This window comes from Sphingomonas sp. GM_Shp_2 (genome assembly GCF_026540875.1).
GTDB classification, from domain to species: domain Bacteria; phylum Pseudomonadota; class Alphaproteobacteria; order Sphingomonadales; family Sphingomonadaceae; genus Sphingomonas; species Sphingomonas carotinifaciens.
Genome location: NZ_JALNUQ010000008.1, coordinates 1 through 54,373 on the forward strand (window position 1 = coordinate 1; position 54,373 = coordinate 54,373).

Consider the following 54,373-nt stretch of genomic DNA (forward strand, 5'->3'; position numbering starts at 1 on the left):
GGCGGCGGCGGTTGCATGATGTGGCGCGGGCCGAGGGACCGGAGCGGATAGCGGGCGAGTGGTGGCGCCGGCAGCAGGCGATCCCGACGCGCGACTATTACCGTGTGGAGGATGTGCGCGGCCGTCGCTTCTGGATCTTCCGCCACGGTCTTTACAGCGAAACCGAACGCCCCCGCTGGTACGTGCACGGCCTGTTTGCATGACACCCGACCCGCCCCGCTTTGCCGAACTGGTCGCGGCGACGAACTTCTCGTTCCTGGACGGGGCCAGTCACGGCGAAGACATGGTGGGTCAGGCGGTTGCGCTGGAACTCGACGGTCTGGGCATCGCCGATCGCAACACCGTGGCCGGCGTGGTGCGCGCGCACAAGGCGATGCGGCTGGCCCGCCAGGGCGCTGCCGCGATCGGGGCGCCCGAACTTCCCTTTCGCCTGGTCGTCGGCGCGCGACTGGTGTTCGCGGATGGCACGCAGGACATCGTCGCCTATCCCGCCACCCGTGCCGGCTGGGCACGGCTGACACGGCTGCTGACCGCCGGAAACCTGCGCGCGCGCAAAGGGGGATGCATCCTCGGGCTGGGCGACCTGATGCGCCATCTGGACGATATGCTGCTGATCGTGCTGCCATATTCGAGCGCACGCCCGGTCGAGCCGATGCCTGACGTCATGCTGCCTCCGATCCGCGCCGATCCGGCGCTGGCGCAAACGCTGCGCCTGCTGCGTGACGCCGCGCCGGGGCAGATATGGCTGGGCATCAGCATGCCGCGTGCCGGCAGCGACCGGCGCCGCCTGACGCGGCTGGCGCGACTGGCAGGATCGATGGGAATACCGCTGCTCGCCACCACCGATGCGCTCTATGCGGAACCGGCCGACCGGTCGTTGCATGACGTGCTGACCTGCATTCGCGACGGCATCACCATACAGCGCGCCGGCCGCCGCCTGGCCGCCAATGCCGAGCGCCACCTGAAGCCCGCGATCGAAATGGCGCGCCTGTTCGCCGACCAGCCCCAGGCGCTGAGCGAAAGCATGGCGATACTGGAGCGCATCGACTTCACGCTGGACCAGCTCTCCTACGAATATCCGCATGAGCCGGTCCCCGATGGCTGGAGCGCACAGGGCTGGCTGGAACACATCACCTGTCAGGCGGCCCTTGCGCGCTTCCCTGACGGCATCCCCCCCAGACTGCAGGCCATGCTGGACGAGGAACTGCCGCTGATCGCCGAGCGGCAATATGCGCATTATTTCCTGACCGTGCACGACATCGTGCATTTCGCGCGTGAACATTGCACGCCGCCGATCCTGTGCCAGGGCCGCGGATCGGCGGCCAATTCGGCCGTCTGTTGGCTGCTCGGCGTGACCTCGGTCGACCCCATGAAGCACGACCTGCTGTTTTCGCGCTTCGTATCGAGCAAGCGCGACGAGCCGCCCGATATCGATATCGATTTTGAGCATGAGCGGCGTGAGGAGGTGATGCAATATATCTATCGCCGTTACGGCCGGCATCGCGCCGCCATTGCCGCGACGGTGATCCATTACCGCCCCAAAAGTGCGGTGCGCGAGGCGGGCAAGGCGCTGGGCCTGACCGAAGACGTGACCCAGCGGCTGACCAGCACCGTCTGGGGCAGCTTCGCCGATCATTTCGAGGAAAGGCGATTCAAGGAAACCGGCTTCAGCCTCGACAATCCCGAGATTGCGCGACTGCGCACCAGTGTCGATGCGCTGCTGCGCTTTCCGCGTCACCTGTCGCAGCATGTCGGCGGCTTCGTGTTGACCCAGGGCCGGCTGGACGAAACGGTGCCGATCCATAACGGCGCGATGGAGGACCGCACCTTTATCGAATGGGACAAGGACGATATCGACGAACTGAAGATCATGAAGGTCGACATCCTGGCGCTCGGCATGCTGACCTGCATCCGCAAGGCGTTCGACCTGATGGAGCATCACGGTCTCGGCCGTCACGAATTGAACGCTGTCGCCGTGGACGAAGACCCGCGCGTCTATGCCATGCTGCAAAAGGGCGACAGCATCGGCGTCTTCCAGGTGGAAAGCCGTGCACAGATCAACATGCTGCCGCGCCTGAAGCCAAAGGAGTTGTACGACCTCGTCATTCAGGTGGCGATCGTGCGGCCGGGGCCGATCGAGGGCGACATGGTGCATCCCTATTTGCGCCGCCGCTCGGGCAAGGAAGCGGTGATCTATCCTTCGCCCCACCCCGATCACGGCCCGGCAAACGAGCTCGAACAATTGCTGGGCAAGACCTTCGGCGTGCCGCTGTTCCAGGAACAGGCGATGAAGCTCGCCATCGTCGCCGCCAAGTTCACACCCGAGGAAGCCAATCTGCTGCGCAAGGCGATGCAGACCTTCAAACGGACCGAAGGCATCCAGAATTTCGAAGCCAAGCTGGTCGAAGGCATGGTGAACCGCGGCTATCCCCGCGACTTTGCCGAACGCTGCTACAAGCAGATCGAAGGGTTCGGCTCCTACGGCTTTCCCGAAAGCCATGCCCTGTCCTTCGCCCGGCTGGTCTATGTCTCGTCGTGGATCAAATGCTTCCATCCGGCGGTGTTCGCCTGTGCGATCCTCAACTCGCAACCGATGGGTTTCTACGCGCCGGCCCAACTGGTCCGCGATGCGATCCAGCATGGGGTAAAGGTCCATCCGGTCGATGTGAACGCCAGCACGTGGGACAATACACTCGAAGACTTCGCACTCCGCCTGGGCTTCCGCCAGATCGACGGGTTCCGCGAAGCCTGGGCGGCGCAGATCGTCGCGCATGCCCCTTACGCCGCGATCGAGGATCTCGCCGCGCGCGCCGGCCTGCCGCAACGCGCCCTGACCCTGCTTGCGGATGCCGATGCCTATCGCTCGCTGGGGCGCGATCGCCGTACCGGCCTGTGGGAGGCGCGACGCACGCCACCCAGGCAGCTTCCCCTCTTCGCCGCGATGGAGGCGCCCGAACTTGCCCCCGAACCCGATGCGAAGCTGCCGCCCATGCCCCTCGCCGAGCAGGTCGCGAACGACTACCGCGCCACCCGCCTCTCGCTCAAAGGACATCCGATGGCGTTTCTCCGCCCGCTTTTCGCGGCCGAGGGCGTGCTGTCCTGCCGCGATGCGGAGGCGATGCGCGATGGCACTCGCGCCCGGGTGGCCGGCGTGGTCCTGGTCCGCCAGCGCCCCGGCAAGGGCAATGCGATATTCGTCACGATCGAGGATGAGACGGGGATCGTCAATGCGCTGATGTGGGCGCGTGATTTCGAGGCGAACCGGCGTGCGGTGATGGCGGCGCGGCTGATGGTGCTGCACGGGGTGATCCAGCGCAGCGAGGAAGGGGTGATCCACCTGATGACGGTGCGCGTCGACGATCGCAGCGACGAGCTTGCCCGCCTGTCCGACGGCCAGCCGATGACGCCGCCGATCGCACGTGCCGACGGCGTGCTGCGCCCGGTCTATACGCGCAGCCCCGACCCGCGCGCCGCCCATCCCCGCGATACCCGTCTGTTGCCGAAGTCGCGGGACTTCCATTGATCGCACGAAGCGCCCACATAGGCGCACAAGAAGAACAGGAGTTGCACTTGGCCACCTTGGGAATGTCCGCCGCCGAGAAGGACGCGGTCACCGCGTTCCGCCACGACGTCGTCGAACCGTCGATGACGAAGCTGGTGATCCTGGATTTCTGGGCGGAATGGTGCGGGCCGTGCAAGGCGCTGACCCCGATCCTGGAAAAGGTCGCCGCCGCCTATGCCGACAAGGGCGTGGTGCTGGCCAAGGTCGATACCGACAAGAACCAGTTCATCGCCACGCAATTCCAGATCCGTTCGATCCCGACCGTGTACGCGATGTTCCAGGGTCAGTTGGTTGCCGACCTGACCAGCGCGCGCACCGAAAGCGCGCTGCGTACCATGCTGGACCAGTTGCTGCGCCAGTTGCCGATCCAGTCCGAGGCGGGCGAGGCTGAGGCCGAACTGGAACCGCTGATCGCCATGGCCGAAGAGGTGCTGGGCGAGGGCGATGCCGAGCGTGCGCTGGCGATCTTCGACCAGCTGGTCGAGATGGCGCCCGAGCATCCCGCCGTCCTGTCCGGCCGCATCCGCGCGCTGGTCGCGGCCGGCCGCAACGACGAGGCGGAAGCCGCGATCGCCGCGTTGCCCGAGGAACTGGCCAAGGATGCCGGCATCCAGCGGGCGCAGGCGACGCTGGCCCTTGCCCGCTCCGCGCCGCCGGTGGCGGACCATGCCGGGCTGGCCGCCGATGTGCAGGCCAACCCGGACGATCATGAAAAGCGCTTCGCACTCGCCAATGCCCAGATGGCCGCGGGCGACCGCGACGGCGCGGCGGACAATCTGCTCCACATCGTCGCCGCCGACCGGACATGGAACGAGGACGCCGCGCGCCAGCAGCTCCTGAAGCTGTTCGAGGTGGTGGGGATGACCGACCCCTGGGTTTCGCAACAGCGCCGGCGGCTGTCGGCGATCCTGTTCGGATGACCAGGCTTTCGATCTTCCCGCTGCCGGGGGCGCTGCTGTTTCCCGGCATGCACCTGCCGCTGCATATCTTCGAGCCGCGCTACAGTGCCATGGTCTCGGATGCGATGGCGCGTGACCGGCGCATCGGGATGATCCAGCCTTCGGGCGAGGGCGAGGTGCCGGCGCTCTACAATCTCGGCTGCGTCGGCAAGATCGCCGAGGTCGAGGCGCTGGACGAGGGACGCTACAACATCATCCTGGAGGGCGTGGCGCTGTTCCGCGTCGTGCGCGAGTTGAAGGTATCCACCCCCTTCCGCCAGGTTGAGGCCGAGTTGCTGGCGGTCGAGGATGACGAGCAATTGTCGATCGCCCGCCGTTCGTCGCTGGAAATGGAGTCGCGCCGCTTCGCCGATCTTCAGGGCTATGCGGTCGATTGGGAAGCGGTCAGCCGGCTGGACGATATGAGCCTGGTCAACGGCATCGCTCAGATCGCCCCCTTCGACTCCGCCGCCAAGCAGGCGTTGCTGGAGGCAAGCGATATCGAGACGCGCGCCGAGCTCATCATCCAGCTGATGCAATTCTTCGGCCGCCACGACGGCGAAGACCGGGTGACGCTGCAATGAGGAAGGGCAATGAGGAACGGGCAATGACCCTCGACCCCTGGCTGCTCGAACGCCTCGTCTGTCCGGTGACGCGCCAGCCCCTGCGCCATGACGAAGCCGCGCAGGAACTGGTGAGCGAAGCCGCCGGCCTCGCCTATCCGATCCGCGACGGCATTCCCGTGATGCTGGTGGAAGAGGCTCGGGAAATCTGACGATGGTTGGGGCTGGCGTGCTGGCATGGCTGCTGTTGTCGCAAATTGCAGCCGCCCCCGGCGATCGCCCCGTCACCGATCTTACGACCGAACAACTGGCAAGCCGCCTCTTTGACACGCCGCCCGCCGACATCGTGTCGCACAGGGTGTTCAGGGACTCCCCTTTTCCGGACAATTACAGCATCCGGTTCTATTCGCGCGTTGAGCCTTTTGGCGACGGGCTTTGCCGGCGTCATGGCTATTATATCGGGATGAGCGACGATCATCCCCGCGGCGCGCCGGTTCCGCAGGAGGAGCTGGCGATCGCGCAGGATTGCGCCCTGGTCCCGGCCGATGGCTTTGCCCATGTCCAGCCGGCCGCGGCGCTCGATGCGGCTGCCACCACGCTGCGCTGGCTCAAGGATCGTCAACGCCGCGGTGGCGCCGAGCGCATCCTTTGCCGCCACTCGCAATTTGCGCCAAATCCCTGCACCAGGGGTGCGGCCCACACGCTCAAGGCCTTGCCGCTGGACCGCATCTTCGTCGTGGATCGGGGCCGGGCCCCCGGTGCCTGGACCATTGCGGTGATGCCGGAGGGGCCGGGCCAGCTGTTTTACGATGTCACGCTGGAACGCGGCGATCGCAGCGAACCGGTAATCACCATCGAGTGGAAGGCGCCGGCCCCGTTCTGACAGGACCTGAAAATAGGCTGGTCCCGGCCCCGAAATCCGTCCGCGCCGATCCTAAACCAGCACGCCCTGCAACAGCTTGGGCAGTTCCCCGCTTTCGCCGCGCGCTTCCGCCATGAAGCGGCCTTTCAGCGGCGGGATGCGATTTACCGCGGAGATACCGAAGCGCCGTACCGCGCTCGCCGTCCTGCCCGGAACGCCGAACAGGCGGTTGAGCACGTCGGTCGCCACCGCGACCATCATCGTGTCGAGGCCCCGCCACTGCTGGTAGCGCGCCAGCAGCGCGGCATCGCCCAGGTCCAGCCCGGTGCGCTTGCCCTCCACCAGCACCTCGACCAAGGCGGCCACGTCGCGGAAGCCCAGGTTGAGGCCCTGCCCCGCGATCGGGTGGATGCCGTGCGCGGCGTCGCCGACCAGCACCAGCCGCTCCGCCGTCACCCGCGCGGCATGGTGGAAGCCGAGCGGGTAGCTCGCACGCGGCGAGGCGTGGCTGAGTTTGCCCAGAAATCCGCCCATCTGCTTTTCCGCCTCCGCCAGAAAGGCGCGGTCGGACAGTTTGAGCATCGCCGGACCATCGGCACCCTTGACCGACCAGACGATCGCGGAGCGGTGGCCGATCTCGTCGTCGGGCAGCGGCAACAGCGCGAAGGGACCGGTCGGATAGAAGATTTCGAACGCGATGTTTTCGTGGGCACGTTCATGGTGGAAGGCACCGATGATCGCGGCATGATCATACTTCCAGCGCGCCACGGTGATCCCGGCGGCCTCGCGCGTCGGCGAGTTGCGCCCCTCCGCCGCGACCAGCAACGGCGCACGGATCACGTCGCCGGTATCCAGCGTCACGGTCACGCCGGCGGGGCCGCGCTCGACATGGGTGGCGCGCGTCTTCATGCGCAGGTCGACGCCGTCCGCCGCCACTGCGGCCTCATGGATCGCGGTGCGCAGCAGCTTGTTCTCGAACATCGTGCCGAGCGCACCGTCATCGGCGTCGGGAATGAAATCGAGCGCCCCCGGCTCCAGCCCGTCGCTGACCCGGATGTGCCGGATCGCGCAGCCCTTGCCGGCGAGCCGTGACCCGATGCCGATCGCATCCAGCATCCGCCCGCTGGCGCTGGCCACCGCAGAGGCGCGGCCGTCGAAGCCGGGCGCCAGCGTGACCGCCGGATCGGCGGGGTCGATGATGATCGCGTTGAGCCCATGCGCGGCAAGCCCGACCCCCAGGGTCGCACCCACCAAACCGCCGCCCAGGATGATGACGTCGCTGTTCATGCCTCGCTCTACCTCCCGCAGCGCTCCGCTACAACGCCGCTCCCTTGACGCCGCTCCCCCCGCGCGCAATGGTTTTCGCCGTTTCTTCAGGATATCCGGGGTTTTCGACCATGGCGAGCCGCGCGCAGCCCGTATTGTGGCGCGAGACGATGAAGGCGGGCGCGGTGCGCAGCGGCGCACTGGTCACCGCCATCGCGATCTTCGTCACCACCGCGATCCTTGCCCTGGCGCTGGCCAGCTATCACGGCAACGACCCGGCGCTGAACACCGCGTCGGGCGCATCACCCGCCAATCTGGTCGGTCATCCCGGTGCCTGGATCGCCGATGTCGCGCTGAGCCTGTTCGGTCCGGCGGTGGCGCTGCTGCTGCCGATCGGCCCGATCCTGGGGCTGCGGCTGTGGCGCGACCTGCCGCTGGGGCGCTGGGTCCGCATGTTGCGCAGCGCAACTTTGGGCGTTGCGCTGATGGCGAGCGCCTTGGCCTTCGTGTCCGATGCATCGGTGATGGCGCTGCCCGCCGGCTGGGGCGGCATCGTCGGCCTGGCCGTCGCCGGATCGGTCGACTGGGCGCTGGCCTTTATCGGCGAGCCGGTCGCGGCGCTGTGGATCGCACGCGGCATCGGGCTGGCGCTCGCCGTGGCCGGTATCCTTGTCTGGGGCCGCAGCCTGGAGATCGACCTGGGCGACCGCCGCTTCCGCTTCCGCCGCCGCCGTGCGCGGGCCGATGCACTGGCCGGCGAGGACGCGTGGATGGGCGACGAGGAGGATGACGAGGAGCCACTGACGCTGGCGCGCCGCGCCCTGCCGCAGCGTGCGCCGGCGGAGGCCGATCCGCGTCCCGCCCCCGTCATCGCCGATCGCCAGATCGCGCCGGCCCCGGCCAAGGCCAAGGCGCAAGGCCCCGCGGAACCGCGCGACAGCTATGTGCTGCCCGATCTCGACCTGCTGGTGGAGGCGCCGCCCTCCTCCGCGGGGCCGGTCGACAAGGCCGCGCTGGAGCGCAACGCCCGCCTGCTCGAAAATGTGCTGGACGACTTCAAGGTGCAGGGCGCGATCACCGAGGTGCGCCCCGGCCCTGTCGTGACGATGTACGAGCTGGAACCCGCGCCCGGCATCAAGGCCAGCCGCGTTATCGCGCTGGCCGACGACATCGCGCGCAACATGTCCGCCATCTCGGCGCGCGTCGCGGTGATCCCGGGTCGCAACGTCATCGGCATCGAACTGCCCAATGCCAAGCGCGAATCGGTCAGCCTGCAGGAGCTGGTCGGCTCGCAAAGCTTCGAGGATCAGGCGGCGCAACTGCCGATCATCCTAGGCAAGAACATTGCGGGCGATCCCGTCGTCGCCGACCTGGCGCCGATGCCGCACCTGCTGGTCGCGGGTACCACCGGATCGGGCAAGTCGGTCGGCCTGAACTGCATGATCCTGTCGCTGCTCTACCGGCTGACCCCGGACCAGTGCCGGATGATCATGATCGATCCGAAGATGCTGGAACTCAGCATGTATGACGACATCCCCCATCTGCTGTCGCCGGTCGTCACCGATCCGGCAAAGGCGGTGCGCGCGCTGAAATGGGCGGTGGAGACGATGGAGGACCGCTACCGCCAGATGTCGTCGGTCGGCGTGCGCAGCCTCGCCAGCTTCAACGACAAGGTGCGCGCGGCGCGTGCCAAGGGCCAGCCGCTCGGCCGCAAGGTGCAGACCGGCTATGGCGAGAACGGCCAGCCGCTCTACGAGGAGGAGCAGCTCGATTATCAGGTGCTGCCGCAGATCGTCGTCATCGTCGACGAGCTGGCCGACCTGATGATGACCGCGGGCAAGGAGGTCGAATTCCTGATCCAGCGCCTCGCGCAAAAGGCGCGTGCGGCGGGCATCCACCTGATCATGGCGACGCAGCGCCCCTCGGTCGACGTCATCACCGGCGTCATCAAGGCGAACCTGCCGACGCGCATCTCCTTTCACGTCACCTCCAAGATCGATTCGCGCACCATTCTGGGCGAACAGGGTGCCGAACAGCTGCTGGGGCGCGGCGACATGCTCTACATGCCCGGCGGCAAGGGCATCGTCCGCGTCCACGGCCCCTTCGTCTCGGATGACGAGGTGCATGCGGTCGCCGATCACTGGCGCTCGCAAGGATCGCCCGATTACATCTCGTCGGTCACCGAGGAGCCGGCGGAAAGCTTCGCACTGGACGGTGCGCCCACCGGCGAGGATTCGGCGGAGGACCAGCAGTACCGCGCTGCGATCCAGCTCGTCTGCGAAAGCCAGAAGGCGTCCACCTCCTGGCTCCAGCGCCAGCTTCGCGTCGGCTACAACTCGGCGGCGCGCCTGATCGAGCGGATGGAAACCGACGGCGTCGTCAGCCGCCCCGACCATGTCGGCCGGCGCGAGGTACTGCGCGATACCGAGGGGCATCCGATCTGATCGGGGAACGATCGTAACGCTGCCGGACCTTTCCATGCTTCAATCGGTTGTCGGTCGGACAAGGATTCGAAACGGGGTTGGACTGAATGCGCAAGGATCGTGTGGCCGCGGCGGTGCTGGCGGGCATGCTATGGACGGGGAGCGCGCATGCGCAGCAGGTCGATGTCGGCGCATCCCCACCGCCCCCCGAAACCGCGCAGCAACCGCCCGAGACGAGCAGCGCGGACACGCAGCGCCAGCCGAACACGGGCGCCGGCCGATCGCCGCGCAACCGCCAGCGCGATACCTCGCCCTCCGCGCTGACCGCCGATACGCAGAACGCGCCGCCGCCCGGGCTGATCGGCGACTGGCAGGAGATCCGGACGCGGCTCGGCCGGCGCGGCATCGGCCTGACCGCGCGCTACGCGTCGGAGAGCGGCTATAATTTCGCTGGCGGCACGCGAAAGCTGTTTCGGGAGACGGGCCAGTTCGACGTCGGCACGCTGCTCGATCTCGAAAAGCTGATCGGGCTGGGCGGCGGTGCGTTCCAGGCGACGGTCACGTGGCGCCGCGGCTACGACCTGACAATGGATGCCGGGCTGGGCACGCTGCAACAGGTGCAGGAAGTCTATGGCCGCGGCCAGACGGTGCGCGTGACGCAGCTTTGGTACGAACAGAAGATCGGCCCTGCGGTAGAGATCAAGCTGGGCCGGACGAATCCGGGCGAGGACTTCGCGGTCTTCTCCTGCCACTTCATGAATCTCAGCTTTTGCGGCGCCCAGCCCGGCAATCTGAACGGCAGCTACTGGCAGAACTGGCCCATCGGCCAATGGGGGGCGCGCGTGCGGGTGGACCTGCCCCGCGACTTCTACGTGCAGACCGCGGCGTACGAGATCAATCCGCGCAACCTGGAAAACCACTTCTTCATCGCGCATTTCAAGGGCGCGACCGGCGTGCTGGTGCCGGTGGAGGGCGGGTGGTCGCGCGGTGGCGACGACGGCCATGTCGGATCGTACAAGATCGGCGGCTGGATCGCGACGGAGCATGGCGACGACGTGTTCCTGGACGTGAACCGCCGTCCGATCGCGATCACCGGCATGGACCCGCTGCGCCGCGACAGCCGCTACGGCGTCTACTTCACGATGCAGCAGCAGCTTACCGGCGAGTCGAAGGACGGCAAGGCGATGAACGGCCTGTCGATGTTCGCCAACGTCACGCAGGCGGATCGCCGGACGAGCGTCACCGACAACCAGGTGGCCCTCGGCCTGTTCTACAAGGGGCTGGTGCCGCATGTGCCCGGCGACGTGCTGGGTGTCGGCATTGCGCGTACCAACGTCAACGGACGCGTGGCGGCCGGGCAGCGACTCGATCCCGCCCGTCCGGCGGTACAGGGCGCCGAATATGCCGCCGAGGTCTATTACAGCATCCACCCCGCCGACTGGCTCGAGATGCGGCCGAACCTGCAATATATCCATCATCCCGGCGGCGTCGCGGCGGCCGACGACGTGGCGGTGCTGGGCATGAAGGCGGCCATCACACTGTAGCCGCAACCGAAAACGCGCGGGAGTTCACAGCCGGTTCAACGCGGATGGGACAAGCCCCCGCTCCAAGGAGACATGCATGTTCGTTTCGCGTTCCATCCTCGCCCCCGTCGCGGCGGCGGTCGCGCTGATGCCCGCCCCCGTTCTGGCGCAGGCGACCGGCGATCTGGCCGCGGTCCAGCGGCACCTTCAGTCGGTGACGACGATGACCGCCGATTTCAGCCAGACCGATCGCGCCGGCAAGGTGCTGACCGGCACGGTGACGCTGAAGAAGCCGGGCAAGATCCGCTTCCAATATGAAAAGGGCGTGCCCCTGCTGATCGTGGCGGAGGGCGGCGCATTGACCTTTATCGACTATTCGGTGCGGCAGGTGCAGCGCTGGCCGATCCGCAATTCGCCGCTGGGCGTGCTGCTCGATCCCGATCGCGACATCACGCGGTTCGCCAAGATCGTGCCTTCGACGGATCAGCGTCTGGTCTCGGTCGAGGCGAACGATCCGAAGCATCCCGAATATGGCCGGATCACGCTGGTCTTCGCGCGCGATTCGGCGGCCCCCGCCGGATTGATGCTGCAAGGCTGGGTGGCGCTGGACGGCCAGAATAATCGCACCACGATTCGCCTGTCGAACCAGCGCTTCGGCGTGCCGGTCAGCGACAGTACGTTCCGCTGGAACGACCCGCGGAGAGGTGGACGACAAAACTGAATGGAAACCAACAGTTTCATTCATCCGGGCGACAGGTAGGTCGGCCTAATACCGGTCTTGCGGTTGTGGAGCGTCCGGGATTTCCCCCCTGTTGCCCGGATTGTTGACCACATCCCGCCTGCGTGACGAACGCTAGGTCGGCCCTCGCTCCATGCCCCCGGAGCGGGGGCCTTTCTGCGTAGGGATCGAGCATGCTGCGTATCTCGCTCCCCGAGCACGGCCGGGGGGCGCAGCCCCTCCGACGACGCGGGCTTCGCCCGCGGCGCGCGCCGATTGAACGAGAACCCCACAACCTTGCCCCCTCTCCCGCCCCCGCCTAGATGGATCGGCGTGAAGATCGTCTCCTGGAACATCAATTCCGTCCGCTTCCGGATCGCCATCGTCGAGCAGTTCCTGCGCGAGGTCGAACCCGACATCCTGTGCCTTCAGGAAACGAAGGTGATCGACAGCGACTTCCCGTTCGATGCGTTTCGCGCGCTCGGCTACCGCCACATCGTCATCCACGGCCAGCGCATGCACCACGGCGTCGCAATCCTGTCGCGGGTGCCCATCGTCGAGGACGACCGGCTGGACTGGCAGGCGAACAGGGAAGCCCGCCATGTCGGCGTGCGACTGCCCAATGGGGTGCGGCTGGAGAATGTCTATATCCCGGCCGGCGGTGACGTTCCCGACCGCGAGGTGAATCCGAAGTTCGGACAGAAGCTCGATTTTCTCGGCCGCATGATCGATTGGTCGCAGGCGCTGGACTGCCCGACGATCCTGACCGGCGACTTCAACATCGCGCCGCTCGAATCGGACGTGTGGAGCCACAAGCAACTGCTCGACGTCGTCAGCCACACGCCGATCGAGGTGGAGACGCTGGCGCGGCTTCAGGCATCGAACGACTGGGTCGACCTCGGCCGCCACTTCGTGCCCGCGCCGACGCGGCTTTATACCTGGTGGAGCTACCGCGCGAAGGATTGGGCGGCCTCCGACCGTGGTCGTCGGCTCGATCACATGTGGGCAACGCGCGACGTGGCCGCACAGGCGTCCGGACATACCGTGTTCGAGGCGTGCCGCAGTTGGCTGAAGCCATCGGATCACATCCCGATCATGACCGAGTTCGACTGGTGAGCGACGCCCGTGCCGCCGCCCGCGCGATCGATGCCCTGCGCCGTGGCTGGCCGATCGCGATCGACGGGATCACGCTGCTCGCGGTGGAAACCGCCGATCCGGGACGGCTGGCGGCGTTCGATACCGAGGGGGCCGCGGGCATCCTGATCTCGTCGGGGCGCGCCGCGACGCTGAAGCTGGCCAACCAGGTGGAGGCCGCCGATCCCGATTCGCCGGTCCTGGTCGAACGCGCGCCGTGGATCGATTTCCCGGCCGCCACCGCATTGGCCGATCCGCAGCTCGATCTCGCGACGCCGCTGAAGGGGCCCTATCGCACGCTGCACCTGCCCGATGCACGACCGGCGAGCGCTGCCCTGCGCCTTGCCCGCATTGCCGGGCTGCTCCCTGCCTTCTTCCTGGGCGGCACCGCCGCGCCGGAGGTTGCGCTCAGCGCAGCCGATATCGACGCGCACGAGGATGCCGACCGCCTCGCCATCGCCACGCGCGCCCGCCTGCCCGTCGCGGGGGCGGAGGATGCCGAGATCGTCGCCTTTCGATCGCCCGAAAGCGCGGACGAGCATGTCGCGCTGCTGATCGGCCAGCCGAATGGCGCGCCGCCGCTGGTGCGCCTGCACAGCGAATGCCTGACCGGCGACGTGCTGGGCAGCCTGAAGTGCGATTGCGGGCCCCAGCTTCATGCCGCGATCCACGCCATCGCCGACTCGGGCTGGGGCATCCTGCTCTATCTGCGGCAGGAGGGACGCGGGATCGGCCTGGTCAACAAGCTGCGCGCCTATCGTCTGCAGGATCAGGGATTCGACACGGTCGATGCCAACACCCGGCTCGGCTTCGCGATCGATGCGCGGGACTTCGGCGTCGCCGCGCGCATGCTGGCGCTCATGGGGCAGGATAGGGTGCGGCTGTTGACCAACAACCCCGCCAAGGTCGCCGGGCTGGAGGCCGCCGGCATCGTCGTCGCCGAGCGCGTGCCGCACAAGCTGCCCCCCAATCCGCACAATGCGCAGTATCTCGCCACCAAGCGCGACCGCACCGGCCACCAGCTATAGGGCGTCCTCGCGCAGCTTGCGCAGCCGGCCATGGACGCCCCGGCATTCGCGCGAGGGGCCGATCGCCCAGCTTCGGTCCGCCGCCTGCTGCGCCAGATCGAGATGCGCCGGATCGCGGCGCAGCTCGTACAGGTCCAACCACAAGGCGGCACGCTGCGTGAACAGCACCCCTTGCGCCGAGGGGGACAGGTCATGGTCGCGCCGTTGCAGGATTTCGGTGCCGGCCAGGGCGTTCTCGATTTCGCCGAGTTCGCGCAGGCACGCGACATGCTCGATCAGGATATCGGCCGGAACGCTGCCTCCCGCCAACCGGCGCCAGTGATCGGTGAAGCGCAGGACGATGCGGGGCGACCCGTATTTGCGCGCCAGTGCGGTCGTCCGCCGGCGATCGGCCAGCTTTGGCAGCACGCCGCGTTCGATGCTGTCGATCGCGCCCGCCAGATCGGCGACGTCGCCCGCCTCGATCCGCCCCGCCATGCCGAAGGTCGCGATCCGCCGCACCGCCGCGTCCCGCGCGCGGTCGCCATCGGTGACGTTCGCCGCGATCGCGGCGCGCAGCCGGCCGTCGGTGCTGACCACATAGCGGCCGCGCAGCGGATAGGCACGGACATGCCCGGCGCGGTCCTCGACATGGATCTGCAACGCATGAGGATCGCAGGAGCGGATGACCATGGCGGCATCGGGATCGTCGCGATAGGCGCTGCACCCCGGCAGGGCCGCCAGGATCGCCGCGGCGCCGGGGCGGGCAAGCAGGTCGGCGATCGCGTCGCCCTCGAACTCATCCTCGTCCATCCCCCACTCCCCCCGATCGATCAGTCGCGCAGCCCCAGCGCCGCCCGCACCCCAGCAAAATCATGCGCGATCGCCTGTACGCCCAGTGCCCGCAGGCGCGCGTCATGGCCGATGCCGCAATGTTGCCCGGCGCACAGGCCGATGACGAACGCCCCGCTCGCCACCGCGCCGGTCGCCCCGACCGGCGAATCCTCCAGGATCGCACACGCCCCGATCGGCACGCCCAGCCGGTCGGCGGCATAGAGATACAGGTCGGGCGCCGGCTTGCCGCGGGCGACATGCTCGCGCCCGCTATAGACATGCTCCCCGAACACGTCGCGCAGCCCGATATGGCGCAGATGCCGGTCGATCCAGTCGCTATGGCTGGACGAGACGATCGCCTTGGGCAGGTCCGCGGGTAGCGACCGGACAAAGGCGACCGCGCCCGCCACCGCGTCCACACCCGCCTCCATCACGCGCCGATTTTCCACCTCGCGCGCCTCGCGGAAGCTGTCGGGCAAGGCACGACCGATCCGCGCCTCGATCGCCGACACGAAATCGGGTCCGGCCAGCCCCATATAATGCGCCATCGCCTCCTCGGGCGTATGCGGATGGCCATTGGCGCTCAGCCATTCGGCGAGATGGCGATTGCCCTCATATTCGCTCTCGATCAGGACGCCGTCGAAATCGAACAGCAGCGCGTCATGGTTCATGCCCGCACTCCGAACAGCGCGCTGCCGATGCGGACATGCGTCGCCCCGATCGTCACCGCGGTTTCGAAATCCTCGCTCATTCCCATGCTCAAGCCCTCCAGCCCGTGATCCCGCGCCAGTTTCGCCAGCAAAGCGAAATAGGGCGCCGCATCCAGTCCTGCGGGCGGCACCGCCATCAATCCTTTCACCGGCAATCCCGCACTCTGCGCCCCGGCCAGCAGCGCCGGCAGATCGGCGATGGCACATCCGCCCTTTTGCGCCTCTTCGCCGATATTCACCTGGATAAAGCAATCGGGCCGGCGCCCCTGCCGCGCCATCGCCTCGGCCAGCGCCTGCACCAGTGACGGGCGATCGACGCTGTGGATCGCATCGAACAACGCCACCGCGTCCGCCGCCTTGTTCGACTGGAGCTGACCGACCAGATGCAGCGTGACATCGGGATAGGCCTCACGCAGCGCCGGCCATTTGCCCTGCGCCTCCTGCACGCGATTTTCGCCGAAGACGCGGTGCCCTGCCTCCAGCAGCGGCAGGATCGCTTCGGGGCCTTGCGTCTTGGAGATCGCGATCAGCGTCACCGCATCCGGCCGGCGGTCGGCGATGCGGGCGGATCGGGCGATACGGTCGGTGATGGCGGCAAGTGCGCCGGCGCTGTCCTCGGTCATGCCGCGCGCTATAAGCCGGGCGATGGCCCACCGATACCCCGTGACCTGGTTGATGACCGACGAGCGGCTGGGTGACGCGCTATGGCAGGCACTCCGCGCGCTGCCGCCCGGATCAGGCGTCGTGTTCCGCCATTATGCCACTCCGCGCCGCGCCCGCCACGCGCTGCTGCGTCGCCTATGGCGGCTGACCCGGGCAAGACGGCTCGTGCTGGTGGTCGCCCGTGGCCCCGCGATCGGTGAAGGACGTCATGCCGCCCCCTGTCCGGCCGGGCTCACGACCTGGCCGGCACATGACGACCGCGAGGCGATCATCGCATCGCGCGTGGGCGCGGACATGCTGTTCGTCTCGCCGGTCCACCCCACCCGCTCGCATCCGGGCGAAGGCGCGCTGGGCGCGGGGCGGGCCGCGCGAATCGGCGCACGCCTCGATCTGCCGCGGATCGCCCTAGGCGGTATGGACGCCCGGCGATTCAGGCGCCTGCGCGGATTTCACGGATGGGCAGCGATCGACGCCTGGCGGCCCCGCCCCGATCAGAAGCGGAAGGCGGTGCCCAGATAGACGGCCTGGCTGTCGCGGCGTTCGTCGACGCGCGTCAAGCGCTCCCGATCGGAGCGATACCGCACGCCCGCCGTCACATCCAGATTGCGGGTCAGCGAATAGGAGCCGCCGACATCCAGCGCATAGCTGGACATGTCGTCGACCAGAGCCGGGCCATTCTGCATCGGCCGGTCGGCCATCGCCTTTACCCGGCCGGTGAAGCGCGTACCCGAATAGCTGACCGCGACATCGGCGGCCTCGCGGCTGCCGGGCAGGCCCGCCAGATCGACGCGATTGACGTCGCCGGACACCGCAAACTGCTTCCAGCCGACAGCGACGCCCAGATTATAGGAGATCGGCGTCAGCCCCACGACCGGCGAGGTGACCGCCGCGACCTTGGTTTCGGCGGATCGGGTGGTCTGCGCCTTTACCGCGACGCTGACCGAGCGATTCCCGCGCTGGGTCTCGGCCGGCGTGAAACGGAAGTCGCCCGCATCGATCCCGCCGCGTGCGAACACGGCGGCGAGTCGCGGGTCGGCCGACGACGGCGTGAAGCCCGCGCCCCCGCGGAACGAGAAGCCGGCGCGCTTGGGGGGCAGCTTGTTGCGCACTTCGGTGGCGCCGAACGCGGGCGCGACGAGCGCACCGGCAGCGACCAGCGCTCCCGCAGCAATCCCGATCATCACCCGACCGATCTTCACGACCGAACCCCTCAGCTCCCCTGTGGAAGATGCGCCTAACACGAAATGCCCCGGTAGCGATCCCATTCAAGAGGACAGTTATACGATTCCCGGCCGAATCTGTCGGAGTGTTGCATTACTCACACAATGCGGGTCCTCAGCTTCAGGCCAGGGCGTGGTGCCGCCACCGCTTGCCGGGGTGACGGCGCCCCTGTAGAGGCCGTATCAACCCTTATTCCTATTTCAGGATGTTGCCGATGCTTCGCCGTTCAGCCACCGCGTTCGCGGTTCTTGCCGCCTTGTCGCTGGGCGCCTGTGCCGGCGGCGGCGATCGGCCCACGGGCGATCTGGCGGCGTCCAAGGTCACCACGATCGGCGTGAACAGCTATCTGTGGCGCGCCAGCCTCGACGCGCTCAGCTTCATGCCGCTGGTGCAGACCGATTCCAATGGCGGCGTCATCGTCACCGACTGGTACGTCAATCCGCAGGTCCCGACCGAGCGGATGAAGGTCACCGTCACCATCCTCGACCAGGATCTGCGTGCCGATGCGCTGCGCGTCGCGGCGCTGCGCGAGGTGAACCGCGGGGGCCAGTGGGTGGCCGCGCCCGTCGCGGCGGCAACCACGCAGAAGCTGGAAGACATCATCCTGACCAAGGCACGCGACCTGCGCCGCGGCGCCATTTCGGGCTAAGCGGCGACCATGGCTTCGCGTTTCAACGCGCTCAAGGCGGATGCGGCGTGGCAGCGCGTCTGGGAAGACCGACGTACCTTTGCCGCCGACGATCATAGTCCAAAGCCGCGCACCTATGTGCTGGAGATGTTCCCCTACCCGTCGGGGCGCATCCATATGGGCCATGTCCGCAACTACACGATGGGCGACGTGCTGGCGCGCTATCGGCGGATGACGGGGCATGAGGTCCTTCACCCGATGGGCTGGGACGCGTTCGGCATGCCCGCCGAAAATGCTGCCATGGAAAAGGGCGTGCATCCCGGCGGCTGGACCCGCGACAACATCGCCACGATGCGTGCACAGTTGAAGCGGCTCGGCTTCGCGCTCGACTGGACGCGTGAGCTCGCCACCTGCGAGCCGAGCTATTACGGCCACGAACAGGCGCTGTTCCTCGACCTGCTGGCGGCGGGCCTCGTCTACCGCAAGGAATCGGCGGTCAACTGGGACCCGGTCGACATGACCGTGCTCGCCAACGAGCAGGTGATCGACGGTCGCGGCTGGCGCTCGGGCGCGCTCGTCGAGAAGCGCAAGCTGAACCAGTGGTTCCTGAAGATCACGCAATTCGGCGACGAGCTGCTGGAAGGGCTCACCACGCTCGATCACTGGCCCGACAAGGTCAAGCTGATGCAGGAAAACTGGATCGGCCGCAGCCGGGGTCTTACCTTCCGCTTCGCGCCCAACGCGCCGCTGGCCGACCCGATCGAGGTATATTCGACACGCCCCGACACGATTTTCGGTGCCAGCTTCGTGGCGATCGCCGCGGATCACCCGGTCGCGCAGGCACTGGCCGCCGGCAATGCCGACGCCGCCGCGTTCATCCAGCGGTGCAAGGAAGGCGGCACCACGGCTGCCGAGCTGGAAACGCAGGAGAAGCTGGGCTTCGACACCGGCTACACCGTGGCGCATCCCTTCGATCCCGCATGGGCGCTGCCGGTCTACATCGCCAACTTCGTGCTAATGGATTACGGCACCGGCGCGGTGATGGGCGTGCCGGCGCATGACCAGCGCGATCTGGATTTCGCGCGCAAATACGGGCTCGACGTGCGCCGCGTCGTGGCCGACGGCGATGCGGCCGATCCGGTGTTCCAGGGCGATACCGCCTATACCGGTGCCGGCACCATCGTGAACTCCGCGCTGCTCGACGGCATGAGCGTCGAGGATGCCAAGCGGGCCGTGATCGCCCGTGCCGAGAACGAAGGCTGGGGTCAGGGCTCCACCGTGTTCCGCCTGCGCGACTGGGGTGTCAGCCGCCAGCGCTACTGGGGCACGCCGATCCCGATCATCCATTGCCAAGATTGCGGCGCGGTTCCGGTCCCCAAGGACCAGTTGCCCGTCACCCTGCCCGAGGATGTGTCCTTTGCCGTGCCCGGCAATCCGCTCGACCGGCACGCGACGTGGAAGCACGTCGCCTGTCCCGCCTGCGGCAAGGATGCGGTACGCGAAACCGACACGCTCGACACCTTTGTCGACTCGTCCTGGTACTTCATCCGCTTCGCCAGCCAGCCCGACGACAGGCCCTTTGACCGTGCGGTCGCCGAGCGCTGGCTGCCCGTGGGGCAGTATATCGGCGGGGTCGAGCATGCGATCCTGCATCTGCTCTATGCCCGCTTCTGGACGCGTGCGTTGAAACATATCGGCCTTATCGACGTGGCCGAACCCTTTGCCGGCCTGTTCACGCAGGGCATGGTGACGCACGAGACGTACAAGTCGTGGGACAATCGCTGGCTCTCGCCCGCCGAGGTCGAGAATGGCATCGAGATCGCCAGCGGCAAGCCGATCACCGTCGGACGCATCGAGAAGATGTCCAAGTCCAAGAAGAACACAGTCGATCCGGAGCCCATCGTCGACCAGTATGGCGCCGACGCGGTGCGCTGGTTCATGCTGTCGGACAGCCCGCCCGAACGTGATCTCCCCTGGTCGGAGGCCGGTATCGAGGGCTCGTGGCGCTTCGTGCAGCGTTTGTGGCGCCTGTTCGAGAATGTCGGCGAAACCGGCAGCGACGCGCCCGAAAAGGCACTGGCCCGCAAGCTGCACCAGACCATCGCCGGCGTGGCCGAGGATATCGAAGCGCTGGCCTTCAACAAGGCGGTGGCCAAGCTATACGAGCTGGTCAACGCGGTGGAAAAGGCACCGGCAGGCGTGACCCGGACCGATGCGATCCGCACCCTGTTGCTGCTCGTGGCGCCGATGGTACCGCATCTCGCCGAGGAAGCCTGGGCGACGATCGGTACCGGCGGCCTGATCGCCGATGCGCCCTGGCCCAGCGTCGATGCCGCGCTGCTGGTGGAGGACGAGGTGACGATCGCGATCCAGGTCAATGGAAAGCTGCGGGATACCCTGACCGTGCCGAAGGGCATGGCAAAGGACAGGCTGGAGGAAGCCGCCTTGGCTTCCGAGCGCATCGTCCAGTTGCTGGAGGGCAAGGCGCCGCGCAAGGTCATCGTCGTGCCTGACCGTTTGGTCAACGTCGTCGCATGAAAGCCCCCCTTGCCCTGATGGCGCTCAGCCTGACGCTTGCCGGCTGCGGGCTGAAGCCGCTGTATGCCGGCGGCGGCAGCGGCGCGGTCGCCAATGCGCTGACCCAGGTCGAGGTCGCCCCGATCGAGGGCAAAGCCGGCTGGCTGGTCGGCAACGCCCTGCGCGACCGGCTGGTTGGCGGCGGTGGTGATGGCAGCGGCGGCGCGCGCTATCGTCTCGATGTGCGTCTCGATGACCAGATTCGCGGGCTCGGCGTGCGTGCCGATGACAGCGTGACGCGGGAGCGGCGTACGCTGCGCGCGCGTTATCAATTGATCGACACCGGCAACAACGCGGTGCTGCTCGATGCCAGCGCGGGGTCGGATGCGGGGATCGACGTGGTGCAGTCCGAATATGCCACGATCGCGGCGGAAAACACGGCGCTGGAGCGACTTTCCGAGATCGTCGCCGACCAGATCGTCGCCCGCCTCGCCACTTACGCGCGCACTCAACCAACCGCCCCGTGAAAGCCAGCCCCAACCAGATCCGTCAGGCACTGGATAAGCCCAACCCCGATATCCGCCTCTACCTCCTACACGGTCCCGACGAAGCGACTGCCGCCGATCTCGCCCATCGCCTAGCCAAGGCGATGGGACCAGAGGCCGAACGGATCGACCTCGATCCCGCGACCTTGAAGAACGATCCTGCGCGTCTGGCCGATGAAGCCGCCTCGCTGTCCCTGTTCGGTGGGGCGCGTTACGTGCGTATCACGGCGGTGGGTGAAGAGGGCCTGGCGGCCTTTTCGACGCTGCTGGATGCGGATCGTGCCGGTAATCCGGTCGTTGCGATCGCTCCAAGCGTCAAGACCAGCGCCCGCATCGTCAAGTTGGCGACCGATTCGCCCCGTGCGATGGCATTCGGATGTTACGCGCCAAGCGCCGCCGATGCGGAGCGGATGGTCATGACGCTGGCCGGTGAATTGGGGATGCGCCCTGTCGCGGGCATTGCCCGGCGGTTGGTGGATGCAACCGCGGCCGACCGTTCCGTCCTGATGCGGGAACTGGAAAAGCTGGCACTGTATCTCGACGCAGCACCGGATCGCGTTCGCGAGCTTGATCACGACGCTCTCGACGCCGTGGGTGCCGATCTCGGCGAAGCAGAGATGGGCCAGGCGGTCGAGGCCGTCGTCGAGGGTCGTGTCGCCGATCTGGGCGGCGAATTGACATTGCTGGATGAGGGGGGCGCCTCCCCCATCCCCTGGTTACGCGCCCTTTCCCGCCGTCTGGTCGCGCTGGCCGAGATGCGGGCCGAGATCGAAACCGGCGAACCAGTGGATGCCGTCATGAAGCGTCACCGCGTCTTCTTCCGCGATGAGGCACAGACAGCCCGTGCGCTACGCCGGTGGACACCCATGATGCTCTCCCGTGCGCTTGCCCGCATTCGCGCGGCCGAGCGCGCCGTTGTCGCGCCCGGCAATGCCGGATCGGTTCTTGCCGAAGCGGAAGCGACGGTGATCGCCCAAGGCATCGCTCGACGCGGCTGATCGCCTAAATACCTTCTCCGGTCAGTCGCTGGCACACCATGTCCAGTTGATCGAGCGTCGAGTAGCTCAAGGTCAGCGTCCCACCTTCCCCGGAATGCGCGATCCGCACCGATAGGCCGAGCAGGTCAGCAAGTTGATTCTCCAGCGCCGCAATATCGGCATCAGGGGAATCCATGCTCGTCCCGCCGGTGCCGGGGTTGCGAGTTGCGCCGCCTGCCTCCCGCTGGCCCTCACTCGTCGATGCCCTGCCCTTCGCCTCGCGGGTCAGCTTTTCGGTTTCCCGAACAGACAAGCCACGGCTTACCACCTGATCGGCCAAGCCTTCCACGTCCTGCGCACCGAGCAAGGCGCGTGCATGCCCCATGGACAGCGATCCATCCACCACCTGTGCCTGCACACTCGCCGGCAGTTCCAGCAGGCGCAACAGATTGGCGACATGGCTGCGCGATTTGTGGACGATCTTTGCCAGAGCCTCCTGCGTGTGACCGAACTCGCCGGCCAATCGCTGATAGGCTTGTGCTTCCTCGATCGCGTTCAGATCCTGCCGCTGAATATTCTCGACAAGTGCAATTTCCAGCGTCTCGGCGTCGTTGAACTCGCGAACGACGACGGGCACCTCGTGCAGTCTGGCACGTTGCGCCGCCCGCCAGCGTCGCTCTCCAGCGACGATCTGATATTCTTTGCCATGCGGGCGCACGACGATCGGCTGGATCAGTCCACGCGCTGCGATCGATCCCGCAAGTTCGTCCAGTGCCGCTTCATCGAACCGGCGGCGCGGCTGATCCGGATGGGGCGACAAGGCACCAACGGGCAGCATACGCACGCCGGACTGCGACTGGTCCATCCCCGGCTTGACCGGTGCCTCACGGGCGATCTCACCCAGCAACGCGTTCAGGCCGCGGCCGAGGCCGGGACGCGGGCGCTTGGCCGTTTCCGTGCTCATGCCGCCGCCTTTGCAGCAGCGGGCAAGCGAGAGATCAGTTCACGGGCCAAGGCGATATAGGCCTGACTTCCAACGCAACGATGATCGTAGATCAGCGCCGGCAAGCCATGACTAGGTGCCTCCGATAATCGCACGTTACGCGGAATCACGGTTTCGAACACCACTCCCCCCAATACTGCGCGCACGTCTGCCGCGACATGATCCGTCAGGCGATTCCGGCGGTCGTACATGGTCAACGCGACACCCATGATAGACAGGCCCGGATTGAAGCGGGCGCGGATGCGTTCCACCGTCGTCAGCAACTGCGACAAACCTTCCAGCGCAAAAAACTCGCATTGCAAGGGTACGAACAATGCGTGCGAGGCGACCATCGCGTTGATCGTCAACAAGCCCAGTGAGGGCGGACAATCGATCAAGACGATATCCCATTGGCCGGAAGACGCGCGCATTGCGCGATCCAGCCGGTGCGTGCGCTCCTCAAAATCGACCAGCTCGATCTCTGCCCCCGACAGGTCCACGGTTGCAGGGAGAAGGTCGAGCCGTGGCACCCGGCTCTGCATGACAGCCTGGTCGACACCCACTTCGCCCATAAGCACGTGATAGCTGGACCAAGCCCGCTCACCATGGCTGACGCCCAGCCCGGTCGATGCATTTCCCTGGGGATCGAAATCGATCAGCAAAACATGCAGTCCGGTTGCGGCCAAAGCCGTTCCGAGATTGATTGCTGAAGTGGTTTTTCCCACCCCACCTTTTTGATTGGCTACAGCGACACAGATCATTTGGCACGTACTCGATCGAGGATCACGATCGACGATTCCGTCGAGGTGACGCTATGTTCCACGTGAAACACAAACTGCCAATTCTGGCGCAGACCGTCCAGATCGCGTTCGTCAAAGCGGCCACGCGGGAGCAGCCACCGCGTATCCCGTTTGCCGCAGTGTGCTGCCGCGCGCAAAAGGTTTTCGATCGTCGCCACAGCACGGGCCGAAATTATATCGGCTTGTTCGTTGACGGCTTCGATCTTGCTGGCATGCACCACTACGCGGTCGCCAATACCGAACAGCTCGACACATTCCGCGAGAAAAGCCGCGCGGCGTTTGCGTGGCTCTACCAAGGTAACATGCCCGTCCCAGGCGAGTGCCACTACCATCCCCGGAAAGCCGCCGCCCGTCCCAATATCGATCCACCGGTCGGCACCCTTGGGCAAGAAAGACAGCAACTGGGCCGAATCCAAGGCATGACGCGACCACATCGTATCGAGCGTAGAAGGGGAGACCAGATTCTGTTGCCCGTTTTCATGGGCAACCATGGCTAGGAATTTCCCGATCCGATCGACCGCAGCCACGCCATGACGTGCCGCGATCCAGGCCTGTGCATCCTGCTCCGTCATGCTGCCCGCTTCCGGGCGTGCAGCAATACCGCAGACAGCGCAGCTGGAGTGATGCCGCGAATACGCGATGCCGCAGCCAGCGAGGCGGGTCGCGCAAGCGAGAGGCGATCGATCATTTCCTGTGAAAGCCCCGGTACGGTGGCGTAGGCCAAGTCGCTCGGCAACATGATCGCTTCGTCCGCGCGAAGCCGGGCAACCTCGTCAGCCTGCCGTTCCACATACGGGGCATAGCGCGCATCCTCGAGCGTCTCGGCGATCACCGCCGGCTCGACGTCGACCATGCCATTCATGACGTGATCCAAGGTCACGGTCTCGAAACGTAGCCATTCATATGCGGTACGCCGTGATCCATCCTGTGCAACGCTGGCGCCGTGGCGAGCCAGATCGGCCGCAGTCCGCATCGCCGATAGCTCATCCTGCAGCTGCTCGCGTTGCCGCATCCGATCCGCCTGATGGGCCGCTCGCTCCGGGCTCAGACACCCTGACGCCCTGGCGATCGGCCCGAGGCGCGTCTCGGCGTTATCCGCGCGAAGCGACAATCGGTACTCGGCGCGAGCGGTGAGCATGCGATAGGGCTCGGTTACGCCCTGTAATATGAGGTCGTCGATCATCACTCCGATATAGCTGGACGCACGATCCAAGATCACCGGAGCCATGGCACAGGCATGTGCCGCCGCGTTCAATCCGGCGATCAAGCCCTGACCGGCGGCCTCCTCATACCCCGTCGTGCCATTAATCTGTCCGGCACAGAATACGCCGTCAATCGCACGCAACGCCAAACGCCCGTCCAGCGCACGCGGATCGATGTGGTCATATTCCACGGCATAACCAGGCACGGTGATCCGGGCGCGTTCCAGCCCCGGCATGCTGGCGATCATCGACTCCTGCACGTCCGTCGGCAGCGAGGTGGACAAGCCGTTGGGATATACGAGCGGGTCATCCAGACCCTCGGGCTCCAGAAAGATCTGGTGACTGTCGCGGTCGGCGAAGCGTTTGATCTTGTCTTCGATCGATGGGCAATATCGCGGCCCGTTGGCTTCGATCGCGCCGGTGAATAGCGGGGACCGATCGAATGCCTCCGCTATGATGGCGTGGGTATGCGGCGTCGTCCGCGTAATCGCGCAGGCAATCTGGGGAAGCGGGCGCGTGCCGTTCATAGGCGACATCGTCCACGGTTCACTGTCCGACGGTTGTTCTGGCAATGCGGCCCAGTCGATCGTCCGCCCATCCAGTCGTGGGGGCGTCCCGGTCTTCATCCGCGCCATAGGCAGATCAAGGGCTCGGAGCTGCTCGGCCATCCGACTTGCAGACCGCTCCCCTACCCGGCCCCCGGCATCACGCTCATCCCCCCGGAACAGCCGACCACCCAGAAACGTACCGGTCGCCAGCACCACCGCCCGGCACGCGATGATGGTGTCATCTGCCAGACGAACGCCCGCAATCCGACCACGCTCAATATGAAGTGCCGCCGCTTCTCCCTCGACGATGCTCAAGTCCGCCTGTTCAGAAAGCATGTGGTGGATCGCCGCAGCATAGCGCCGCCGGTCCGCCTGGACGCGTGGGCCTTGGACGGCGGTCCCTTTGCTGCGATTGAGCATACGATAATGGATCGCGGCTGCGTCCGCTGCACGACCGATCAACCCATCGAACGCGTCGACCTCACGCACGATATGCCCCTTGCCCAAGCCGCCAATGGCAGGGTTACAGGACATGGCGCCGATCGTACGACGGTCGAAGGAAAGGAGCGCGGTTTTAGCCCCGCGCCGTGCCGAAGCGGCAGCCGCCTCGGTCCCGGCGTGTCCACCGCCGATTACCACAACATCGAACATGGCGCTGCAATAGTGGAAAATTGGCCACGGCGGAAGCCGCCTCCCAATGTTCCACGTGGAACGCTTGCGCTATTTGCCGAGGCAGAACCGTCCGAACAAAGCGTCGAGCATCGCCTCCGTAGCGCTAACCCCAAGCAGGTCACTGAGACGGCCTCTCGCCACGCGGAGATGTTCTGCGATCAGCAACAGGTCGAATGATGGCGCTAGCGAAAGTGCGACGGCCGCTGCACGGCACTGCTCCTGCTGATGACGCTTCAGCGCAGGCCCATCGCTTCGGGGCAGCAGCGACTCTGCCCGCGTCGCAATGGCATCCCAGACGGCTGCGACGCTCAGGGCATCGTCTTGTCGGACGGCCAGCTGCTTGCCACTTGGCAGCGCTTCACGACCCGCGAGGTCGGCGCGAGTATGCAACCAGATCGCATCATCCCGAGGCGGCGGCGTGTCGGCGAGCCACAACAGAATATCGGCCGCCAGGATTGCCTCTTCCGCACGGCCGATACCGATGGCCTCGACAACGTCATTGGTTGCCTCGGCAAGTCCTGCCGTATCCACGAGCAGGTAAGCGATGCCATTGCGCACGACCCCCGCTTCGATCCGATCACGCGTTGTCCCGGCAATGGGCGATACGATTGCTGCCTCGCGCTCGCACAGCAGGTTGAGCAGCGTCGACTTGCCGCTATTGGGCGGTCCACCCAGCACGATCCGCAAACCGTCATGCAGACGATCGACGGGGGGGCGCTCAACCTCCTCCAGCATCTCGACCGCCAGCGCGTCCATATCCGCCTTCAGCCGATCCAAGGATGCAGCATCGACCGGCACATCATCCTCTTCGGCAAAATCGAGCATCGCCTCCGCACGTGCGGCCATGCCTGTCGCGCGGTCCAGCCAGTCGCGAATTCGCGCACTGACCCTGCCCTCTACCGCGCCCAGCGCCGCGACCCGCTGCCGCTCCGTCTGGGCCTCCAACAGGTCGGCCAAGCCTTCGGCCTCGGTAAGATCGATACGCCCATGCACCAGCGCGCGCCGGGTAAACTCTCCTGGCTCGGCAGGGCGCATGTCCGGTAGCTCGGCCAGTGCCGCTTCCAACGCCGCGACAACGGCACGCCCACCATGGCAATGCAGCTCTACCAGATCCTCCCCGGTTGCCGTCCTCGGTCCCGGAAAGACCAGAACGAGGGCCCGGTCCAATATCTCGCCACGACGGTCGCGCAATGTGCGTATGCGGGCTTCACGTGGCCGCGGCAGCGCGCCTGCCAGTTGCGTCGCAGCCGATATCGCCGCCGGTCCACTGACCCGGATGATGGAAATGGCCGCAGGCGGCCGGCCGCTGGATACGGCGAAGATCGTCGATGCGGTCATGACGGGTATCAGCGTTGTGCCGTCTCAAACAACCGACGCCAGAACGTTACGCCCGCCTCCCCCATTGGTGCCCAGTTGCGCATCATCGATTCCATCATCTCAGGCTTGATCCCGGACTCCATCGTCTCGAGCATCAATTGCGTATATCGCTCATGGATCGGCGTCAGGTCCGGCAACCCCATGGCGCGCCGTGCCTCCTCGGGGGTGCACTCGATTTCCACATTCACCTTCATCGCACCTGTCTCCTGATCGAGCCGGCTTGAGCATCGCCGCACCGACGGCGCATAGGGACATATGGCCGCGGGTGCCACGCGACCGCAACGACCAAACCGAAGGAGATGCTTGGCCATGACGGCAATGATGACGGTCGAAACGCTGGAGGGTGATGCCCAGTTCGAGGCCTATTGCGCCAAACCAGCCCGGACGCCCCGCGCAGCGATCGTGGTGATCCAGGAGATATTCGGTGTGAACGCAGGCATTCGCCGCAAGTGCGATACCCTTGCGGACGCCGGTTATCTGGCGATTGCGCCCGACCTCTTCTGGCGGCTCCGGCCAGGTATCCAGTTGGATCCGGATGTACCCGATCAGATGCAGGAGGCGCTGGATCTGATGGGTCGCTTCGATCAGGATGCCGGCATTCGCGATATCCAGGCGGCGATCCAGACCGCGCGCCAGATGGTCGGCGGCGGTAAGGTCGGTGTAGTGGGATATTGTCTGGGCGGCCGACTGGCGTTCATGAGCGCCGCGCGTACCGATACCGACGCCAGCGTCGGCTATTACGGCGTCGGCATCGATACTCTGCTCGGCGAAAAAAATGCGATCGCGCATCCCGTTCTGCTACATGTGCCGGAAGAGGATCACTTCGTCGACAAAGACGCGCAAGCACGCATGCATGCCGGACTGGACGATCATCCCAAGGTCAGCTTGTATGATTATCCTGGCGAAGATCACGGCTTTGCCGCCGAGTTTGGTGCCCGCCGCTCCGAAACGGCTGCGCGATTGGCCGACGAACGTACTTCGGCGTTTTTCGCAGAGCATCTTGGTTGATGACGACATCGTACCGGATGAAGACATTTATCATTCCATAGAGTGCTTGCCATTTCACATCTGAAATGATCATCATCCTCCATCGGTTTGGGGGAGCCGCATGGGGGATTTTGGTCTAATCGATGTCATCGCTCGCGAGGCGATGTTGTTCGCCGGCGTCGGTCTGCTGATTGGAGGTCTGGACGATTTCGCGATCGACCTGATCTATCTGCTACGCCGCTTGTGGACACGCCGCCGACCGCGAACGTGGCTGACGACACTTCCTTGTCCAAAGCAGCCCGGACGCATCGTCATCTTCGTTCCCGCCTGGGACGAGGTCGCTGTTATCGGCCACATGCTGACCAATGCATTGGCGCGGTTCGACCATGCCAACTACCGCATCTATGTCGGCGTCTACCCCAACGATCAGCCGACGATCGATGCTGCCGTCGCAGTGGCGCATGGCGATCACCGCGTCCGGATCGTCATAGGCGACAAACCTGGTCCGACCACGAAAGCGGATTGTCTTAATACGCTTTGGCGCGAGTTGCTGTCTGATGAACGGGTCGAGGGGGTGTTCGCCAAGGCTGTCGTGCTGCATGATTCGGAAGACGTCGTTCATCCAGCCGAACTCCGCATCTTCGACACCCTGATTGAAGGGCGGGCGGTGGTGCAGGTACCTGTCCTTCCGCTCATCAAACATGGTTCTCGCCTGGTGTCCGGCCATTACGCCGACGAGTTCGCAGAAACGAACTGCGCGTTACCGCAACGCCGTACTTTCGACACACGTTGGCAACGAATTCGCCCTACGGACCATCTAATCGGATAGCTGTACGAAGACCGTAGTTGCGTGCAGTATCCGGGAGTGCCAATGCACGGCCGGCCGGGGGTAGGAAGGTTTTGATGATTGCTGCGATTTCACCGATTGGCACGTCTCTATGAGCCGCCCGCCAATGGGTGTTCCTGGGGCTGACAATCTGGCTGCACCCGCCGCTTCGTCACTCTGGTCGACAATCAATCCCGCCCATGCGGTACAGCGCGCGTCCGCCATCGTGACCTTCTCTGAAGAAGTAACTTCCGTCGTTGTGAACCGGATGGTGGATGCCCTACGTGCGGATGCGCGTGGGTTTGATATGCTTCAGGAAGACCCTGTCACGACTGTACGCGTTCAGATTGGGCCTGGTGGTACTGAGACGCAGCCAACGCTGCATATCGGTACTGTCTTCAAAGAAGTGCACGGCTCCAACATCGTTCAAGCGCTAGCCGTCACAAAGGAAGCCATCCGCTTCGACACCTTTTCGTACACTGGCTGGGTCTCTTTCCGCGAGCAGCTGGGCATCTTTCTGCGTTTGGCTATGCCGATCGTCGAGCAAGTGGTGCCTGTTACTGCCGTCGCGTTAGAATATCTCGACCTATTCTATGCAAAGAATGAAGGCCCCGCAGATGTGGCGGCAATATTAGACCGTAAGTCCGATATGCTCGCTAGACATGCTTTTCAAAGGCGCATGCCGTTTCATTCTCATTCTGGATGGTTTGAACGTGAGCGCGATGACGTCAACCGTTTGGTTAACGTTGATATTACGGTTGCCGATGCTGAGGGGCCGATCGGTACACGTCGTGCGATCAGCATCCGCTGCCATGAGGCAGAGCAGGTCATGGATCAGCACGCTGCCCGTGCTCGGGAGCTTGTTGCGCCTGAGAGCATTCTAGCTTCGATGGATACTCTTCACGTCAGTCTCAAAAAGCGTCTATCCAACATCTTGACGGCGGACGCTCGTACGATGATATCTCTGGGGAGCTGATCATGGACGCATACATCCCCTCCCCCGCCACGTCTTCGGCGTGTTGCTACGTACCCGCGAAGGACGAGCCTTGGCAGGCAGTTCGCGGAACTCAGACGCTTGTCTGGTACTACGCTCCTGCCCATCAACCGCAGGTGAAGCGCGCCTCCTCGGTCGCGCAGCCGATCACGTTCTTCATCGTGAACACGCCTGAATTGGAGGGCTTGGAGCGACTGCGGACGTTCACCACGTGGCAGGACAACTGGGATGCCGAGGGAAGCGCAGCTCCCAAGGCGGAGACGCTTGCTACCGCTGCCAAGGTCTTCAGCCTGTTGGCGATGCATCGGGTTCCCCAGGTAACCCTTACTGCTGAAGGTCATCCCATGTTCACCTATGGCGCGCCTTTCCATGGAGAGGTCGTGGTCACGGGTCGTGATACGTTTGACTACTTCTTCGCCAATGATACGGCACCTGAAGGTGAAGATGTGCAGTTTAATGGTACGGCGCTTCCGACTGCGCTGACAGATTACCTGCGTTCTGCCTAACCTGAATGTCAGCCGAGGCTTGTCGGGCCACCTTCGAGGGGGCGGAAACCCTTAAGCGGGCCGAAAGCCTTGATGCTGCATTCCCACAGTGCACTTGTGAACCTTGGTCGCTGACATCGTCAGGCGGCCCAGGTTTGCAAGATGATGAGTTGGTTGCTCGCATCCTCACGTCTCCTGACGCATACGAGGAAGACACTTCTACAATCCTCACCTCAAAGCTGACCCAAATTTATGCAATGGGGATGAGCGTCGTGAGGCAGGGCGCGTCTGACGCGGAAATAGCTAGTACAGTGCAGGACCTCTTATCCAATGCCTCAGAGGTTCGGAAGCTTATCGGTGCCGTAGTGATCGGCGTGAGTGCGCTTCGGGCGTACGCGAATGACGATGATGCAGCCCGGTGGTTTGGCGTCTATGCAACTGATGATCGTGGCAAAACCCACCATGTTGATGTGCTAGGCACGAAGGTGGGTAAGGGCGCACAATCGAGACGGCGCAACAGGCTCGCCGCTGATATGACCCCCCTATTAGTGCGAGCTGATAACGTTATCGACCTAATCGCAAATTTGAGAGCATCAGGCATTTAGGGATTACGCGCGCATCGCTTGAGAACGGCCGGTCGCCAGTTGCAAGATCTCGTCGATCTGCCTGACGATCGTCAGGTCGACGCCGCGCTTCGCGCTGCTCGGCCGCGCCTCGATCCGCGCGATCAGCTTACGCAGCTTCGGGACCGCCTCCAGCCGGGTCTCCTCCGCCGCAAGGCTGGCCTCCAGCTCCTCGATCGACTGACGGTACTGATCGGCTAGGCCCGGGTGCAACGTGAGCACCGGCAGCGCCTCCATGCTGGCGATCTCGCGTGCGAGACGGTCGCGATCATCGCGCGCGGTGGACAGCAGCTCGCGGATCTCGGCGAACTCGCTGCCGCCAGCGGCTACCGCTTCGACCAGGCGCTTCACCTTGCGGGTCGCCTCGTCCAGCTGACGCTGCGTGCGGTCCCTCCCCTTCGCCAGCTGCGCCGTCTGGCGCGCGTGTTCCTGATGATACGTGCGCACGTAGGCCGTGACGACGTCCGGGGCGAGCATCTGGCCCTTCAGGTCGTCAAGGACGCGTCGCTCGTATTCGCTCGACTTGATCAAGCGGCGGTTCTCGCATGCGTTGCCGGCGTGCGCATGGCTGCACCCCCAATAGCCGGCATGGGTGATGATCCATCTGCCGCCACATGTCCCGCAGGTTCCCAGACCCGACAGGATGTGCTTCGGGCGGCGCTGTCGCTCCGGCCGCGTCGACGAACGCCGCTCGATCTGATCCTGTACCGCGTCCCACAGCGCCTGATCGACGATGCGCAGGTGCGGCGCCTCCCCTTCGTGCAGATCGCCATCGCCCCGGGCGGTGCGGCGCTCGCGCGTCTTCGGGTCCACGACGCCCTTGCTTCGGCCATAGACCAGCCGCCCGATGTAGATGGGATTGCACAGGATGCCGAAGCCGACCTTCTGGCTGGCGATTATCGCTGTCGACCGCCAGATCCCGCGCTTGGCTGCGGGGACCCCATCCTCGTTCAGACGCTTGGCGATGGCGAGCGCGCTCTGCCCTGCCGCATATTCCCGAAAGATGCGGCGCACGATCTCGGCCTGGTCCTCGTCGATCTCGCGCAGGCCCCGGATCGGCTCGCCGCGATCATCGATCTTCGTCACCCGGCGGTAGCCGTAGGCGACGCCCGACGCGGCGCGGCCCTGCGTGATGTTGCCCTTCTGACCACGCCTGACCCGTGCGGCGAGGTCCTTGCGCATGCGCGCGTCAAACAGCCCCTTGATCGTGCCGGTGATCTCGTCGACCTCGCCGTCCATCAGGGTGAACAGCCGGGCGCCGGCATGCTGAAGCCGCTCGCGGACGGTGAAGGCGTCGCCCTGGTGGCGCGCGATCCGGTCCGTCGATTCGGTCAGGATCTGGTCGACGCCCCCGCGTTCCACGTGGGCGAGCATCGCGTGCAGCCCCGGGCGCTGCGTGGTCTCCAGCCCGGCCGCGCCGGAGATCGCATAGTCGTGATAGACGTCGAGGACGGTCCAGCCTTCGCGATCGGCGCGCTCGCGGCAGGCGGCGATCTGGTCCTCGATCGACCGGGGGTTCTGGAGTTGGCTACTGTAGCGGGCGTATATCAGGGTTCGCAATGGATCGGTCCTCACGGGCGCGCGCAATGTCCCGCGCGACATGTGCACGCGCAAGGGCTTCGGCGAACGCTATGACGTCGGGGTGGCTCCGGGTGATCCCCGGATCGGGCTTGTGGGCGCGGCTGGCCATTAGTGCGGCCTCTCCGTCTCGCGGCATTTCTCCCACCGGGCATATTCGTAGGACAGCCAGATGTGCGGGCCGGCGCTGCCGCAGACCGGCTGGTGCTGCCACGCGAGCGCGGTCACCAGCTCGGCCTGGACGGCCGCGTCACGGTCGCCCCGCTTCCTGCCGGCGAGATCCCGCGCGCGTCCGGCCGCACGGTCGGCGTCCTCCAGCATCTCCTGCCAGCTGGCGCCGAACCGGTCGCCGAAGGCTGACGGCTCCGGCAGGTCCCCGCCCTCCAGTACGACCCGCCACAGCGCGACGATCGCGCGCATGGTGCGGATGCGCTGGTCGGCGAGGGCCTGCTCCAGCCGGCCGTCCTTGACCATGGCCGGATAGGCCTTCTCGCGCTCGGCGAGCAGCTGGACGGCCGTGCGCCCAAGGTCGGCCCAATCGCTCCGGCGACGCGGAGGCGTATCGGTGCCGACGAAGGTCATGGGCGAGCGGGTCACCGCAGGCGCTCCCGGCAGGAGCGCGCCACGGTGGCCACGCGGCGCCTGGCGCCGCGCTTCACCCGGTCGGCCGCACGGGCGACGATCGCCTCGGTCGCGCGCTGGGCCGCCCAGCCGGCGATCTGCATCGCTGCGTCCTGCGGGCTCACGCGTCGTGCCTCGCAGCCGCGAAGCCGAGCCAGAAGGGGCCGATCATGAGGGCGATCCCCTTAGTCTCGCCAGTAATCAACTCGGCGCCGAAGGCGAACACGGTGGGCGCGAAGCCCAGGACGATCCCGCCGACGTAGCAATGCCCGGCGCGGAAGAAGTGACGCACGGACCAGCGCACGTTGGTATCCGTGGAGACGTGCACGCGGCGCGGCGCCTTGCCGCCAAAGCGCTTCATCGTCTCGCGCACCAGGGCGGCGACCCACTGCTGTCCCTCATTCGACAGCTCGCCCCATTCGGGCGCGGCATAGACCGCCATCAGGGGCGGGCTGTCGTTGATCTCCTGGGCGAGCGGCGCAAAGTCGGCGAGCGGTGCCTCCGGCTTCGGCGTGTGCATGCTGCGGGTGTCGAGCATCAGAAACGAACCTCCAGCAAGAGAGACAGGGCGCCACCGACGAGCGCTCCGGCAAGGAACGAGGTGGTGCGGCTGGGACGGCTCACCGCGCGCTTCCTTGGTGCACGCGGGCCTCGATCCGCTTCGCGTCGACCTCTCCCACGATCTCCCGGGCGGCGGCCATGAAGCGGTCCCAGACGCTGCCGGCGTTCTTCGCCGACATGGCGGCCTTCACCTGTGCGATCCGCTGCTCCAGCGTCGTCTTGCGCTGCCGCAGCTGCGAGGCGGCGCGGGTGTCGTCCCGGCTCTTGGCGATGGTGATGTGCTGCTCGGTCTGCACCAGCTCGGCGAGCAGCTGCTGCCGCTCGTTCTGAAGCTGGCGGATCGACATGGTCGGCAGCGGCGGAAGCTCCACCCGGTCGCCCGGCATGATGAAGCCGCGCGCGGGGTGGGGCAGATCGACGCGGTGCGCGTGCTGCATCGTCCTGGATGCCTTGGCGTACATCAGTGCGCCTCCAGCGCTTCAGCCGGCAGGCGCCATAGGCGCCGGGCGTTCTTGTCGCTCCAGCGCGTCTCCATGTGCTGCCAGCGTACCAGTGCACGGCCGAAGCCTTCGACGTTCAGCACTGCGACGGGGATGAAGACGGTCCGCCACTGGCGGCGGGCGAGATACCGGACCCGGCGCCGGTCGACCTTGGGCATGGCGCGGATCATCAGATACGACCCATGGCGTAGGCGCCGATCAGGCTGATGATGATCCACAGGAAGATGACGATCGGGGTGGCGATCATCAGGCCCTTGGCGAAGGGCGCGTCCGGTGCGGGTGGCGTGACCGCCTGCGGGGGCGTGATGCCCCGGGCGCGCAGCCGGCGGACGGTGCGGCCGACGTCGCGGGACGCGGGCCGGTAGGACGGGACGCGGGCGGGGGGAAGCGCGACGGCCGGCGTCGCGGACTGCTCGTGGCCGAGCGAATGCATGAAGGCATGCAGCGAGGCGTCGGTGCCTACGCCATCATGGTGCTGGGGATGGGTGCGCATAGCGGTCTCCTGACCGCCGGGCGTCACATTGCCGGCGGCCGCCCGCTATCTGTACGAACAGTTCGTACGCGTCAAACGATTATTTCGTACATGCCTTTCGCATGCGTCGCACATCGGCTGGCGACGTATGTATGTCCCATTCGAACTCGCGCTTTGCCACGTAGGCACCCGGCATCGTAACCGAAACGTGATCAGCCTTCAGCATCGCCCGCACGAGCCTCCTGTCCGCGTCCTTCTCGCGGGGCATCCAGCGGCCCTTGTCGAACCAGGCCATCTCGACATGCTGCTTAGGCCAGCCACCAAACCTAAAGTCAGCGAACACGCCGCGAAGAGGAGGCGGCCGATCAGGCGCATGCACGAGGGAAAGATGCAGCGATGGAGCGCCGTCCTGATTGCACGAGGCAGAGATCTCGGGGCGCTGCCCCTCGACTAGCGCGCTCTCGGTTGAGACAAGACTAAGGCCGCCCATGAAATCGTCGTTCGTCTCAACGTAAGTTCTGCCATTGACCGGCGCGGCCCTCGGCTTGTCTGCTGGAGGGCCGTCACACGCCGACACAGCAAGCGCAAAGAAGATGATGCGCTTCATCGTTTGAAGAAGTGCTGCTGGTGGGCGCGAACGACGATCCCGATCACCCGCACATGATCGTCGTGGTGCACGTCTGCGTCAGGATTTCCGATCTCTATGTCTGTTTGGAATTCGGGCGAAGTCGATTCGCAGCGCAGCAGCCAGCGGTCATCCTCCCGGACCAGGCGCTTGCAGGTCATCTCGGTCAGGTCATGAGCAGTGCGCTCGACGATGACCAAGTCCCCAGGCCTTGGTGACAGGCCGCTAGCGCGGACGTCGATGCATTCGAGTTCGGAACCCGGGGGAATGACCTTGTCCATCGACTGACCATCCACGCGCACAGCAAAGCGCACGGCACCCTTGATCGGCGATGGCGGAACGACGATCGTGTATCGCTCTTCGGCGCGCCAGTGGCTCTGCTCCCGCCATATTCCAGCCGCCACCGATCCGATTACCTCTAGCCTGTCCTCATGAATGTCGCGGCCTTCTGGTGCTGATTCCCGCGGCACGACGCCGGCCAGCTCCATCACCTCTGCTCGTTCGATGCCGTGCAAGACGAGGATGTCTGCCACCCGGCGAGCGAATGGAACCGGCAGAAACTCGCGCTTCGACTTCTTCGTGTCCTCGTATGCCGCATAGGTGCTCAAGGCGAGACCAAGAGCCTCGGCCATGGCCCTGATCGTAACCTTGGGCTCGGCGCGCTCGCGTAGCGCCTTCAGTTTCGGAGCAACCGGTTCCATGTCGTGAGCCAATGCGCGATTTATTCGCACGCTGTCTGTACGAAATCTTCGTTGTAATCTGTGCGATTGAGTCGTACACGACGCTTCATGAGCGAGCGACGTACCCTCTTCGACGCCTTCGGTGGCACCCGCAAAATGGCGGACACCTTGGGAGAAGCCCCGTCTACGGTCCAGAGCTGGAAAACCGCTGGTCGCATTCCCGCTGGTCGCCAGCCGGCCGTTTTCGAGAAGGCGGCCGAACTGGATCTGGGCGTGACGGCCGAAGACATCATCTGGCCTATGGGCCGGACGGTGGCTGTCGCATGTCCTGAAGACTGTGTGGTGGCGGCATGATGCCCGTGCGCTGTCATGGCCATGACATTGCCGGAGCCGGGTGCGGTCCGTCATCGGGAACGACTGCCGACCTTTCCCAGCAGGCGGTGGCGTGACCATGATCGCTTCCACTGCGGTCAAGGGCCGCATCCTGAAGGTGCGCTTCGGCGAGCTGGTCGCGAAGGTCGGCGGGATCGAGGCGGCCGCTTCGCTGACCCGCGTCGGCAAGAGCGCGATCGCCCGCTACGCCTCGCTCAATCCGGCTGAGGCCGAGTGTTTCGCACCCGTCGACATCGTTCGTGACCTGGAGGCGGTTGCCGGCGAGGCGATCGTCACCGCCGCTTTATGCACCATGGCGGACGGGACCTTCGTCGCACTGCCCGATGCGCCCGCAACCCGGGAGGACCTGCTCACGCTGCTCGCAAGGCAGGCGAAGGAGCAGAGCGACACGACGGCCGCGATCTGCGCCGGCCTCTCGGACGGCAAACTCGATGCCGACGACGCCGAGAAGATCCTCGCCGAGCTCGACCAACTCATTCGTGTCTCCGCGCACATGCGCGCGGAGCTGCTGACCATCATGAAAGGGGACCAGTGATGCACAAGCTCCGGCTTCCGGCCGTCGTGCCGAACGAAGGCGCGCGGCTGCTCGGCCAATTCGTCGCGCACCGCGGCATCGAGGAGACCGCGCAGCTGCTGCGCACGCCTGCGGACTATGTCGAGCGCATGGTGCTGGGCGAGATGGTCCCGGGCATGACGATCGGCGCAGCGATCCACCGCGTGATGGGCGTGAAGGCGCGGCACTTTAACATGCGGCCGCTGGGCTGGTGGTTCGATGCCGCCTCCACGGCGCTGCCCGGCCGCGCTGCATGATTCGACTTCCCCAGATCACGCGCCGGGTAATCCCCCTAGCCTGCGCGCGTGACGGCGAGGCGGGACGCACGACGGTGCGCCTCGCCTCGCTCACCCGATGGAGGCGTCCGTGATGGCGACCCTTCCCGCCGTCCACATGATGGACGAAGCGCCCGGCATCGTCGCGGCGCCGGCCCGGATCGACGCATGGATGGAGACGGCCAAGGCTGGCGACACCTTCCTGTACGCGACGCGCGCCTGCCTGCCGATCGGCTCGGCCGGGGCCAAGCGGATGCGCGACCTGTCGGACCGCGGGCTCGTGATGCTGACCCGGGCGCGAGCGCCCCTCGATCCGACCGTCTTCAACTACAAGGCGGTCCGCACCTCGAAGGCGTGCGCGTTGACCAAGCCGCAGCGGCCCATGCTGCGCGCCGTGGCCGGGCCGGTCGTGCCGGCGGAAGCCGCGTCTATCGACGCGCTGCTGCCGGTGCTGTCGCGCTTCGCCAGTCGCGGGCGCCCCTGCCCCACCGACAAGCAGCTGGCCGAGCGGGCGGGCCTGCCGGCCGATGCGGTGCCCGCCGTCCTGGCGGCGATGATCGCCAGCAACCTGATCCGCGTCGAGGGTGTGTCCGCCCCAACCTATCGACGCATCCTGATCCTCTCGACGGGCGCGATGACGGGATTTGCGAAATGACCTTCATCCTCATGCCGCTCCGGGTTTGACGCCATGGCCCACGCCAAGCTCCACCGGCAGATCATGCTCGACTGGATCGAGAACGCCATCTCGGCGGGTCATCCGATGCCGGCCGACGCCGCGATCTGCGAGCGCTTCAACTTCCAGTCGACCGAGCTGGCGCGCACGCTGCTCGCCGAGCTGGCTGACGCGGGCAAGATCACCGTGCGCGGCGGCTACGGTCCCGGCCGCGAGATCCTGCTCGGCCGCGTGCGCCCCGGTGCCCTGCCGATCGCCAAGCCGGAGCCGTCGATCACGCGCGTGGACCCGGAGGTCGACGCGGCGGCAGCCAAGATCATGGCGATCGTTGGACGGGGGCGCGGCACGTCGCCGGCACCGTCCGCACCTCCCTCGCCCCTTCCCGCCGCCAGCGTCGCGGCGCCTCCTGTTGAGAAGGATCCTCCCATGCCCAATCCTGCCGACAAGAAGACCATCAGCTTCGTTGCCTCCGGCCCAGTGCTGGAGGAGATCCGCCGGCGTACCGCCGACGGCACCTCATTCAACCAAGCGATGCAGGATCTGCTCGCCGGCGTCATGCAGGCATCGAAGCCCGTAGCGTCGTCCGGCGCGGTCGATCTGTCGGCGCTGGAGGCGCATGCGCTGATTTCCGAACTTGCGCGCCGGGTCACTACCGGAGCTGACCCCGCCGATCTGGCAGCGGCCGAAGGGCGTGCGAAAGAAGCGGAGGCCCGGGCAGAAGCTGCCGAGGCAAGGCTGGCCAGCATCCGCGCCGCGATGGGTGCGGCATGACGGCGCTTCAGCAGCTCGTCCGCGTCGAGGACGGCGCGGTCGTCGCGGATAGCCGCGACGTGGCGGAGGCGTTCGGGCGGCGGCATACGCACGTGCTGCGCGAGATCGAGCGTCTGATTGACCTGCGCCCTGACATTGGGCCCACTTTTGGGCTCAAAGCGGCGAAGGTCAAAACTGGCTTCGGTGAGCGCGACAGCCACTACTACACGATGAACCGCAAGGGGTTCGTCGTGCTGGTCAGCGGCTTCAAGGGTGACCGGGCACTCGACTTCCGCATTGCCTTCTATGACGCGTTCGAGCGGATGGAGCGGACGATCGCCGCCATGGAGGCGGAGGCCGCGGCCCTGTCGGCACCGGAGCGACCGGCGATCATGGACGACCGCGACCGGTTGCGGGACGCCATCGCCTTCGTGCGTGCGGCGCAGATCGCCAAGCGGTGTCCGGTCGCGCGGCGGGCGTGGACGGTTGTTGGCCTCCCCGATGTCTTCACCGGCGACGCCGCGATCGAGACGTTCGGCGCGGCCGGCGACGTCGATCCCGTGGTGACCGCCTGGGCGGAGGACCGGCTGGAGCAGGCAGACGGACAGCGGACGCCGACGTGCATCCTGTTCGAGGATCATCAGCACTGGTGCAACGCGCAGGGCATCCGGCCCGCCGGTGCCCGTGGTTTCAGTCAGGCGCTCACCGCGATGGGCGTCATTGGTTTCAAGAGCAGCAGGATGCAGCGGCTGAACGTCCGCCTGCGCACGATGGGGGCAGTATGAGCAGCGTCAACAAGGTGATCCTCGTCGGCAATCTGGGTCGTGATCCGGAAAGCCGCAGCTTCCAGAATGGCGGCAAGGTGGTGAACCTGCGCATCGCCACGTCGGAGACGTGGAAGGACCGCAACAGCGGCGAGCGCAAGGAGAAGACCGAGTGGCACTCGGTCTCGATCCTGAACGAGGGCCTGGCCAACGTCGCCGAGCGCTATCTGCGCAAGGGGTCGAAGGTCTATGTCGAGGGCAAGCTCCAGACGCGCAAGTGGCAGGACCAGTCCGGCAACGACCGCTATTCGACCGAGATCGTGCTGCAAGGCTTCCAGGCCCAGCTGGTGATGCTCGACGGGCCGGGGAACGGGCAGGAGAACGGCCAGCGCGACGGCGCGGGGCGCGGTGCCCGCAGCGGAGGGTCCGCTGGTCGACCGGGCGGCTCGACCGGCGGGTTCGCCGACGACCTGGACGATGACGTCCCCTTCTGACGATCCACCGGGCGCGGTCGGCGCCCCTGCCCCGCTCGCAGGCCGGGAATAGCCTGCGCACCATCATCCAGGGGCATCTTCCGTGGCATCCAATTCCTCGCTGTCGCCCATGGGGCAGGCAGCGCTCCAATATGCTCGTCTCGGCTGGCCGGTGTTTCCGTGCCGCGAGCGCGATGGGCCGTTCTACGTCGACCAGCGGACGAAGCAGGAGCGGCGCGCCAAGGCCAAGCAGCCCTATATCGGCAACGGCCTGAAGGCCGCGACCCTCGACGAGCCGCAGATCCTGCAATGGTGGCGGCGCAATCCGGACGCCATGATCGGCCTGCCGCAGGGCGTGAACGGCTATTTCGTGATCGACTTCGATCCACGCTGGGAGGAAGTCATCGACCCCGCCACTGGCGAGGTGCAGCACGACGAAGCCGGCGAGATCGTCAAGCGCCTGTGCGGGCTGGAGGAGCTGAAGGCGGCGCTGGAGGCCCAGATGGGCGTGCCGCTGCCGCGCTCGGTCACCGCCATGACGCCGTCTGGCGGCGTCCACGTCTACTTCCGACAGCCGGACGGCGAACCGATCCGCAACCGCGGCAACCTGCCCGATCATGTCGACGTGCGCGGTGCCGGCGGATACGTGATCGGCGCGCCCAGCCGCTGCCTCGAGGCGGCCGACAGTGCCACTGGCGAGTATCGCTGGCTGCGCGATCGTGGCGACTGGCGCGACCCGGCCGCCTATGCGGACGCTCCGGCCGAGCTGATCGCGATCCTGCGCGCGCCCAAGGCCGGCAAGGACAAGAAAGCCGCCGGCGACCAGCCGGCGTCCACATCCTCGTCCCCTCCCCGCCGCGTGACGGGGAGCGATGATCCCGTTGAGGTGGCAGTGCGCAAGTGGGCGCTGTCGGCGCTGGCGGGCGAGGAGGAGAAGCTGCGCAATACCGGCCTTGGTGGGCGTAACACTCAGGCCAATGCCAGCGCCTTCCGTGTCGGCCAGCTGGTGGGTGCTGGCGCGCTTGGTGAGGGCATGGCGCGGTCCGTGCTGCAAGCCGCGGTGTCGGGCTTCAATGATGTCGCTCTTCACCATAGTTCGATCGAGAACGGGCTGACCGCCGGTATCGCGAACCCGCGTGATCTGACGTCGGTGATCGAGGGCGCCCGTCGCCGCGCCGATCGCGGCCCCTCCCGTCCCCGCACCCCCTCCTCCAGCGGAGACAATGGACCAAGCTCCCAGCCGGGAGGGTCGCTTGCCTTGGCGCGGCAGGAGAAGGGGCAGGAGGGCGATCATGAGATCGATCTGGCGCGAAAGTGCGCGCTCCTGCCACAGACGGACCTCGGCAACCTCCAGCGCTTCATGCGGCGCTACGGGTCGAACTTCCTGTTCGTCGAGCAGTGGGGCTGGCTGGCCTGGGACGGCAAGCGGTGGAGCCGCGACATGGCGGTGCCGCTGCTCGGCCGCGCGGTGCAGGACACCATGCGTGCCATCCAGGACGAAGCCGAGCTCGTGCGCGAGTCCGGCGTACCGGAGGCACCGGAGGACGGCTGGGATGCCGAGCAGATCCGGGCGCACGAGCAGCAGCAGCGGGAGAAGCTGGATCGGGTGGTGAAGGTCGCCCGCGACGGGACGGTCACCTATCTGTCCGACACCATCTCGAAATGGGGCCGCACGTCGGAGGGCGCGAGCCATATCAAGGCCCTGCCGGGCATGGCGGAGGCGCGTCTGGCGGCGCGTACCTACGACTTCGACAAGGACCCGCTGCGCCTGAACGTGGGCAACGGCACCTTGGTTTTCGCCCGGCCGGAAGCCGGCGAGGCGGCACGAGTGCGCCTGGTGCCGTTCGAGCGCAAGGACCGGATCACCAAGATCGCCGCGACCGAATATCATCCGGATGCCGGCAGTCCGATCTTCGACGCGTTCCTGGAGGAGGTGCAACCCGATCCGGAGATGCGGCAGTTCCTGGACGTGTGGTCCGGCTACAATTCCTTGGGGCTCGCCGACGCGCAGAAGATGGCGATCTTCTACGGGCAGGGATCGAACGGCAAGGGCGTGTGGCTCAACACGATGGCGCACATTCTGGGCGACTATGCCTGGGCGGCCGCGATCGAGACGTTCATCGACCAGGGCAAGTACCGCAAGGGCTCCGACGCCTCGCCTGATCTCGCGGCGCTCGCCGGCCGGCGCATGGTCTATGCGAACGAGCCGGAGGAAGGGTCGAAGTTCAGCGATGGCCTGATCAAGTCGATGACCAGTGACGAGCCGATCGGCGGTGTGCGCGAGCTGCTGAAGCCTCCGTTCCAGCTCGAGGTGACGTTCACCAACACGGTAGCGGCGAATCACAAGCCGAGGATCGGCACCGACCACGGCATCCAGCGGCGCGTCGAGATCATCCCCTTCGACGTGATCGTGCCGACCGAGCGGGCCGATCCGCTGCTGAAGGCGAAGCTGAAGGCGGAGGCGGTGGGCATCTTCAATCGGATGGTGCGCGGTGCCCTCACCTATCTGAACAGCGGCCTGCCGCGGCCGAAGGCGATCATGGAGGCCACGCGCAGCTATCAGGAGGAGAACGACATCCTCGGTCAGTTCCTGAACCTGTGCATCGAGAAGGCGCCCGGTGAGACGATCGGCTCGACGTTGCTCCACGAGCTGTTCGCGGCGTGGCAGGCCTGGGCGCAGCTGCTGCCGGCGAACGGCAAGCCGTGGTCGCCGAAGTATCTGGCCGCTCAGCTGGAGAAGAAGGGTTTCAAGAAGCGGAAGTCCTCATCGATGGTCTGGGACGGCATGTGGGCGCTCTACAGCGCCTCCGACTTTGTCGACGGGCACGGCAAGCCGATCGCGGACGACCTGCCCTCGCCGCGCACCAAGGATGGCCAGCCGGCCTCCACGCCCTCCCCCGACCCCTCCATCGGAGGGGCTTACACCGATGACGAACCGCTCTGACCCTCCCAGCCTCCATGCCGTGGGAGGGTGCGGACGCGCCAGAAACCGCGGATTTCCGCCATTCCGGGAGGGTGTGGGAAGGTGGGAGGCAGTTTCCGGAAGCCTGCCGTGCGTGCAGGCGCGCAGGCGCACACAGGCGCGCACATGAGTAACCCTCCCGTATTTCCCTCCCAAGCTCCCATAGGCTCAACAAATGGCTGATTTCTGCGGTTCCTACCCTCCCAACAACCCTCCCACATCTGGGAGGGATCAATCTACCCTCCCAACCCCTACGGGGCTGGCCTTCAGTGAGGTGGAGGACCGCCTCGTCGAGGCGATGCTGACGTGCTGGCGCACGCCGGACCGCGAGCGCGGCTGGCAGCGCCTGCGCTCGGCCTGGCCGGAGATCTCGCGCGATGCGCTGGCCGGTGACTATGACGCGCGCGGCGGTGACGGTCGCAGCAGCGACGTGCCGCTGAAGCTGGCGTCGCAGACGCGCGAGGAGGTCGCCGAGATGGAGGAGGCGTTCGGCTGGCTGAACGCGATCGACCCGGCGGATCGCAAGCTCGTCGGGCTCGCCATCGCCCAACTGGCGGCGGGCAAGCGTGAAGTCTCGTGGGTCAAGCTGCTCGGCCGGATGGGGCTCGATCGCGGGGCGGACGGGCTGCGTATGCGGTACGGCCGGGCGCTCCATGCGATCTGCGTCTCGCAAAGTGGCAGAAATCCTAGCCGGAGCCCGTCAAGGGCCTAAAAGTGCAGCGACGGCAAATTCTTTTGTTCGTCTATGAGCCGGAAACTGCCTATTTCTTATCACGCTGGGACGGGCCTTCGGGCGGCGCTCTGCATCTCTCCTGACCTTCATGAAGGGCGGCGCGGCTTCGGTCTCGCCGCCCTTCGTGCTTTCGAGGACCACGCGTGGCCAAGCTGACCAGCCTGACCCCGCGTCTCCAGCCGCTGCGGTCCAAGCTGTCGAGCGTGCCGGTCACCCGGCAGGACCGCGACCGGGCACGCGACCAGCGGCCATGGCGTCGCTGGTACAAGACGGCGCGATGGCAGAAGCTGCGCATGGCCGTGCTGCTGCGCGACCTGTTCACCTGCCAGTGGCCCGGCTGCGGTCGGATCGAGGCGGACACGTCGCTGCTGGTGGCGGATCACAAGACGCCGCATCGTGGTGACGCGGACCTGTTCTGGGATGACCAGAACCTCTGGTGCCTGTGCAAGCCGTGTCACGACAGCGCGAAGGCGCGCGAGGAGAACCGGCGTGGCGAGTGACCCGGGGGGGGGTGTAAAGTCCGGAAGGCCGATCGGTCCCAGACCACAGGCCTTCCCATCTGGAGATTTTTTTTGGGCAACGCGGATTTTTCGAACGTGGACCTGTTCGGCGACCCCGTGCAGCCGCGCCGGGAGGGCCGTGGGCGACCGGAGCATGTCTGGTCTCGTGAAAATTCAAACAAGGTCCTGCTGGCGTTTGCACGCGGCATGACGACAAAGGAGGCGGCAACGGCGATCGGGGTGTCCGTCCCCACGCTGCGCAAACATTATTCTTCCGAGGTTGCCCAGCGCGACGCGGCGGCCATCCGGTTCGAGATGGTCCAGCTCAACCGCCTGAACACGAAGGCGGCGGATGGATCGGTCGCGGCGGAGAAGGAATTGGGTCGTCGCCTGGAGAAGGCCCGGCTCGACGATCTGTCGAAGAGCATGTCGGCACCCACTCCCCGTCAGGAACGGAAGGGCAAGAAGGCCGAAGCTCAAGAGGCTGCGGAAGGCATCCGGGGCTGCTACGAGCCCCCGGCTCCACCGCCCGGTCTGCTGAACTGACGATCGCATGATCGTCCAGCAGCCGGTCTGGACGACTGCCTGTCTGGACTGGGAACAACGGATCGTCGAGCGGCGGTCTCTGGTCCCGTTCGCTCCGCTATTCGCCGGGGAGGCGGCCGCCGCGCTCGACGTGTTCAAGTCGCTGCGCATGGTGGACGTGGCCGGACAGCCTACCTTCGGGCAGGCCTGCGAGCCGTTCGTGTTCGACCTCGTGGGCGCCATTTTTGGGGCCTACGACGCGCAGTCGGGGCAACGGCTGATCGAGGAGTTCCTTCTCCTCATCAGCAAGAAGAATGGCAAGTCGACGATCGCGGCGGGGATCATGCTCACCGCCCTGATCCGCAACTGGCGGCATGATGCGGCGCTGAGCATCCTCGCTCCGACGCAGAAGATCGCCAACAACAGCTTCGGGCCTGCGGCGTCGATGGTGCGGGCGGACCCAAAGCTGAAGGCGCTCCTGCACGTCGTCGACAACCAGCGCATGATCAAGCACCGGGTCACCGGCGCGGAACTTCGCGTGATCGCGGCGGATACGCAGACGGTCGGCGGTAGCAAGGCTGGCTTCGTCTTGATCGACGAGCTGTGGATCTTCGGCAAGCGCGGTAGCGCCGAGTCGATGTTTGAGGAGGCTACGGGCGGTCTGGCGTCGCGGCCGGAAGGCTTCGTCATCTACCTGACGACGCATAGTGACGAGCGTCCGGCCGGTGTCTTCAAGGATCGGTTGGATTACTTCCGTGGTGTCCGGGACGGGACGATAGAAGATCCGCGCAGTTTCGGCATGCTCTATGAGTGGCCGAAGCACATGCGAGAGGACGAGGCCTATCTCGACCCGACAAACTTCTATGTGACCAATCCCAACCTGGGGCGGTCGCAGTCGGTGAACTTCATCCAGCGCAAGCTCCGGCTTACGAAGGAAGGTCGCGGCGAGGACGGGGATACGTCCGAGCAGATCGTGCTGGCGAAGTATCTGAACGTCGAGATCGGCCAGCGCCTTGCGCGGGACCGGTGGCAGGGGGCGCCCTACTGGCCGCGCTGCGCAGTCAAGGCGCTATCGCTCGACGACCTGATCGCCCGCAGCGAGGTCATCGTCGGCTCGGTCGATGGCGGTGGTCTGGACGATCTTCTGGGTCTGTGTCTGATCGGGCGTGAGAAGGGCAGCAAGCGCTGGTTGATCTGGGCGCATGCTTGGGCGTGGTCGGTGGTGTGGGACCGCCGGAAGGACATCGCGCCCAAGCTCGACGAGCTGGTCAAGGAAGGCACGCTTACCAAGTGCGTCCTGCCCAATGATATCGATCTCGACGATGAGACGATCGGCGATGCCGACGCCGTTGACGACGATCTGACCGAGGACGTGCGGGGCGTCGTCGAGGTGTTCGTGAAGGTGCGCGATGCGGGCCTGTTGCCGGAGGCGGAGGGCATCGGCCTAGACCCGGCGGGCGTCGCCGCGATCGTTGACGAGCTGTCGGCCGAAGGCTTTCCGCCCGAAATGCTGAAGGCGATCGCGCAAGGCTGGCGTCTGAACAGTGCCATCAAGGGATTGGCTCGCAAGTGCGCCGCGCGGACCGTCAGGCATGGCGGAACAGAGCTGATGAATTGGTGCATCGGCAACGTGAAGCAAGAACCTCGCGGCGCCAATGGCGTGGCTATCATGAAGCAATCGGCCAGTGCCAAGATCGACCCGGCAGCCGCGATGTTCTCCGCCGCGATGCTGATGACCTTGAACCCGGAGGCCCCTGGCGGCTTCGTCTACAACGAACGTGGGATGGTGATTTTGTGATGGGACCTGACGATTATGTCCGCGCCCGTCGCGGGTTCAACACCTCCGAAGGGCATATGAGTGCCGGTCCCGTTCCGGGGCGCCCTGCCCCGTCGAACGTGACGGACGGCCGCTTCTTCGGTGATGAGGTCTGGAACGTCCTGTCGGCGCTGCCGCTGGAGGCGAACACGGCAGAGACCGCCGCACGCGTCGCAGCGGTGTTCTTCTGCACCTCCATCATCGCGGAGGCGTTCGGCAGCCTCGGGCTGGAGTTCCGGGACGACAACGGTCCGCGCAACGACTTCCCGCTGGCGAACACGCTCGCCTATGAGCCGAACCCGCTCCAGACCGGCGCCGAGTTCTGGTCCGCCATGGCGTTCTGCGCAGTCCTGCGGGGCGAGGCGTTCGCGGAGCCTACGGTCGGCATCGACGGCGTCGAGGTGTGGCCGCTCAACCCGCTGCGCCTGACGTCCGAATGGGGCGAGCGCAGCATGTCGGTTTGCTACCAGTCCGAGCAAGGCACCCGCCGGCTGTATCCGCAGCAGCTGTTCTGGGTCACGACCCTGTCGGACGGTCGCCTTCAGCCAATGGTGCCGTGGAAGCAGGCAAAGGGCGCGATCGACTTCCAGCTGGCGCTGGAGGTCGGCGCCCGCGCCTACTTCCGCAATGATCGCCGCCCGGCGGGCGTCGTGACGACCGAGCAGAAGCTGACGGACGAGTCCCACGGCCGCCTGAAGGATGGTGTGTCGACCTGGAAGAAGGGTGGCATCCCCGTCTTCGAGCAGGGCGTGAAGTATCAGGCCGTCACCAGCTCGAACGACGACGACCAGCTGGTCGACCTGTTCAAGCAGCGCACGCTGGAGCTGGCGCGCTACTGGCGCATCCCGCGATCCATGGTGTCGGACGATGGTGGCAACGCCGGCAACAACGAGCAGGACACGCGCAGCTTCGTGAACTGGGCCGTGCGTCCGCTCACCCGCCGGTTCGAGCAGGCGATCACCGTGCGCATCCTGCCGCCTGACATTCGGGCGGCAGGCATCCGCGCCAAGTTCAATCTCGACAGCATGCTGCGCGGGGACGCGGCGACGCAGTGGAAGAACGCGGTGCTGGCGCGGACCGGGTCGGTGATGAGCATCGACGAGATCCGTACCGGCTGGTTCGGCCTCGCGCCGCTCGGCGAGGACTGGTCGCGTGACCCGCGCACTGCCCTCAACAGCAACAGAGCCGCGGACACCGCCACGGGCGGCGAAACGGCACCACAGGACAAGGTGAACTAAGATGGATCGCGCGATCGTCGCATCCGCCCTGTGGGCGATGCATCCGGCCTTCCTGGACGCCATGCTGAAAAGCGGGTCGATCGAAGCCATGATCCCCGACAGCCTGCGCAATCTGGCGACGGTGATGGGCGGCGGTCAGGCACAGCAGGCCAAGCAGGCCGATCCGATCCGCGAGGGCGCGACGGTGATCATGCCGATCACCGGCACGCTGGCGCCGCGAGGTCTGTACGGCGCGACCTACTACAACGACATCGGCGATCGGGTCCGTGAGTTCGCAGCCGACCCGAAGGTCGGCGCCGTCGTCCTCGCGATCCGCAGCCCTGGCGGCTACGTATGGGGCTGCGCGGAAGCCGGTGACGCGATCTTCGAAGCGAGGCAGTCGAAGCCGATCGTCGCCGTCGCCGACCCTTACTGCTTCTCGGCCGCCCACTGGCTGGCGACCCAGTGCAGCGCCTACTACTGCACGACCAGCGGCGAGATCGGCTCGGCCGGGGTTCGGTCGGGCCACTCCGACGTGTCCGGGTTCGAGGACAAGATCGGGATGAAGACGACGCTGATCGCGTCGCATCCCGACAAGATCGCCGGTCACCCCTACGGCCCGCTGACCGACGAGGACCGTGCAGAGATCCAGGCGTCCGTCGACGAGAGCAACGTCCAGTTTGTCGCCGCGATTGCGCGGGGCCGCGGGCTCAAGGCTGGCGAGGTTGCCGCGATCCACGGCTCCGGCAAGACTTTCTCGGCCCGTCAGGCGCTCGCGAACGGCGCGATCGACGGGATCAGCACGCTGCGCGAGGTCGTGGCGCAGATCAATACCAGCCGCAGCCGCCTGGCGCTGATGCGTCGGCAGGCAGCGGCGATGGAGATGGCACTCTCCATCTGAACAGGTCCGTCCAACCGGGACGACATGGGCAGCTTCGGCTGCCCTTTTTTATGGGCCACGCGCCCGAAAGGAAACGCGATGACGATCAATATCGCAGTGTTGAAGACGGAGGCGCGTGCGGTCGCTAAGCGGCAGCAGGAACGCCTCAACACCGCCATCACCGAAAACCGGGATCTGACCGCGGAGGAGGAGGCTGCCGACAAGGAGGACGTCGCCAAGCTCGCGCGACTGACCGCGCAGATCCAGCGCGCCGAAGCCGCCATGGCGGCCGCTGCCGCGATCGGCGCCGAGCCGGCCGCGCCCCCTCCCTCGACCGGTCCGCCCTCCGGAACCACTCCCGCCCAGCCGCGTCAGCAGCTGGACAATGGCGGCTTCGCCAATCTCGCTGACTTCGCCCAGGCGGTTCGCGTCGCCAACCCCGCCGCAGGCCAGTCCTACCGCGTCGACGATCGGCTCGCCGCGCCGGCCAACGTCCACATGGAGGGCGGCGACACCACCGGCAGCTATCTGGTGCCCGCCGAGTTCCGCCAGCAGATCGTGAACCTCGTCTTCGACGACGGCAACGATCCGATCATGGACCTGATCTCGCCCGATCCCACCGCCTCCAACCGCGTGATCGGCCTGGGCGACGAGACGACGCCGTGGGGGTCGAGCGGCATTCGCGCGGCATGGCGCTCCGAAGGCGAGCAGATGCAGCCCAGTCGCATGGAGCTGACGCCCCGCGAGACGAAGCTCGGCGAGCTCTATGCCTTCGTCCTCGCGACCGAGGAACTGCTGGAGGATGCCCCGCGCGTTTCCACCCTGCTGACCAACCACGCCGCGGCAGCGATCCGCTGGAAGGCGGCTGACGCCTTCATGTACGGCGACGGTGTCGAGAAGCCGCTTGGGTGGCTGAACTCGCTCGCCACCATCCTCGTGCAGAAGGAAGCGGGTCAGGCGGCCGCATCGGTCGTGCGGCAGAACATCGCGAAGATGTTCGCGCGCATGATCATGCCGACGCAGGCCAGCTGGCTGATGAACAGCGACGTGCTGCCCTCGCTGATGGAGATCAAGACCGAGGCGGGGGTGCCGCTCTGGTATCCCAACTATCAGGCGTCGCCGGGTGGTACGCTGCTGGGTCGCCCCGTGATCTTCAACGAGCATTCGCGCTCGATCGGACAGGCGGGCGACATCCAGTTCGTCAACCCGAACGGCTACGAGGCCTTCCGCAAGCAGAATGGCGTCAGCTTCGCCGACTCCATCCACCTCTACTTCGACTACAACATCCGCGCCTTCCGCTGGGTGTTCCGGATCGGCGGTCAGCCGGTGCTGTCGAAGCCGGTCACGCCTGCGAACGGCGTCACCACCAAGTCGCACTTCGTCGCGCTCGCCGAGCGCGCCTGAAGCCCAGCCCCGGACCCGCGCCTGGCGCGGGCCGGTCGTCCCGTGACGGCCGGAGCAGAAGGACCCTAGAATGTTCGGCAATCTGAACCCGTCGGACCGCGCTGGTATCGCGGCCGTCATCAATCCCGCCCAGGTGGCGCCCGGCACGGTGACCACGCCGTGGGTCGATGCGCGCACCTTCTTCGCACTGCTGGCGATCATCTCGACCGGTGTCCTCGGCGCTGGTGCGACCATCGACGCGATCGTCGAGCAGGCCACGTCGGACGCTGGTGCCGGTGCCAAGGCCGTTGCCGGCTCCGCCATCGGCCAGATTGCGAAGGCGACCGGCGACAACAAGCAGGTGGCGATCAACGTCCGTCCCGAGGATCTGGACAAGAACGGCGGCTTCAAGTTCGTCCGCCTGTCGATCAACGTGGGCGGAGCCGCCAGCTTCCTGTCCGCCCTGCTGGTCGGCTTCGACCCGCGCTACGGCGCGGCCGGCGCCAATCAGTCCACCACCGTCGCCCAGACGGTTCGCTGAGGAGGATGCGATGATCGAGTTCCTTCAGGACTACAAGACGCAGGCGGTCCCGCCCGAGACCTTCGAGGCAGGCCAGCAGGTCAAGCGCAGCGAGGCGAGCGAGCTCTACTTCGTCCGTCTGGGCGTTGCCGGGTTCGTGACCGATGCCGGTCTGGTGAACGAGGACCATCGACCGATCGGCTCCACGCTCGCCAGCGTCGCCGAAGTCATCACTCCCGGCGATCGGCGCTTCGCGTTCGGCGGCCGGGGTGGCGAACTGGCGCTTGGTCTCGATGCGCCGCAGCGCGCGACCAGCGGCCCCGGCAATGCGATCCTTGCCGGCGGTGATCAGCAGACCACCGCTGCGGTCGGCGAGATCGAGCGGCTGACGTCGGAACTGGCGGACGCCAATGCCGAGGGTGACGAGCTCGCCCAGGCGGCCGATCGACTGAAGCTGGCCCTCGCGACCGAGCAGCAGGCGCATGTCTCGACGCGGGAGGAGCTTGGCCGCGTCCGTACCGATCTCGACGCTGCTCAGAATGGCCGCGCCGAGGCGGAGAAGGCGCACGCTGCGGCCAAGACCCGGATCGAGGATCTGGAGCGGCAGCTGGCGGAAGCGACGAAGCCGGCGCCCGAGCAGCAGGATGGCAAGAGCCAGCCGGCGTCCAAGGCCGACAAGGCCAAGTAAGAGAAGGGGCGGCCCATGGCCATGACGATCCGGCAGGCCGCCCCTATCAACGGGGCGGCAGTGTTGCCCGATGTTCTCGTCGCGCAGCAGCTTCGGCAGGACAGCGACGACGACGCAGCGTTGATCGGTGTCTACCGAGCAACCGCCTTGCAGTGGGTCGAGAAGCGAGCCCGGGTGTCGATGCAGCGGCGCGCCTGGCTGGCGCGGTTCGATGGATTTTCCACGACCGTCCGTCTGCCAATCGGGCCCGTCGTCTCGGTTGCTACGGTGACCTATGACAATCCAGCGGCGTCGAGCGTCGATGGTGCGGGGCTGTGGCGTCTTGCCGGGGAGGTCTTGTCGCTGGCCTTCAGTACGCAATGGCCTGCGATCATCGACCCGGCCGGTGCAACGATCGTGGAGTTCGTGGCCGGTACGGTCGATGCCACTACCGAATATCCGCACCTCTGTGCTGCGGCGCTGATGTTGATCCAGCATCTCTATGACGGCGGAAACCTCAACACGCCGCCCGCAGCCGTGACCATGCTGTGCGACGTCGATCGCGTGCCGGTGATTGGCTGATGCCGATCGACAGCCGCGAGCTGGACCGGCGGATCGAGATCCTGCGGGCCGATACGATCGACGACGGTCTGTCTCAGGTGACGGGCCCCTTCCGACCGATCGGCAGGCGGTGGGCGAAGAAGACGGATGTCAGCGACGGCGAGCAGATCCGCGCGGCGCAGGTCGAGCAGTCGCTGACGGCGCGCTTCCTCGTGCGTCACGACAGCCTGACCGCCCAGATCGACGGCACGTACCGCCTCACCTGCGAAGGCACGACCTATGAGGTCACGGGCACCAAGGAAGCGCGAGGGCGGCGGGTCGGAATCGAGATCACGACGGCCTCGCTCGTCGAGAAGAAGGGTCCCGCCGCATGAAGGTGAAGGTCACGTCCACCGGCACCAAGGACATCGCGCGCCGGCTCGACGCCATGTCGAAGGCGCTCCAGCGCAAGACGATCATCCCAGTGCTGATCAAGAACACGCGGCCGATCGCTGACGACATGCGGGACAAGGCGCCGCGACGTAGCGGCCAGCTGGCGAACAGCGTCGCGGTGTCCACCCGCCTGTCGCCGCATCAGGCGACGGTGAACGAGCCGATCGCGCAGTTCGAAGTCTATGTGGGCCCGGGGCCACTACCGCAGGCGATCCAGGAGGAGTTCGGCAACGACCACCAGCCGGCCGAGCCGTTCATCCGCCCGGCCTACGATGCCGGCGTCGATCGCGCGCTCCGCGGCATTGCGGAGGATGGCATCGCCGCGATCCTCGCGGCCGGCAAGAAGGGCTGACCGAATGGAGGAAGCGCTTCGCACGGTGCTGCTCGGCACGGCGCCCCTCACCTCGCTCGTGGAGCGCCGGATCGGCTGGGGTCTGCGGTCGCAGGGCGACCCGCTGCCGGCAGTGACCCTGACGCTGATCAGTTCGGTCGCCGGGCTGATGATGACGGGCTCCAGCGGGTGGACGCGTGCGCGGGTCCAGGCCGACGTCTGGGGCCGCACCTACAAGGATGCGCGCGACGCCGCGCGGGAGATCGCGGGCCGCAGCGGGGTGCTGAACGGCGCGCGGGTCACCGTCGAGCGCGTCCGGCTGCGCACCTTCATCCAGGCCCAGCGCACGCTCGATACGCGTGACGCCGAGGGTCCCCTGTTCCGCCAGTCGATCGACGTGACGGTCTGGCACGACGCCTGAGGAGACACCCGATGAAGATCACCGTGACGACCGCCTTCTACGACCAGGAGGCGGAGGGAAAGCTGCGCAAGGTCGGCACCGTGATGGAGGTGTCGAAGGAGCGCGGCGCCGCCCTGGTCAAGCTCGGCCTCGCCAACGCCGGCGAGGATGCGGCCGAACCGACGCCCCCGCTCGCCAAGTAACCCCACCCTCAACACCACTGGAGACAAGCCATGGCAGAAACCGTCGCTGCGACGGACATCGGCTTCAAGACGATCCTGTCGAAGAAGTCGGGCGCGAGCACCAAGACGCCCCTCGCTGAAATCACCGAAATCAACCCGCCGGAAATGAACCGGGACAGTGTGCAGTTCACGCATCATTCCAGCCCCGATGGCTTCCACGAGTTCAAGCCCGGGCTGGCGGATGCCGGCGAGGTCAGCGTGACCTACAATCTGGTGCCCGGTCTCGCTGACGATGCGGTGATCGCCACCCATTTCGCAAGTCGCATCGTCGAGGGGTGGAGCATCACCTTTCCGAACGGCGCAACGCTGGACTTCAACGGCTTCGCCACCTCCCATGGTCGCGCAACGCCGCTGGACGACAAGATGACCGGCTCGGCGACCTTCAAGATCTCGGGCAAGCCCGTGATGACGCCGGCGGCCTGACCATGGCGGCCAAGCTCAAGGGCGAGGTGTCCTTCAAGGCCCTCGCCAGCACGTTCACGCTCGTCGTGGACTTCAACGCGATCTGCGCGATCGAGGAAGAGCTCAACATCAAGATCGACGAGATCGGCGATCGGCTGAAGGGGAGCGGCAAGACAATCCGCTCCGTCTTCCGCATCGGCCTCGCCGCCCGGCATGGCGCGCTGACCGACCTGGAGGCCGGCAACCTCATCCAGGAGATCGGCGTCATGAAGGCGGCGGAGCTGCTGGCCGAGGCGA

The 54,373-nt window shown here is 66.2% G+C and carries 63 protein-coding genes and 1 pseudogene (1 of these 64 cut by a window edge); 44 read left to right on the plus strand and 20 right to left on the minus strand.

Features of this window, described 5'->3' with window-relative positions; translation table 11 throughout:
* The 6 genes and pseudogenes from OXR08_RS04490 to OXR08_RS04515 form a co-directional block, all read left to right on the plus strand.
* Positions 1-203 (plus strand): annotated as a pseudogene (locus tag OXR08_RS04490) (DNA polymerase Y family protein); the annotation flags it as partial.
* Entirely contained in the window at positions 200-3,523 is a 3,324-nt protein-coding gene (locus OXR08_RS04495; RefSeq protein ID WP_267348038.1) for an error-prone DNA polymerase, read from the plus strand. The pseudogene OXR08_RS04490 and the gene OXR08_RS04495, both read left to right, overlap by 4 nt.
* 62 nt (positions 3,524-3,585) lie before the next feature.
* Positions 3,586-4,482, plus strand: a complete 897-nt coding sequence (locus tag OXR08_RS04500) for a tetratricopeptide repeat protein (protein WP_267348234.1) — start codon at positions 3,586-3,588, stop codon at positions 4,480-4,482.
* Positions 4,479-5,084: an LON peptidase substrate-binding domain-containing protein gene (locus OXR08_RS04505; RefSeq protein ID WP_112383883.1), complete on the plus strand. Its 606-nt coding sequence runs from the start codon at positions 4,479-4,481 to the stop codon at positions 5,082-5,084. Before OXR08_RS04500 ends, OXR08_RS04505 begins: the two co-directional genes overlap by 4 nt.
* A gap of 23 nt (positions 5,085-5,107) precedes the next feature.
* Positions 5,108-5,275, plus strand: coding sequence for a Trm112 family protein (locus OXR08_RS04510; RefSeq protein WP_149681375.1), 168 nt, complete (start codon positions 5,108-5,110; stop codon positions 5,273-5,275).
* A 17-nt stretch (positions 5,276-5,292) separates the two neighbouring features.
* On the plus strand, positions 5,293-5,946 hold the full coding sequence (locus OXR08_RS04515; RefSeq protein WP_267348042.1) for a hypothetical protein: 654 nt from the start codon (positions 5,293-5,295) through the stop codon (positions 5,944-5,946).
* A gap of 51 nt (positions 5,947-5,997) precedes the next feature.
* Here the strand turns inward: OXR08_RS04515 and OXR08_RS04520 are convergent, their stop codons facing one another.
* Complete coding sequence (locus tag OXR08_RS04520) at positions 5,998-7,212, minus strand: UbiH/UbiF/VisC/COQ6 family ubiquinone biosynthesis hydroxylase (RefSeq protein WP_267348044.1); 1,215 nt, start codon at positions 7,210-7,212, stop codon at positions 5,998-6,000.
* A 110-nt stretch (positions 7,213-7,322) separates the two neighbouring features.
* Between OXR08_RS04520 and OXR08_RS04525 the strand changes: the two genes are divergently transcribed.
* The 5 genes from OXR08_RS04525 to ribA all read left to right on the plus strand — a co-directional run bounded on the left by OXR08_RS04525 (position 7,323) and on the right by ribA (position 14,017).
* Positions 7,323-9,635, plus strand: a complete 2,313-nt coding sequence (locus OXR08_RS04525; protein ID WP_112383887.1) for a DNA translocase FtsK — start codon at positions 7,323-7,325, stop codon at positions 9,633-9,635.
* Between the two features lie 86 nt (positions 9,636-9,721).
* On the plus strand, positions 9,722-11,158 hold the full coding sequence (locus tag OXR08_RS04530) for a carbohydrate porin (RefSeq protein WP_267348047.1): 1,437 nt from the start codon (positions 9,722-9,724) through the stop codon (positions 11,156-11,158).
* A gap of 76 nt (positions 11,159-11,234) precedes the next feature.
* Positions 11,235-11,858, plus strand: a complete 624-nt coding sequence (locus OXR08_RS04535; RefSeq protein WP_267348049.1) for an outer membrane lipoprotein carrier protein LolA — start codon at positions 11,235-11,237, stop codon at positions 11,856-11,858.
* Positions 11,859-12,188: 330 nt separating this feature from the next.
* The gene (locus OXR08_RS04540; RefSeq protein WP_112383890.1) at positions 12,189-12,971 is read left to right on the plus strand and encodes an exodeoxyribonuclease III; all 783 of its coding nucleotides are present in this window, start codon (positions 12,189-12,191) and stop codon (positions 12,969-12,971) included.
* Positions 12,965-14,017, plus strand: a complete 1,053-nt coding sequence (gene ribA, locus OXR08_RS04545) for a GTP cyclohydrolase II (protein ID WP_267348236.1) — start codon at positions 12,965-12,967, stop codon at positions 14,015-14,017. The genes OXR08_RS04540 and ribA overlap by 7 nt, the downstream gene beginning before the upstream one ends.
* On the opposite strand, the gene OXR08_RS04550 is transcribed toward ribA, so the two are convergent.
* The 3 genes from OXR08_RS04550 to OXR08_RS04560 are packed head-to-tail and all read right to left on the minus strand — an operon-like array spanning position 14,012 to position 16,163.
* A complete protein-coding gene (locus OXR08_RS04550; RefSeq protein WP_112383891.1) occupies positions 14,012-14,809 on the minus strand; it encodes a hypothetical protein in 798 nt (265 codons plus the stop codon). The two genes, ribA and OXR08_RS04550, sit on opposite strands and share 6 nt — an antisense overlap.
* A gap of 20 nt (positions 14,810-14,829) precedes the next feature.
* Positions 14,830-15,501 carry an HAD family phosphatase gene (locus tag OXR08_RS04555; RefSeq protein ID WP_267348053.1) on the minus strand — a complete coding sequence of 224 codons (672 nt, stop codon included), beginning with the start codon at positions 15,499-15,501 and terminating at the stop codon, positions 14,830-14,832.
* The gene (locus OXR08_RS04560; RefSeq protein WP_267348055.1) at positions 15,498-16,163 is read right to left on the minus strand and encodes a YggS family pyridoxal phosphate-dependent enzyme; all 666 of its coding nucleotides are present in this window, start codon (positions 16,161-16,163) and stop codon (positions 15,498-15,500) included. The genes OXR08_RS04555 and OXR08_RS04560 overlap by 4 nt, the downstream gene beginning before the upstream one ends.
* A gap of 22 nt (positions 16,164-16,185) precedes the next feature.
* Here OXR08_RS04560 and OXR08_RS04565 point away from each other — a divergent pair, with 22 nt between their 5' ends.
* The gene (locus tag OXR08_RS04565) at positions 16,186-16,722 is read left to right on the plus strand and encodes a thiamine phosphate synthase (protein ID WP_267348057.1); all 537 of its coding nucleotides are present in this window, start codon (positions 16,186-16,188) and stop codon (positions 16,720-16,722) included.
* On the opposite strand, the gene OXR08_RS04570 is transcribed toward OXR08_RS04565, so the two are convergent.
* Positions 16,695-17,402 carry a porin gene (locus OXR08_RS04570; protein ID WP_346731889.1) on the minus strand — a complete coding sequence of 236 codons (708 nt, stop codon included), beginning with the start codon at positions 17,400-17,402 and terminating at the stop codon, positions 16,695-16,697. The two genes, OXR08_RS04565 and OXR08_RS04570, sit on opposite strands and share 28 nt — an antisense overlap.
* A gap of 236 nt (positions 17,403-17,638) precedes the next feature.
* Between OXR08_RS04570 and OXR08_RS04575 the strand changes: the two genes are divergently transcribed.
* Genes OXR08_RS04575 through holA form a run of 4 tightly spaced genes read left to right on the plus strand, consistent with a single transcriptional unit; the run spans position 17,639 to position 22,112 of the window.
* Positions 17,639-18,073, plus strand: a complete 435-nt coding sequence (locus OXR08_RS04575) for a DUF3576 domain-containing protein (protein WP_112383938.1) — start codon at positions 17,639-17,641, stop codon at positions 18,071-18,073.
* Between the two features lie 9 nt (positions 18,074-18,082).
* Entirely contained in the window at positions 18,083-20,590 is a 2,508-nt protein-coding gene (leuS, locus tag OXR08_RS04580; RefSeq protein WP_267348060.1) for a leucine--tRNA ligase, read from the plus strand.
* Positions 20,587-21,096: an LPS assembly lipoprotein LptE gene (gene lptE / locus OXR08_RS04585; RefSeq protein WP_149681385.1), complete on the plus strand. Its 510-nt coding sequence runs from the start codon at positions 20,587-20,589 to the stop codon at positions 21,094-21,096. Before leuS ends, lptE begins: the two co-directional genes overlap by 4 nt.
* Positions 21,093-22,112: a DNA polymerase III subunit delta gene (gene holA, locus OXR08_RS04590; protein ID WP_267348064.1), complete on the plus strand. Its 1,020-nt coding sequence runs from the start codon at positions 21,093-21,095 to the stop codon at positions 22,110-22,112. Before lptE ends, holA begins: the two co-directional genes overlap by 4 nt.
* A 4-nt stretch (positions 22,113-22,116) precedes the next feature.
* Here the strand turns inward: holA and OXR08_RS04595 are convergent, their stop codons facing one another.
* From OXR08_RS04595 to OXR08_RS04620, 6 genes are all read right to left on the minus strand, one after another.
* Positions 22,117-23,055, minus strand: a complete 939-nt coding sequence (locus OXR08_RS04595) for a ParB/RepB/Spo0J family partition protein (RefSeq protein WP_267348066.1) — start codon at positions 23,053-23,055, stop codon at positions 22,117-22,119.
* Positions 23,052-23,834 carry a ParA family protein gene (locus OXR08_RS04600; protein WP_112383898.1) on the minus strand — a complete coding sequence of 261 codons (783 nt, stop codon included), beginning with the start codon at positions 23,832-23,834 and terminating at the stop codon, positions 23,052-23,054. The genes OXR08_RS04595 and OXR08_RS04600 overlap by 4 nt, the downstream gene beginning before the upstream one ends.
* Positions 23,831-24,445 carry a 16S rRNA (guanine(527)-N(7))-methyltransferase RsmG gene (gene rsmG / locus OXR08_RS04605; RefSeq protein ID WP_267348070.1) on the minus strand — a complete coding sequence of 205 codons (615 nt, stop codon included), beginning with the start codon at positions 24,443-24,445 and terminating at the stop codon, positions 23,831-23,833. Before rsmG ends, OXR08_RS04600 begins: the two co-directional genes overlap by 4 nt.
* Entirely contained in the window at positions 24,442-26,274 is a 1,833-nt protein-coding gene (gene mnmG, locus OXR08_RS04610) for a tRNA uridine-5-carboxymethylaminomethyl(34) synthesis enzyme MnmG (protein WP_267348072.1), read from the minus strand. Before mnmG ends, rsmG begins: the two co-directional genes overlap by 4 nt.
* Before the next feature lie 69 nt (positions 26,275-26,343).
* On the minus strand, positions 26,344-27,633 hold the full coding sequence (gene mnmE / locus OXR08_RS04615) for a tRNA uridine-5-carboxymethylaminomethyl(34) synthesis GTPase MnmE (protein ID WP_267348074.1): 1,290 nt from the start codon (positions 27,631-27,633) through the stop codon (positions 26,344-26,346).
* Positions 27,634-27,641: 8 nt separating this feature from the next.
* Positions 27,642-27,866 (minus strand): DUF6489 family protein, encoded by a 225-nt coding sequence (locus tag OXR08_RS04620; RefSeq protein ID WP_112383902.1) that lies wholly within the window; start codon positions 27,864-27,866, stop codon positions 27,642-27,644.
* 115 nt (positions 27,867-27,981) lie between these two features.
* Between OXR08_RS04620 and OXR08_RS04625 the strand changes: the two genes are divergently transcribed.
* From OXR08_RS04625 to OXR08_RS04640, 4 genes are all read left to right on the plus strand, one after another.
* Positions 27,982-28,680 carry a dienelactone hydrolase family protein gene (locus tag OXR08_RS04625; RefSeq protein ID WP_267348076.1) on the plus strand — a complete coding sequence of 233 codons (699 nt, stop codon included), beginning with the start codon at positions 27,982-27,984 and terminating at the stop codon, positions 28,678-28,680.
* Between the two features lie 100 nt (positions 28,681-28,780).
* Complete coding sequence (locus OXR08_RS04630) at positions 28,781-29,488, plus strand: glycosyltransferase (protein WP_267348078.1); 708 nt, start codon at positions 28,781-28,783, stop codon at positions 29,486-29,488.
* Positions 29,489-29,597: 109 nt separating this feature from the next.
* Positions 29,598-30,461 carry a TIGR04255 family protein gene (locus OXR08_RS04635; protein ID WP_267348080.1) on the plus strand — a complete coding sequence of 288 codons (864 nt, stop codon included), beginning with the start codon at positions 29,598-29,600 and terminating at the stop codon, positions 30,459-30,461.
* A 2-nt stretch (positions 30,462-30,463) separates the two neighbouring features.
* Positions 30,464-30,985 (plus strand): hypothetical protein, encoded by a 522-nt coding sequence (locus OXR08_RS04640; RefSeq protein ID WP_267348082.1) that lies wholly within the window; start codon positions 30,464-30,466, stop codon positions 30,983-30,985.
* 587 nt (positions 30,986-31,572) lie between these two features.
* On the opposite strand, the gene OXR08_RS04645 is transcribed toward OXR08_RS04640, so the two are convergent.
* The 9 genes from OXR08_RS04645 to OXR08_RS04685 form a co-directional block, all read right to left on the minus strand.
* Positions 31,573-33,189 carry a recombinase family protein gene (locus tag OXR08_RS04645; RefSeq protein ID WP_267348241.1) on the minus strand — a complete coding sequence of 539 codons (1,617 nt, stop codon included), beginning with the start codon at positions 33,187-33,189 and terminating at the stop codon, positions 31,573-31,575.
* Between the two features lie 87 nt (positions 33,190-33,276).
* Positions 33,277-33,747 carry a hypothetical protein gene (locus OXR08_RS04650; RefSeq protein WP_267348084.1) on the minus strand — a complete coding sequence of 157 codons (471 nt, stop codon included), beginning with the start codon at positions 33,745-33,747 and terminating at the stop codon, positions 33,277-33,279.
* An 11-nt stretch (positions 33,748-33,758) separates the two neighbouring features.
* A complete protein-coding gene (locus tag OXR08_RS04655) occupies positions 33,759-33,890 on the minus strand; it encodes a hypothetical protein (protein WP_267348086.1) in 132 nt (43 codons plus the stop codon).
* 17 nt (positions 33,891-33,907) lie between these two features.
* Positions 33,908-34,324: a hypothetical protein gene (locus OXR08_RS04660; RefSeq protein ID WP_267348088.1), complete on the minus strand. Its 417-nt coding sequence runs from the start codon at positions 34,322-34,324 to the stop codon at positions 33,908-33,910.
* 82 nt (positions 34,325-34,406) lie between these two features.
* Positions 34,407-34,808: a hypothetical protein gene (locus OXR08_RS04665; RefSeq protein ID WP_267348089.1), complete on the minus strand. Its 402-nt coding sequence runs from the start codon at positions 34,806-34,808 to the stop codon at positions 34,407-34,409.
* Entirely contained in the window at positions 34,808-35,017 is a 210-nt protein-coding gene (locus OXR08_RS04670) for a hypothetical protein (protein WP_267348090.1), read from the minus strand. The genes OXR08_RS04665 and OXR08_RS04670 overlap by 1 nt, the downstream gene beginning before the upstream one ends.
* Positions 35,017-35,340: a hypothetical protein gene (locus tag OXR08_RS04675; RefSeq protein ID WP_267348091.1), complete on the minus strand. Its 324-nt coding sequence runs from the start codon at positions 35,338-35,340 to the stop codon at positions 35,017-35,019. Before OXR08_RS04675 ends, OXR08_RS04670 begins: the two co-directional genes overlap by 1 nt.
* A gap of 79 nt (positions 35,341-35,419) precedes the next feature.
* Positions 35,420-35,926, minus strand: a complete 507-nt coding sequence (locus tag OXR08_RS04680; protein WP_267348093.1) for a hypothetical protein — start codon at positions 35,924-35,926, stop codon at positions 35,420-35,422.
* Positions 35,923-36,645, minus strand: a complete 723-nt coding sequence (locus tag OXR08_RS04685) for a S24 family peptidase (RefSeq protein WP_267348095.1) — start codon at positions 36,643-36,645, stop codon at positions 35,923-35,925. Before OXR08_RS04685 ends, OXR08_RS04680 begins: the two co-directional genes overlap by 4 nt.
* 87 nt (positions 36,646-36,732) lie before the next feature.
* Between OXR08_RS04685 and OXR08_RS04690 the strand changes: the two genes are divergently transcribed.
* From OXR08_RS04690 to OXR08_RS04805, 24 genes are all read left to right on the plus strand, one after another.
* Positions 36,733-36,978 (plus strand): hypothetical protein, encoded by a 246-nt coding sequence (locus OXR08_RS04690; RefSeq protein ID WP_267348097.1) that lies wholly within the window; start codon positions 36,733-36,735, stop codon positions 36,976-36,978.
* 91 nt (positions 36,979-37,069) lie between these two features.
* On the plus strand, positions 37,070-37,552 hold the full coding sequence (locus OXR08_RS04695; protein WP_267348099.1) for a phage regulatory CII family protein: 483 nt from the start codon (positions 37,070-37,072) through the stop codon (positions 37,550-37,552).
* Positions 37,552-37,827 carry a hypothetical protein gene (locus OXR08_RS04700; protein WP_267348101.1) on the plus strand — a complete coding sequence of 92 codons (276 nt, stop codon included), beginning with the start codon at positions 37,552-37,554 and terminating at the stop codon, positions 37,825-37,827. The genes OXR08_RS04695 and OXR08_RS04700 overlap by 1 nt, the downstream gene beginning before the upstream one ends.
* Before the next feature lie 112 nt (positions 37,828-37,939).
* Complete coding sequence (locus tag OXR08_RS04705) at positions 37,940-38,500, plus strand: hypothetical protein (protein ID WP_267348103.1); 561 nt, start codon at positions 37,940-37,942, stop codon at positions 38,498-38,500.
* A 33-nt stretch (positions 38,501-38,533) separates the two neighbouring features.
* Positions 38,534-39,289 carry a hypothetical protein gene (locus OXR08_RS04710; RefSeq protein ID WP_267348105.1) on the plus strand — a complete coding sequence of 252 codons (756 nt, stop codon included), beginning with the start codon at positions 38,534-38,536 and terminating at the stop codon, positions 39,287-39,289.
* Positions 39,286-40,053 carry a Rha family transcriptional regulator gene (locus OXR08_RS04715; protein WP_267348107.1) on the plus strand — a complete coding sequence of 256 codons (768 nt, stop codon included), beginning with the start codon at positions 39,286-39,288 and terminating at the stop codon, positions 40,051-40,053. Before OXR08_RS04710 ends, OXR08_RS04715 begins: the two co-directional genes overlap by 4 nt.
* Positions 40,050-40,526, plus strand: a complete 477-nt coding sequence (ssb, locus tag OXR08_RS04720) for a single-stranded DNA-binding protein (RefSeq protein ID WP_267348109.1) — start codon at positions 40,050-40,052, stop codon at positions 40,524-40,526. Before OXR08_RS04715 ends, ssb begins: the two co-directional genes overlap by 4 nt.
* 82 nt (positions 40,527-40,608) lie before the next feature.
* A complete protein-coding gene (locus OXR08_RS04725) occupies positions 40,609-43,449 on the plus strand; it encodes a phage/plasmid primase, P4 family (RefSeq protein WP_267348111.1) in 2,841 nt (946 codons plus the stop codon).
* 292 nt (positions 43,450-43,741) lie between these two features.
* Complete coding sequence (locus OXR08_RS04730; protein WP_267348113.1) at positions 43,742-44,179, plus strand: DUF6362 family protein; 438 nt, start codon at positions 43,742-43,744, stop codon at positions 44,177-44,179.
* 164 nt (positions 44,180-44,343) lie between these two features.
* Positions 44,344-44,700 (plus strand): HNH endonuclease, encoded by a 357-nt coding sequence (locus OXR08_RS04735; protein WP_267348115.1) that lies wholly within the window; start codon positions 44,344-44,346, stop codon positions 44,698-44,700.
* 72 nt (positions 44,701-44,772) lie between these two features.
* Positions 44,773-45,246 carry a hypothetical protein gene (locus OXR08_RS04740; protein WP_267348117.1) on the plus strand — a complete coding sequence of 158 codons (474 nt, stop codon included), beginning with the start codon at positions 44,773-44,775 and terminating at the stop codon, positions 45,244-45,246.
* Between the two features lie 7 nt (positions 45,247-45,253).
* Positions 45,254-47,023, plus strand: coding sequence for a terminase large subunit (locus OXR08_RS04745; protein ID WP_267348119.1), 1,770 nt, complete (start codon positions 45,254-45,256; stop codon positions 47,021-47,023).
* A complete protein-coding gene (locus tag OXR08_RS04750; RefSeq protein WP_267348121.1) occupies positions 47,023-48,279 on the plus strand; it encodes a phage portal protein in 1,257 nt (418 codons plus the stop codon). Before OXR08_RS04745 ends, OXR08_RS04750 begins: the two co-directional genes overlap by 1 nt.
* A 1-nt stretch (position 48,280) precedes the next feature.
* A complete protein-coding gene (locus tag OXR08_RS04755; RefSeq protein WP_267348123.1) occupies positions 48,281-49,159 on the plus strand; it encodes a S49 family peptidase in 879 nt (292 codons plus the stop codon).
* A 78-nt stretch (positions 49,160-49,237) separates the two neighbouring features.
* On the plus strand, positions 49,238-50,542 hold the full coding sequence (locus tag OXR08_RS04760; protein ID WP_267348125.1) for a phage major capsid protein: 1,305 nt from the start codon (positions 49,238-49,240) through the stop codon (positions 50,540-50,542).
* Between the two features lie 70 nt (positions 50,543-50,612).
* On the plus strand, positions 50,613-51,062 hold the full coding sequence (locus OXR08_RS04765; RefSeq protein WP_267348127.1) for a hypothetical protein: 450 nt from the start codon (positions 50,613-50,615) through the stop codon (positions 51,060-51,062).
* Positions 51,063-51,072: 10 nt separating this feature from the next.
* Positions 51,073-51,729 carry a hypothetical protein gene (locus OXR08_RS04770; protein WP_267348128.1) on the plus strand — a complete coding sequence of 219 codons (657 nt, stop codon included), beginning with the start codon at positions 51,073-51,075 and terminating at the stop codon, positions 51,727-51,729.
* Positions 51,730-51,744: 15 nt separating this feature from the next.
* On the plus strand, positions 51,745-52,290 hold the full coding sequence (locus OXR08_RS04775; RefSeq protein ID WP_267348130.1) for a hypothetical protein: 546 nt from the start codon (positions 51,745-51,747) through the stop codon (positions 52,288-52,290).
* Positions 52,290-52,643, plus strand: coding sequence for a phage head closure protein (locus OXR08_RS04780; protein WP_267348132.1), 354 nt, complete (start codon positions 52,290-52,292; stop codon positions 52,641-52,643). The genes OXR08_RS04775 and OXR08_RS04780 overlap by 1 nt, the downstream gene beginning before the upstream one ends.
* Positions 52,640-53,053: an HK97-gp10 family putative phage morphogenesis protein gene (locus OXR08_RS04785; protein WP_267348134.1), complete on the plus strand. Its 414-nt coding sequence runs from the start codon at positions 52,640-52,642 to the stop codon at positions 53,051-53,053. Before OXR08_RS04780 ends, OXR08_RS04785 begins: the two co-directional genes overlap by 4 nt.
* 4 nt (positions 53,054-53,057) lie before the next feature.
* A complete protein-coding gene (locus OXR08_RS04790; protein ID WP_267348136.1) occupies positions 53,058-53,453 on the plus strand; it encodes a DUF3168 domain-containing protein in 396 nt (131 codons plus the stop codon).
* Positions 53,454-53,464: 11 nt separating this feature from the next.
* Entirely contained in the window at positions 53,465-53,635 is a 171-nt protein-coding gene (locus OXR08_RS04795; protein ID WP_267348138.1) for a hypothetical protein, read from the plus strand.
* Positions 53,636-53,665: 30 nt separating this feature from the next.
* A complete protein-coding gene (locus OXR08_RS04800) occupies positions 53,666-54,097 on the plus strand; it encodes a phage tail tube protein (RefSeq protein WP_267348139.1) in 432 nt (143 codons plus the stop codon).
* 2 nt (positions 54,098-54,099) lie between these two features.
* Positions 54,100-54,373 carry the 5' portion of a hypothetical protein gene (locus OXR08_RS04805; RefSeq protein ID WP_267348141.1) on the plus strand. It continues 80 nt past the right edge of the window, so only the first 274 of its 354 coding nucleotides appear in the window; it begins with the start codon at positions 54,100-54,102; its stop codon lies off the right edge, out of view.

Excerpts from the sequence above, each read along its gene's own strand:
- OXR08_RS04495 (WP_267348038.1), top strand. The coding sequence starts at position 200 with ATGACACCCGACCCGCCCCGCTTTGCCGAACTGGTCGCGGCGACGAAC.
- OXR08_RS04500 (WP_267348234.1), top strand. The coding sequence starts at position 3,586 with ATGTCCGCCGCCGAGAAGGACGCGGTCACCGCGTTCCGCCACGACGTC.
- OXR08_RS04505 (WP_112383883.1), top strand. The coding sequence starts at position 4,479 with ATGACCAGGCTTTCGATCTTCCCGCTGCCGGGGGCGCTGCTGTTTCCC.
- OXR08_RS04510 (WP_149681375.1), top strand. The coding sequence starts at position 5,108 with ATGACCCTCGACCCCTGGCTGCTCGAACGCCTCGTCTGTCCGGTGACG.
- OXR08_RS04520 (WP_267348044.1), bottom strand. The coding sequence starts at position 7,212 with ATGAACAGCGACGTCATCATCCTGGGCGGCGGTTTGGTGGGTGCGACC.
- OXR08_RS04525 (WP_112383887.1), top strand. The coding sequence starts at position 7,323 with ATGGCGAGCCGCGCGCAGCCCGTATTGTGGCGCGAGACGATGAAGGCG.
- OXR08_RS04530 (WP_267348047.1), top strand. The coding sequence starts at position 9,722 with ATGCGCAAGGATCGTGTGGCCGCGGCGGTGCTGGCGGGCATGCTATGG.
- OXR08_RS04535 (WP_267348049.1), top strand. The coding sequence starts at position 11,235 with ATGTTCGTTTCGCGTTCCATCCTCGCCCCCGTCGCGGCGGCGGTCGCG.
- OXR08_RS04550 (WP_112383891.1), bottom strand. The coding sequence starts at position 14,809 with ATGGACGAGGATGAGTTCGAGGGCGACGCGATCGCCGACCTGCTTGCC.
- OXR08_RS04555 (WP_267348053.1), bottom strand. The coding sequence starts at position 15,501 with ATGAACCATGACGCGCTGCTGTTCGATTTCGACGGCGTCCTGATCGAG.
- OXR08_RS04560 (WP_267348055.1), bottom strand. The coding sequence starts at position 16,163 with ATGACCGAGGACAGCGCCGGCGCACTTGCCGCCATCACCGACCGTATC.
- OXR08_RS04565 (WP_267348057.1), top strand. The coding sequence starts at position 16,186 with ATGGCCCACCGATACCCCGTGACCTGGTTGATGACCGACGAGCGGCTG.
- OXR08_RS04575 (WP_112383938.1), top strand. The coding sequence starts at position 17,639 with ATGCTTCGCCGTTCAGCCACCGCGTTCGCGGTTCTTGCCGCCTTGTCG.
- leuS (WP_267348060.1), top strand. The coding sequence starts at position 18,083 with ATGGCTTCGCGTTTCAACGCGCTCAAGGCGGATGCGGCGTGGCAGCGC.
- lptE (WP_149681385.1), top strand. The coding sequence starts at position 20,587 with ATGAAAGCCCCCCTTGCCCTGATGGCGCTCAGCCTGACGCTTGCCGGC.
- OXR08_RS04595 (WP_267348066.1), bottom strand. The coding sequence starts at position 23,055 with ATGAGCACGGAAACGGCCAAGCGCCCGCGTCCCGGCCTCGGCCGCGGC.
- OXR08_RS04600 (WP_112383898.1), bottom strand. The coding sequence starts at position 23,834 with ATGATCTGTGTCGCTGTAGCCAATCAAAAAGGTGGGGTGGGAAAAACC.
- rsmG (WP_267348070.1), bottom strand. The coding sequence starts at position 24,445 with ATGACGGAGCAGGATGCACAGGCCTGGATCGCGGCACGTCATGGCGTG.
- mnmG (WP_267348072.1), bottom strand. The coding sequence starts at position 26,274 with ATGTTCGATGTTGTGGTAATCGGCGGTGGACACGCCGGGACCGAGGCG.
- mnmE (WP_267348074.1), bottom strand. The coding sequence starts at position 27,633 with ATGACCGCATCGACGATCTTCGCCGTATCCAGCGGCCGGCCGCCTGCG.
- OXR08_RS04620 (WP_112383902.1), bottom strand. The coding sequence starts at position 27,866 with ATGAAGGTGAATGTGGAAATCGAGTGCACCCCCGAGGAGGCACGGCGC.
- OXR08_RS04625 (WP_267348076.1), top strand. The coding sequence starts at position 27,982 with ATGACGGCAATGATGACGGTCGAAACGCTGGAGGGTGATGCCCAGTTC.
- OXR08_RS04630 (WP_267348078.1), top strand. The coding sequence starts at position 28,781 with ATGGGGGATTTTGGTCTAATCGATGTCATCGCTCGCGAGGCGATGTTG.
- OXR08_RS04635 (WP_267348080.1), top strand. The coding sequence starts at position 29,598 with ATGAGCCGCCCGCCAATGGGTGTTCCTGGGGCTGACAATCTGGCTGCA.
- OXR08_RS04640 (WP_267348082.1), top strand. The coding sequence starts at position 30,464 with ATGGACGCATACATCCCCTCCCCCGCCACGTCTTCGGCGTGTTGCTAC.
- OXR08_RS04645 (WP_267348241.1), bottom strand. The coding sequence starts at position 33,189 with ATGTCGCGCGGGACATTGCGCGCGCCCGTGAGGACCGATCCATTGCGA.
- OXR08_RS04650 (WP_267348084.1), bottom strand. The coding sequence starts at position 33,747 with ATGACCTTCGTCGGCACCGATACGCCTCCGCGTCGCCGGAGCGATTGG.
- OXR08_RS04655 (WP_267348086.1), bottom strand. The coding sequence starts at position 33,890 with ATGCAGATCGCCGGCTGGGCGGCCCAGCGCGCGACCGAGGCGATCGTC.
- OXR08_RS04660 (WP_267348088.1), bottom strand. The coding sequence starts at position 34,324 with ATGCTCGACACCCGCAGCATGCACACGCCGAAGCCGGAGGCACCGCTC.
- OXR08_RS04665 (WP_267348089.1), bottom strand. The coding sequence starts at position 34,808 with ATGTACGCCAAGGCATCCAGGACGATGCAGCACGCGCACCGCGTCGAT.
- OXR08_RS04670 (WP_267348090.1), bottom strand. The coding sequence starts at position 35,017 with ATGATCCGCGCCATGCCCAAGGTCGACCGGCGCCGGGTCCGGTATCTC.
- OXR08_RS04675 (WP_267348091.1), bottom strand. The coding sequence starts at position 35,340 with ATGCGCACCCATCCCCAGCACCATGATGGCGTAGGCACCGACGCCTCG.
- OXR08_RS04680 (WP_267348093.1), bottom strand. The coding sequence starts at position 35,926 with ATGAAGCGCATCATCTTCTTTGCGCTTGCTGTGTCGGCGTGTGACGGC.
- OXR08_RS04685 (WP_267348095.1), bottom strand. The coding sequence starts at position 36,645 with ATGGAACCGGTTGCTCCGAAACTGAAGGCGCTACGCGAGCGCGCCGAG.
- OXR08_RS04690 (WP_267348097.1), top strand. The coding sequence starts at position 36,733 with ATGAGCGAGCGACGTACCCTCTTCGACGCCTTCGGTGGCACCCGCAAA.
- OXR08_RS04700 (WP_267348101.1), top strand. The coding sequence starts at position 37,552 with ATGCACAAGCTCCGGCTTCCGGCCGTCGTGCCGAACGAAGGCGCGCGG.
- OXR08_RS04705 (WP_267348103.1), top strand. The coding sequence starts at position 37,940 with ATGGCGACCCTTCCCGCCGTCCACATGATGGACGAAGCGCCCGGCATC.
- OXR08_RS04710 (WP_267348105.1), top strand. The coding sequence starts at position 38,534 with ATGGCCCACGCCAAGCTCCACCGGCAGATCATGCTCGACTGGATCGAG.
- OXR08_RS04715 (WP_267348107.1), top strand. The coding sequence starts at position 39,286 with ATGACGGCGCTTCAGCAGCTCGTCCGCGTCGAGGACGGCGCGGTCGTC.
- ssb (WP_267348109.1), top strand. The coding sequence starts at position 40,050 with ATGAGCAGCGTCAACAAGGTGATCCTCGTCGGCAATCTGGGTCGTGAT.
- OXR08_RS04745 (WP_267348119.1), top strand. The coding sequence starts at position 45,254 with ATGATCGTCCAGCAGCCGGTCTGGACGACTGCCTGTCTGGACTGGGAA.
- OXR08_RS04750 (WP_267348121.1), top strand. The coding sequence starts at position 47,023 with ATGGGACCTGACGATTATGTCCGCGCCCGTCGCGGGTTCAACACCTCC.
- OXR08_RS04755 (WP_267348123.1), top strand. The coding sequence starts at position 48,281 with ATGGATCGCGCGATCGTCGCATCCGCCCTGTGGGCGATGCATCCGGCC.
- OXR08_RS04760 (WP_267348125.1), top strand. The coding sequence starts at position 49,238 with ATGACGATCAATATCGCAGTGTTGAAGACGGAGGCGCGTGCGGTCGCT.
- OXR08_RS04765 (WP_267348127.1), top strand. The coding sequence starts at position 50,613 with ATGTTCGGCAATCTGAACCCGTCGGACCGCGCTGGTATCGCGGCCGTC.
- OXR08_RS04770 (WP_267348128.1), top strand. The coding sequence starts at position 51,073 with ATGATCGAGTTCCTTCAGGACTACAAGACGCAGGCGGTCCCGCCCGAG.
- OXR08_RS04775 (WP_267348130.1), top strand. The coding sequence starts at position 51,745 with ATGGCCATGACGATCCGGCAGGCCGCCCCTATCAACGGGGCGGCAGTG.
- OXR08_RS04780 (WP_267348132.1), top strand. The coding sequence starts at position 52,290 with ATGCCGATCGACAGCCGCGAGCTGGACCGGCGGATCGAGATCCTGCGG.
- OXR08_RS04785 (WP_267348134.1), top strand. The coding sequence starts at position 52,640 with ATGAAGGTGAAGGTCACGTCCACCGGCACCAAGGACATCGCGCGCCGG.
- OXR08_RS04790 (WP_267348136.1), top strand. The coding sequence starts at position 53,058 with ATGGAGGAAGCGCTTCGCACGGTGCTGCTCGGCACGGCGCCCCTCACC.
- OXR08_RS04795 (WP_267348138.1), top strand. The coding sequence starts at position 53,465 with ATGAAGATCACCGTGACGACCGCCTTCTACGACCAGGAGGCGGAGGGA.
- OXR08_RS04800 (WP_267348139.1), top strand. The coding sequence starts at position 53,666 with ATGGCAGAAACCGTCGCTGCGACGGACATCGGCTTCAAGACGATCCTG.